Source organism: Bellilinea caldifistulae (assembly GCF_001306055.1).
GTDB lineage: Bacteria > Chloroflexota > Anaerolineae > Anaerolineales > Anaerolineaceae > Bellilinea > Bellilinea caldifistulae.
Map to the genome: position 1 here is coordinate 173,015 of NZ_LGHJ01000014.1, position 56,709 is coordinate 229,723.

A 56,709-nucleotide genomic window follows, 5' to 3' on the forward strand; every position below is an offset into this window, starting at 1 on the left:
AATCAGCAGGGCTGCCATTCCAATCGGTACATTGACCAGAAAAATCCAGTGCCAGGAAGCAACGCTCAAGATCAAACCGCCCAGCGGCGGACCGATGGCAATCCCAATCGAAACGATGCTTCCCATGATTCCGAGTGCCCGGCCGCGCTGGCTGGCAGGAAAAATCTGGGTGATGATGGCAATCCCAAGCGCTTGCGTAAAGACAGCCCCCAAACCCTGAATGGCGCGGCAAACGATCAGCCAGTAGATCTGGTTGGAAAGCGCACAGAGAACCGATCCCACCGTGAAGAGTGCCAGGCCGGTCAGGTAGAGATATTTTTTGTTGAGCATGTCCCCCAGGCGAGCAGCCCCCATTAAGAGTGAGGTAATCACCAGAATGTAAGCCAGGATGACCCATTGAACGGTCGCAAAACTGGCTTCAAAAATCTCTACAAAGGCGGGTAGAGAAATGTTCACAATGCTCGAATCGAGGGTTGCCATCAGCACGCCCATGCCAACCCCAGCCAATGCCAGCCAGCGGGCGGATGAATTTGTCGGTGAGGCGGGATTAATTTGCATGATGATACCGATAATGCGATCAGTTGAAGGTTTTAAGAGGTGGTCTCAGATCATCCTTCCGGGATGAAGCAAAACCCATTTTCGGTGCGGGTGATGATTTGCGGTTTTTGGGGATCTTCTTCCAGTTTGTTTTGAAGACTGCGAATGGTGTTTTCAACCAGTGCCTGCACGGTACGCTGGGGCAGCACTTCTCCGCCCCAGCCGGCTTCGTAAAGAGTGGCAATGGGCACTTCGGAATAAACATTGTCCATCAGGCAGGAGAGCAGGCGGGCTTCGGTGGGGTTAAGGTCAATCAGGATGCCGCCGCGGACGAGCGTGTTGTTCTCCAAATTCAGCTGATAATGCGAACTCCAGCCGGACGGTTGATCAGTTTCTTGAGGCGGAAGCGTGCGTGCGACCCGGTCAATCCGTTCCAGCAATTTGGACATGGCAAATGGTTTGACAATGTAATCATCCGCACCCATGAAGTAACTTTGTTCCATGATTCCGGCGTCCGAAAGGGCGGTAAGCATGATAACTGGGGCCGTAGAAACCCGCCGGATCGCTTCCAGCACATTCAACCCGTCCACTTCGGGCATCATGATGTCCAGCAGAATAATGTCGAACGTTTCATGTTCCAGCAGGGTCAGGGCGGCCTGACCGTGACCGGCGGTTTGGATTTTATGACCGGCTTTTTCGATGATCATTGTGACCAATTGCCGGGTGTCGGCGTCATCATCCACCAAAAGGATTCTCAGTTTACGGCCTGTTTTTGTGCTGGACATGGATAGTTCCTCCCGCTGCGCGAATGACCCGCCTGAATTCTGGCAGCAAAAATTCGCAGATACAACCCTATGGGTTATTGTAGATAGGAATCACGAAAATGGCAAGTTTGAAGAGGCCTCATTCCGGCACACGAGCGGGTATGGTAAAATTTCCGTCATGAATAAGCGGGAAGAAAAAATCGAAAAACTCAATGGGGAGCCGCGGTTATTGAAACTGGTGCGGGTAGCCGGATCACACCGCGAGATGGGACGGCAAATTGGTGAAGAATGCCGCCAGCAAATTCAGCATAGTATCGAAAATGCCCGAAAACTGCTTGCCGATGCTTACGACACGCTTCAACTGGATTGGGATGGCGCTTTGATTCAGGCGCGCAAATACATGCCGTTTGCCGACGAGCGTTACCCGCAATATGTTGAGGAATTGCGCGGCATGGCCGAAGGCGCGAATGTTGGTCTGGACGATCTTGGAATGCTGAATGCCATGGAAGCGGTTACGATGGACGCCCTTCACCTCACCAAATGTACCAGCATGGCGGTCAGCCAGGAGCGTACCACCAATGACCGGGTTTTGATTGCCCATAATGAGGATTGGCTGCCCGAAGACGAGGCCGACGTTTTTCTGATTTACGCCAAACCGGATGATGAGCCTCCGTTTCTGGCAATGACCTATGGGGGACTGTTGCCGAATATCGGCTTCAATGCCTATGGAATTGCCCAGTGCTGTGATTCGGTATATCCAACTGACAGCCGGATTGGTATTCCCCGTATCATCGTCTCGCGAGCCGTACTGGCAGCCCGGACGCCGGGCGAGGCTATTCGACACATGCTGGCACCCCACCGCGCCGCCGGTTACAATCATTTGCTGGCGCACGAAAGCGGTGAAATTTATTCGGTGGAGGTCTCAGCACGCCAGTTTGCTATTTTAGAGCCTGAAAATGGTGTGATGGTGCATACCAATCATTATCTGGATACGCACATGCGAACGATTGAGAGTGAGCCGGATGAATTGATCAGCACACGGGTTCGTTATCTGCGGGCCAAACGTCTGCTGGCGCAGCAGGAAAAACACACCATTCGCTCCTTGCAGGCCATTCAGAAGGATCATGTCAATCACCCTGATTCGATTTGCAATCATGCGGTGGTGGGAGATCCGCTTGATCGCGAAAAGACCATCACAGCTCTGACGATTGACCTGACCAACCGGCAAATGCACGCCTGCTGGGGCAATCCGTGCAGCAGTGTATTTTCAACATACCAATTAGATGCTTGAGAAAGGCGAAAAGTTTTTACGATGGAAAATCAGAACTTACAATCACCGCGCCGTTCATTACTGGATTACTTAACAATCACAATCCGCGGCTTTTTGATGGGCACGGCGGATGCTGTGCCGGGGGTTTCCGGCGGCACAGTGGCTCTGTTGGTGGGTATTTATGAGGAATTGATCCAGTCCATCCGTGCGGTGGCGGATTTGCGTCATTTGCAGCGGGTTTTCCGCCTGCAATTCAAGGCTTTGCTGGACGAGCTGCCGTGGAAATTTCTACTGGCGTTGGTGTTGGGCATCTTTGCCGGGGCAGTTACGCTGGCGCATTTGCTGGAAAACCTGCTGGAAACTCAGCCGCTGTTTGTCTGGGCGTTCTTTTTTGGCTTGGTTGCGGCCTCGGCGGTGGTTGTTGCTCGCCGAGTGCGGGTTTGGGGGGGAGCTAACGTTTTGCTGCTGATTGGTGGAGCGGTGATTACCTACCTGGTCGTTGGGCTGGTGCCGATGGACACTCCCGACACCTTTCTGGCTTTTTTCCTGAGCGGGATGATTGCCATTTGCGCCATGATTTTACCGGGTATTTCGGGTGCGTTTGTTCTGGTACTGCTGGGAAAGTATCAGGATGTGCTGGCAGCCGTGACCGGCCTGGATATTCCTCGCTTGATTGTCTTTCTACTGGGAGCAGTGGTGGGAATATCGCTCTTCTCGCGAGTTTTGGGGTGGTTATTCCGCCGGTTTCATGATGCCACCATTACCCTGATGATCGGTCTGATGCTCGGTTCGCTGCGGAAATTATGGCCATGGAAAGGTGAATCGGCCGGGGTGGGCGAAATCCTCACTCCGGGAGGTGGTGAATCATTGATCAATGTGCTGCCGGCGTGGAGCGGCGAAACATTGCTGGTCGCGGTTGTTGCTCTTTTCGGGTTTGGGCTGGTGGTCGGGCTGGAAGGACTGGCGGCTCGCCGCAAAATGATGACGAGAACCATCAGCGTTCCAGCGGCAGGGGAGTAAGTACCAATGAAGAGCCATGCCGGTTTGAGCCGTTCAACGCCTTTTGCGCACACCTATTCGATTGTTGCCCGCGATCCACACAGCGGTGAAATGGGTGTGGCGGTACAATCGCACTGGTTCTCGGTCGGTTCGATTGTGGCGTGGGGCGAAGCCGGAGTCGGTGTGGTTGCAACCCAGGCGTTGGTACGGGTTTCCTACGGGCCGCAGGGGTTGACCTTGATGCGGGCGGGCGTGCCGGCGCCGGCTGCCTTACAGGCTTTGCTGTCCGCAGACGATGAACGCGAAGTGCGACAGGTGGCCATGCTCGATGCGAAGGGGCGGGTGGCGGTGCATACCGGTTCGCGCTGCGTGGCCGAAGCGGGTCATAAATTGGGAGAAGGTTTTTCGGCTCAGGCGAACATGATGGCCTCTTCCACCGTGTGGGGGGCCATGGCCGAGGCGTACCAGCGCACCGAAGGGGATCTGGCAGAACGACTGATGGCTGCGTTGGAGGCAGCCCAGGCAGAGGGCGGGGACTTGCGCGGCCAGCAAAGCGCTTGCTTACTGGTGGTAGCCGCTGAGCGCACCGATCAACCATGGGAAGGGGTACGCGTCAATTTGCGGGTAGATGATCATCCCCAGCCGCTGGGGGAATTACGCCGTCTATTGACCGTTCATCGTGCTTATGACTGGATGAACCGCGGCGATGCGCTGTTGGGAATGGGCGATACCCAGGCGGCTATGCAGGCTTACCGCCGCGCGGCGGCTTTGCTACCCGAAAATGAAGAAATTCTCTTCTGGCAGGCGGTTACGCTGGCTGATTTGGGCCGTCTTGAGGAGGCTTTGCCCGTCTTTCAGGATGTCTTTCGCCGAAATCCGCTGTGGAAGGTGATGGTGAAGCGTCTGCCCCCAGCCGGTTTAATGCGGAGTGGGCCGGAGGTTATCGAAAAAATCACCGGCAGTACGAACGAGTAAATGCTTTATTAACGGTCTGGCACAAAAGTTGCAAATTGAACGGGAGGGTATAATAATCTCATTGTGCTTGACTCTGTGCTAAAGGCTTGCCTGTGTTCGATTTGACCGTTTTCAAGTACAACCGCTTGCAGGGAAAAGAAGAAAGTGACCTGCCGGGGCTGTTCACCAGCCTGCCGCTCAAACGCACCGCGCGCGGACGCGAAAAAGACCGGTTGGTGATCTTTTTGCAACTGGCTGAACGGGGGAGTCCGCTTCAAGGCGCACCTGAGGATCTGCTGGAAAAACTTGGTCGGGTATATTTTGCAACCCGCGGCCCGGTCACCAGCGCGATGAAAGCGGTAGCCGATCAAATAAACGAACGGTTGCTGGCGCGCAATCTTCGGCAGGCAAAAGAAGGCAATCCGCTGCTGGGGTTGTTGATTGTGGCGGTTTTGCATGAGGAAATGCTTTATCTGGCGCATTGTGGGCCGGTGCACTCGTTTGTGGTCAATGCCCAAACGGTTGAACATTACCATGACCCGCAAGGGGCTGGCCGCGGCCTGGGAATCAGCCGGACGACCGCTGTTCGGTTTTACCGTTGTGCTTTTCAAGCCGGTGACCTGGCTTTGTTGTGTGTAAAACCTCCGCAAAACTGGTCTCGTCAAACCCTTCTGGGCAGCGCCCAATTGTCGTTGGATAATTTGCGCCGCCGTCTGTTGGTTCAGCCGGACGAGAATCTCGGTTTCGTGATGCTGCGAACCCGCAAAGGGACGGGTGAACTTCAAGTTCGTAACCTTCGGGCAGTAGAGCCGGAACCCTCCCCGCTGCTGAGAACGGTGGAATCGGCACCGGAGCACCCGGAACAATCCAGCGAAATACCCGCCGTTCAACCTCCTGCCACAGAAAGGCAGCCCCAGGAAAATAAACGTGCGGTGTACCTTGCCGGTGAAAAGGAAAGCGAATCTGTTCCTTCAGCCAGCGTGATGCAGCGCCTACGGGACCGGCTGGGGAAAGTGCATGTGGAGATTGCCCGGAAAAAGGTGTCTTCTGGTGCACAGTCTGCGGAGGGTGTGAGCCGCCAATCGGTTGAAGAGACGCCGCAGCCCATCCCGGTTGAAACCTCTCAGCCAGCGGTTTCTCCTCCCATCAAACAAGTTTCACCGGCGGTCCGTAAAGCCGGTGGATGGTTGAACCGCGCCCTGCACGGCTGGCAGGCTTTTCATCAGCGCAACGCTGCCGTACTTTCGCGCTGGACGGCTCGATTGCTGCCGGGCAAAGCTGAGCGGTTGCCGGCACTTTCAAACGGTGCCATGTTGTTTATTGCGGTGGTCGTGCCGCTGATTGTTGTGGCCATTGCGATGACTGCTTACTGGCAGCAAGGACGTGGCGAGCAGCACCGGCTTTTCCTTTCTCAGGCTGAACAGATGCTGGCTCAGGCAGATGCCCAAACCGATGTGCTCATGAAGCGGGTCAATTATGAGGCTGCGCTTGGTTATCTGGATCAGGCAGCCGAATTTGGCAATTCCGAACGATTGCGCAGTCTGCGCCGGCAGATCTTGTCGGCAATGGATCAACTGGATGGGATACGCCGGCTGGAGTTTTCGGCGTTACTCCCAGGCCCCTTCGATAACAAGGTCAACATTACCCGGATCGTTTCGACACCCTCGGAGGATTTATACTTACTGGATCAGGCCAGCGGACGGGTGATTCGGCTGGTGTACACCCGTCCAGGTTATGAAGTGGACAGCCGCTTTTTCTGCGGGCCAAATCTTGTGGGGGGGTTGATCATCGGCCCTCTGGTGGATATTGCCGCTGCGCCCATCCCCAACTCGTTAGATGCGGTGGTGATGGGGATTGATGCGTTTGGTAATTTGTTGTACTGCTCACTGGATGCCAATAAAACCAGCGCCGTCCCTCTGCGCCCGCCGGACGCCGGCTGGGGTGAACTGCGGGCGATGATCTACTCGCCCGGTCTGTTGCACCTGCTCGATCCGCGTTCTAATGCCGTATGGCGGTTTGATGGGCAGGGAGTGGATTTCAGTGACCCGGCAGCAGGACCGCGCCTTTTCTTCGGTGACTCTCCTCCCGATCTCTCTGCTGCGGTGGATATTGCTATTTACCAGAACGATCTGTACATCCTTCGCGAAGATGGCAGGATGATCCTGTGTACATATAGCAGTGTCAGTTCCGTCCCAACCCGCTGTAATGATCCTTATCCTTACCGTGTCAGCCGTGCGGGGGAACCCACCGAGGAAGTGGACAGTCTTGGCGTCAACCTGAGTCAGATTCAAGCTACCCAACCACCTGAACCTTCCTTGTTCGTGTTGAATCCGTCAGCCCCAGCAGTTTTCCAGTTCAGTCTTGGAATGACTTTTGTACAGGAAATTCGTCCGCTGCAAGAGGCTGCCACACCCCTGCCGGCCCGCCCGGCGACGGCTTTTCGTGTGACGATGGCGCGTAATCTGGTGTTGGCTTTTGGAAATCAGTTGTTTATTGCGTCGTTATCCCAGTAATCTTTTTTTTGGGCGGTTATAAATTCAGCCAGCGGGTCGTAATGGCAGGCAATTCATTCAGCGTTCCGATATGCACTTTGCATTGTGGCAGGGATTCGATAAAAGCCTTGCCATACTGTTTGGAAAGAATGCGCCGATCAAGGATGACCACCACACCACGGTCGGACTGGGTGCGAATCAGCCTGCCAAATCCCTGACGAAATCGTAAGATGGCTTCCGGCAACTGGTATTCATTGAACGGGTCATCAAAAGTTTCCGAGCGAGCCGCAATGATCGGGTCGGAAGGCACATCAAAGGGCAGTTTGACGATGACCAGCACAGAAAGCGCCTCACCGGGGATATCCACACCCTCCCAGAAGGCGCGGGTTCCCAGCAGAACGGCTTTATCGCTTTCACGAAATGTTTCCAGCAGGATATTGGCCGATGCGCCTTCGCCCTGTTCATAGACCTGAATGCCGGCTTCGAGCAAAGGCGGTGTGATCGCTTGAGAAGTGCGCCGCAGTTGGGCATACGACGTGAACAGTACCAGCATTCGTCCACCGGTTGCGCGCGCCAGCCGAATCAGGCTCTGTTCGACAGCGCGCTGGTAGCCGTTGGCATCGGTTGGCTCCGGAATATCTTTAGCGATGTAGAGCAGGGCTGCGTTTTCGTAATCAAACGGCGATCCGAGGATCAATTCGTCAGCCTCATCGGCATTCAGGCGCGAGCGCAGGTATTGGAATTCGCCTTCCGCCGTTAATGTTGCGGAGGTCAGGATTATGCTGTTCTTTTCATGCCACAAATATTTTTCCATCAGCGGTCCGATGTGCAGCGGGGCAATCTGCAGGGAAAGCCGGTTGTTGTTGGGACTGATTTCCACCCAGTAAATGGCTGACGGATCGGGCTGGCTGACCAGCCCGTTGAGGTAAGCCTGTGCTTCGCTCAGTCGGCGGTGGATGCTGGCTAAATTCGCCAGAGTATCTTCAATTTCTTCCCCCAGCCGATCCAGTCCCTCGCTGATCCCTTTATGCAAGTCGGCAATCAGATTGAGCAGGAGGGAGAGGGTTTCGTTGGTGCTGTCCCATTCAATTTCAATTTCTGTCCAATCGGGTAATTTGCGGGTTGACGGCAAGATGCGTACTTGCTGTCCGTAAGGGCTGACCGGTTTACCTTCGCGTGCGTTTTCCATGAACACTTCGATGCTCTTCAGGAATTGTTTGAGGTCAAAATCAAGGCGGGTGGCAAGGTCGGTTGCCCGCTGGACTGTTTGGTGGAGCAATGCCCACTCGGAGGGGCGCAGGTTTTCTTTCATCAAGGTCGTCAGTCGTCCCAGAACGCCACTGCTCAACCCGCCCAGTTCCTGTAACAGGCGACTCAGGTCGCTCTGGTTGACGCGGTAACTGAGCGCACTGGTAGAAGCCGATTCGATGTGATGACCTTCATCTACAATCAGGTACTGGTACTCAGGCAGTACCCGGCTGCCACTGACAACATCGGAGAGCAGCAAAGCATGGTTGACTATGATCAGATGGGCGCTCAGGGCTTGCTGGCGGGACTGGTAGAACGGGCAGGCTCCGCCCATACGGCTGACGCACACTTCGGCTTTGCAGCCTTCGTCCTCCGCAGAAAGACGCATCCAGACTTCCCGCTCGGCGGGGCCATTCAGATTGATTTCCGAACGATCACCCCGGCCGCCTTCCTGCAGCCAGACCAGCACTTTGGCAAGCACACGCAGCTCTTCGGGCGTTTCGGGGCCTTTGTGGCGCAGGGCTTCTAAACGGCGCGGGCAGAGATAATTACTGCGTCCTTTCAGGACAGTAGCGCGCAGGTCGAGTTTGAGAGCGTCGCGCAGGTCGGGAATGTCTTTGTTGATTAATTGCTCTTGCAGGGTAATTGTATTGGTGGAGATGACTACGCGGGTGTTGTTCTGGATGGCCCACATAGCCGCCGGAACCAGATAGGCGAATGACTTGCCGATACCGGTGCCGGCTTCAACCATGAGATGTTCACCATTCGATAAAGCCCGTGTGACCGCTCGCAGCATTTCTACCTGCTGGCTGCGGTACTCAAACTGGTCAAAATAACGCGCAAACAACCCGCCCGGTTCCAGAATAGAGGCAACCTCATCCTCATCCAACGGTTGGGGTGTTTCAACCAGAGTCAACGGCGGAGCCGGGCGGTAATCGGCTGTGAACAGCCCTTCATAATCGCGCTGACGGGTCTGGCGGGCTTCGATGGGCTGGCGGGAGCGCGCCCTCAAAATTTGCCGGAAAATCCAGCCGCCGTCCCATTCGACGGGCTCGCTATGACGAACGATTTCAGCCAGCAATTCAATCGGTAATTCCAGCGCGCGCTGGTATAACTGCCAGAAAACGGCATGAGCAAGGCGGGCATCGTCTAAGGCGCGGTGGGAATTGGGGATGAGGATGCCAAGGATTTGTCCGAGCGAGCCTAAATTATAGCGGCTGGCGGTTGGCAGAAGAACGGCCGCCATTTCATAGGTGTCAATCGCCTCCACAAGATGTAAAATCCCCTGCCGTTGCAGGAAGCCCAAATCGAAGCGGATATTGTGACCGACGACGGGGGAATCGCCGATGAAATCGGCCAGGTCTTGCAGCACGGCGCGGATGGGCGGCGCGTTCCGCACCATGTCATTGTTGATGCCGGTCAGGGCTGTAATGGCGGGAGGTATTGGGCGTTGAGGGTTGATGAGCGTATCCCACTCGGCCTCGATGCGGCTGCCGTTAAACCGAATCGCAGCAATTTCAATGACCGCATCTTTTTGGGGATCAAGGCCGGTGGTTTCAATATCCAGTGCAATTAATGAAGGCATGTCAGGGATTATACCATCCTGCTCCGCCTGCACCGCCGATTTGAAAATGGCTTTCAACTGTGGTAAAAATGGTTTCATACTTTCGGGCGTAAAGAGTTGATTCCAAATGAACCTGTCTGACGGTGTAAAAGTAATTGCCTTTGATTGGGGCGGTACCTTGATGACGGGCAGCGGCCCGCAAGACCGCCCGATGGTTGAATGGCCTGAGGTTGAGGCCGTTTCTGGAGCGGTGGAAGTCCTGCAAATCCTGCGCAGCCGTTTTCGGCTGGTCGTTTGCACCAATGCGGAAATTTCGACTGCCGAACAGGTGCGCGCTGCGCTGGATCGGGTGGGCCTGGCAGGCTATGTGGAAGCCGTCTTCACTCCCAAAGAGCTGGGAAATGCCCGCAAGCCGCAAGTTGACTTTTTCCGGCGGGTGGAGGACGCCTTGGGGGTAAGCAGACATGAAGCTCTGATGGTTGGTGATGATCCGCTGGGGGATATTGGCGGGGCAGTTGTGGCTGGCTGGCGGGCGGTGTGGTTCAACCCGTCGGGTAAACCCGCACCGGCTTTGCTGCCGCTGGGTGATGCCGAAATCATGCGATTAGAAGAACTGCCGGCAGTTCTGCAATGCCATCGCCTTCCAGCAGTGGATCAGGCGCGCTTATGGCTGCTGGAACAGCGGGCAACCGCTAATTTGCTGGTGCATGTCGAAATGGTGGCTGCGCTGGCCTATCAGATGGCCGTATGGTTGAGGAACAGCGGACAGCCCGTCAACCCGCTGCTGGCTCAACGCGGCGGTTTGTTGCATGATTTGTGTAAAATCTCGGCGCGTGGCACTAAAATTCTGCATGGTGATCTGGCAGCCGAATGGCTGCATGCCCACGGAGAGACCGAACTGGCCGGGATTGCCGCAACGCACATGCTTTTTAATCTGATTGAGGATGGAAAACGCCCCGCTACGTGGGAAGAAAAAATTGTCTATTACGCCGATAAACTGGTGGAAAACGGCCAGGTCGTTCCTTTCAGCAGACGAATGGATGCCTTGCGCCAGCGTTATGCCATGGATCAGGCATTGATTGACCGGCTGGCTGAAGCCATTCCTCCCCTCGAAAGCGAGTTAACCGCCCCGCTGGGTTGGACGATTGAGGACCTGGTGGAGCGTTTACAGCAATCCTTCTGGAAAGGGTATTAAGGACTGCCCAGCGTGTAGTAGTTATAGACCCCCTGAGCGAGGAAAGCCATCAATTCGTTGGCGGGGTTGAATAACAACTGTGTGGGGTGGTACAGGTGAACGACCAGCACGAAATTACCGCCGCTGGTGTAAATGATGCCGGCATCGCTCATCGTATGAATCAACCCATCGCGCGGGTCGGTGATCCAGCCGTGTTTGTGGGCAATTTGTACCCCTTCCGGCAGGCCGGCCTGAAAGAGGACGCCAATCCGGTTCTTGGAAAGCAGGCTGATCATCAGGCGGCATTCGCTTTGGGTGATTTCGCCGGGGAAGACAGCCGCAAAAGTGCCGCCGCCGTTGAGAGCGCACTGGTAAATATCGCTGAGTAAAACGCCGATTTCCATCGGGGTAGTTTGATTGTAACGGTCGGGGTCGGTGTTGACATCGGTACGTTGATTGGCGGGGGTGGTAAACGTGCGCAACAAGGGCGCACCGGGGTAAAAATAACCCGCGAGGAAGGTGTTTCTCAAACCGAGCGATTGTAAATCCGCCGTTACCTCCAGCGGGCCGAGGCGTGCATCCAGCACGACCTGCATCAGGCGGTCGGCCGGGTCGTTTTCGGAAAGTTCGATCATCGCCTCGAGCAGATTGGTCACTTCGGGTGAAAGCGGTTCTTCGAGCCGGCGGAACACCGATACCATAATCGGGATTTTCATGGTGGAAGCCGCCGTAAAGGCAATTCCGGGTGCAATGACCTGCCCGTCGTTGTAGGCAAAGTTGATTTCCTGCCCGGTCTGCAGATCGAGCAGGTAGATTTCCGCCAGACCGTCGTAGCCGCGAGTAGTCAGTACCTGCTGCAACAGCACCTGCACATTTTGAAAGGCCGGGCGGGTGGGGCTGACGCGGTTGAACGAAAGATTGACGACCCGATTTGCCGGATTGCGCAGTGCATCTGAGATGAGAATCACAGCCCGGTCAATATCCAGTACAATGCCCGGCTGACCCGGCTCGAAAGTGGTTGTGCCCGGAACGGGGGAGGCCGGCGAAGGCGGACGGTCATAGCGGGCGGCAATTTCATCGCGCAGATAGGCTCGCAGCCGTTCTTCCGAAATGGTTGCGCGCAGGGGAACTTCCGCGGGGGTGGGGAATTGATTCCACAGGTAGTTCCAAAAGGCGGCCCAAAACGGCTGGGCGATCCGCTGCTGATCGGCTGCAGCCAGCATGGCTTCCAGGTCCAGCCGAAAACCAGCTGCCGAAGGGCGCATCTGAATGACGGCATCGGCATAGCGGATTTCCACCGGCACGCTGTAGGCCTGAGTCAGCCGTTCAGCGGCCTGCTGGCGGTTCAAACCGGCTACCGGTACGCCGGCAATGACCGTGCCGGGGGGAAAGGCAGCCCTCAGACGGCTGTACTGCACCAGTTGTAATACCAGTAATAAAACCCCTAAAAAGATAAATAGAATGGAAACCCAGCGAAAAATGATTACGCTGCTTCGTCTCAAGCGTTCCTCCGTTCCAAACGGTACAAATTGTACCAGATTTACGCTGAAGCGCAGTTGCCACTTAAAAAACGGATGGAGATGGTCTCCATCCGTTTCTGGATGCCATGAAATTCTAGAATTTACAGGTTTTGTAACTGGTCGCGCAGGCGGGCAGCGGTTTCTTCAAAGGTAGCCAGTTTCTGGCGCTCTTTTTCGACAACCGGCGGGGGGGCTTTTTCGGCAAAGGGCGAAGCCAGTAACCCTCGCAGGCGTTCGATTTGTTTTTCAACCTCGGCCAGTTCGTTTTGCAAGCGGGCGCGCTCGGCTTCCACATTCACCAGATCGGCCAGCGGCAGGTAAATTTCGATACCGGCCACCACAATTGCAATCTGATTTTCAGGTTTTTCCGGTAAATTTGCCAGCATTGTCAAATGATCGGGTTGAAGATAAGCCAGCGCCGCAATGGCGGCAGCCTGTTGCTGAAATACGGTTAATTTTTCACCGGCAACGATGGTTGCCGGAATGCGTTTGCCGGGTGTGACCTTTTTCTCGGTACGCAGGTTGCGAATGGCGCGGATGACCTCCTGGATCAGGTTGAAATCAGCGATCTTCTGCTCTTCCCACCCTTCAACAGGCTGGGCTTCTGGCCAACGGGCGATGATCAGGGCTTCTTCCCAGCCGCCTTTTGGACTGAAGGCCTCACCTTTCTCCTGCGCGGCGCGTTTGAGATGCCCCCACAATTCCTCGGTCACAAAAGGCGTAAAGGGATGCAGCAAGCGCAGGGAGGCATCCAGGACGCGCAGCAAGGTTTGAGCCGTGTAAAAAGCGCGGTCGCCCCCTTCGGCTAATTGTAATTTCGCAATTTCCACATACCAGTCGGCAAATTCCGACCAGAAGAAGTCGTAAATCTGGCGGCCGGCTTCGCCATACTGGTAATTGGTGAATAAACGCTCCACATCCCGCAGCAGCTGCTGCAGGCGCGCCCAAATCCACGAGTCGGCCAGCGTCCACTGCGGGGCGGCCTGCGCCTGAGCCGGGGCTTGTGCCAGCGCGCCGAGGACAAACCGCCCGGCGTTCCAGACTTTATTGGCAAAGTTGCGGTTGGCTTCCACTTTCTTCAGGCTCAGGTTCATATCATTGCCGGGGGTGGAGCCCACCAGCAGGGTGAAGCGCAGAGCATCCGTGCCCATTTCGTCCATCACTTCCAGCGGGTCAATCACATTGCCTTTGGTTTTGCTCATCTTCTGGCCTTGTTCGTCGCGGATCAAGCCATGCAGATAAACCGTGTGGAAAGGTGGCTTGCCGGTGAATTCCAGCCCGAACATAATCATGCGCGCCACCCAGAAGAAGAGGATGTCGTATCCGGTTTCCAGCACACTGGTCGGGTAAAAGTAGCGCAGGTCGGGGGTGTCTTCCGGCCAGCCCAGCGTGGAAAACGGCCACAGTCCGGAGGAGAACCATGTGTCCAGCACGTCTTCATCCTGATGGATGTGGCTGCTCTGGCAGTGGGCGCAATGAGTCGGGTCATCGCGGCTGACGGTGATCTCGCCGCACTCATCGCAGTACCAGACCGGGATGCGGTGGCCCCACCATAACTGGCGGCTGATGCACCAGTCCTCGATGTTTTCCAGCCAGTTGTAATAGACTTTGGTGAAGCGTTCCGGGACAATTTTGATGCGTCCCTCACGGACGGCTTCCAAAGCAGCCCGGGCGAGGGGCTGAATTCGCACGAACCACTGAGTTGAGATCATCGGCTCGACAATCTCACCACCGCGTTGGGAGCGGGGCACATTGAGGGTGTAAGGTTGTTCCTTGATCACCAGTCCGGCGGCGCGCATGTCTTCCCACATTCGTTTGCGGCACTCGAAGCGGTCCAATCCCTGATACGGTCCGCCGTTTTCGTTGATGGCGGCATCGGGTGTGAGGATGTTGATCATCTCCAGATTGTGGCGCAGGGCAATTTGATAGTCGTTGGGGTCATGCGCCGGGGTGATTTTGAGCGCGCCGGTACCGAATTCGCGGTCAACGTACTCATCAGCAATGACCGGGATGGGGCGGTTGAGGATGGGGACGAGCACCTTGCGCCCCACATAAGCGCGGTAACGGTCGTCTTCAGGGTGGACGGCTACCGCCGTATCGCCCAGAATCGTCTCCGGACGGGTGGTGGCAACCGGAATGTACTCCTGCGGGTTATCAGCCAGCACGTACTTGAAAAAGTAAAGCGTGCCGGGCTCTTCGCTGTATTCAACTTCCAGATCCGAGACGGCGGTTTTGAGGCCGGGTGACCAGTTAATCATGCGCGGGCCGCGGTAAATCAGGCCTTTTTCGTACAGGCGGACAAAGGCTTCGCGCACGGCGCGCGAGAGACCCTCATCCAGCGTAAAGCGCTCGCGCGACCAGTCGCAAGAAGCGCCGAGGCGGCGAATCTGGCGGGTGATGATGCCGCCGTACTTTTCCTTCCACGCCCAGGTGCGGCGCAGGAATTCCTCCCGCCCCAGTTGCTCGCGCGAAAGTCCTTCTCTGGCGAGGGCTTTTTCCACCTGCAATTGGGTGGCGATGCCGGCGTGGTCAGTGCCCGGCACCCACAGGGTGGGGACGCCTTTCATGCGGTGGTAGCGGATCATCAGGTCTTCCATCGCCACGAACATGGCATGGCCGAGGTGCAGTTCGCCGGTTACGTTGGGGGGCGGAATGGAGATGACGAACGGGCGGCGAGAAGGGTCGTGATCCGGTGAACGGGGGTCGTTGGATGGTTTGAAATAGCCGCTGGCTTCCCAGTGGGCGTAAATTTTTTCTTCCACAGAGGCAAAGTCATAAGTCTTCGGTAAGGAAAATGGTTGATTCATGCTCGCTCCTCGATTACGAAAAAAATCCATCAAAAAAGCAGCCCTTCGTTTTGAGGACGAAAGGGCTGCTTCCGCGGTACCACCTCAGTTCATTGCCCAATCGGGCAATGCTCTCTAACCTGAATGGACTTTCAGGTTTTGCGCTAACGGGCAATCCCGCGCCGTTCTACTTTCCCATTGTGGGGATTTCTTCGGCGAGTACGCCGGGCGACCTTCGGTCAGGGTTCACTGGGGAGGCTTTCAGCCATTGGCGCTCCGTCTCTGTCAGTGACCGGTCAACCTACTCCTCCCGGCACTCCGGTATGAGTTTTGATTATTATAGCGGTTTCAGGCGCGGCTGTCAAACCGAGCGCCGGGCGCAGTTGGCAGTCTTAGGGGGAAACCGGATCTTGTTCCGATAAGTAATTTTATCCCAGCCTTATGGATTTCGTGAAATTTTTGGAGAAGACCGATCAGGATGAAAGCGGTTGAGTTTCACCTTCCTGGATGTATAATTGATACAATGTTTATCACCTTTAGAAGTTTTCAGATCATCCAGCGGGATGGCAGTAAAAAACCTTGGAAGTTGAATCTTGAAAAAATTAGGGATATCTGAAAGCCTTTGCAAATAAGTAGAACGCTGGAATATATGTCTCGCGCTCAGTTAAAGGAGAAGAGGATGGCAAGGCTCGTGTTCAGCATGAATCAGTCCCTGGACGGGTACGTTGATCATACGGCTTTTGCGCCAAGCCCGGTGCTGTTTCGCCACTTTATTGAGGAAGCTAGAGGGCAAGCCGGCAGTGTGTACGGCCGCCGCATGTATGAAATCATGCGTTACTGGGACGAGGATCATCCAGAATGGGATGCGGACGAGAATGCCTTTGCAGTCGCTTGGCGCAACCAGCCCAAATGGGTTGTCTCCCGCTCGTTGAAGGTGGCAGGCCCTAACGCCACGCTAATTGAAGAAAATCTTGAGGGTGCAATCCGTGAGATAAAGTTGACACGCGACGGAGAGATTGAAGTGGCTGGACCAGACCTGGCGCACAGCCTGACCAAACTTGGCCTGATTGATGAATATCGAATATACCTGCATCCTTTTGTCCTTGGTCACGGTAAACCATATTTTGCCGGACCCCGTCCACCCCTCCGCCTCATCGCGAATGATCGGATTGACGAGTCTGTGATCCGATTGGTATATGTCCCTGCTTAATCTTGTAGCTCTCAAAAAGGTCATCGCCGCTGCGGTGGGGCATCCATCAAAACCCTACCAAGGTTTACGAAGCGGTTGGAGCAGGCATTCCTGTTTGCGGCGCGCTACTGAACCGGTGCGCTGGTTGTCGAGCAGGATTGAAGGCTGTGATCATAGAACAAAACCAAATAACCGATTCAGGGGTCTGTTCTTTTAAACAACATCTTCAACCGCCCAAAACTTGACCGCGGGAGAAGGGTATGCGGGGAGGCTTTTCATCGGTTCCTCCCCGCATCGGCAAGCCGGATTGCTCGTGATTTTCAGGGCAAAAAATTCTGAAAGTTAAAGTTTTGTCCGTCGAACACGCCCTGGGTAAAGAGGAAAACGCCAACAAGTGCGTTGAAGGCTGAAAGGATCAGCCCAATTGCCGAGAGCACCAGCCCGGCAATTGCCATGCCGCGGCTGCTGGATTTGAGCCCGATGATGCCGGTGATGATTCCGGCAACTGACATGGGAAAGCCGCAAATCGGCAGACACCACGCTGCCAGATTGAGAATACCCAGCACCAGGGCGGCAATGGCAACGCCCTGTTTATTGCCGGCAGGTGGCGGTGGGTAAACTACTTCTGGCTGAGGAGTATAATCGCTGGTCATTGAGCTGCTCCCTTGGAAAGATCATTCAAAATGGTTATCGCCGAACAAGGCGTCAATCCGTTCGAGGATGTCGTTGGTCAATTTTTCAACCGCTTCAGCGGCGGCGAGGTTTTCATCCAACTGTTCCAGCCGGCTGGCTCCGGTGATCACGCTGGATACTTCTTTGCGGCGCAGCACCCAGGCAATCGCCAATTGCGAGGTGGTCAGGCCGAGCTCCTGAGCCAGGGCGGTTAACTGGCGGACGATGGCAATCCGCTCCGGAGTAATTCGTTCGCGCAGCCAGGCCATGTCTTCGTGCGAGGCGCGGCTGCCAGCGGGGATGCCGTCGTTGTACTTGCCGGTCAGGATGCCAAAGTATAGCGGGGAGAAGGTGGTCAGTCCCATCCCCAAATCGCGCGCCAGCGGCATGATGTGGTCTTCAACCCGCTTGCGGTGAAAGAGATTGTACTGAGGCTGTTCCATGCTGGGCGGTACCAGCCCAAATTCCCGGCAGGCGCTATAAACTTCGGCAATCTGGTAGGCTTCCCACTCGGAGGTACCCCAGTAGAGGACTTTGCCCTGATGGACGAGATCATCCATGGCACGGGCGACTTCCTCAAAGGGGGTATCCGGATCGTAGCGGTGGCAAAAGTACAGGTCCACATAATCGGTGCCCAGCCGGCGCAGTGAGGCGTGGATGGACTCGAAGATGTGCTTACGGGAAAGCCCGCGCCCGTTGGGGCCCGGGAAAGTCGGCCAGAAGACTTTGCTGGAAATCACCAGCGTTTCGCGCTGTAAACTCTTAATGGCTTTGCCCATGACGATTTCGGCCTGACCGTTGGCATATACATCGGCGTTATCAAAGAAGTTAACCCCGTGTTCATAGGCGGCATGGACCAAATCTACCGCGGTCTGTTCGTCAATCTGGTTGCCAAAGGTGAGCCAGGCTCCCAATGAGATTTCACTGACTTTCAGGCCAGTTCTTCCCAGTCTTCGGTAATGCATGTGATTATCCTCCTGAGGTTGTGAGATGAACTGCCGCCGTCAGGCAGCAGGTGATTAACGGCTCATTCCATATCGTGAATCTTACCACTGCCGAGTGGTTTTGCCTCACCGCCAATGCCGAGTGGTTTCCATTTTTCTTCATTGGCGCGCAAGCGGTGCAATCCTCCGCCGCGGTTGTGGAGTTCGTCAAAGCCTTCTGGCTTGATGAACATCTCCTCCCCATCCAGTAAACCGGTAATGCCGGTCTGACCGGGCTCCATGCGTTTATGCTGGCAGTAATAACAGGTTTTCGGGTCGTGCGGCTTGTACTCGATCGGTTCTTCGTAGGTGGTGATGTAGCCCTCGTAATTACGCAGGATGATTTTGTGATCCGACATGCTGATCAGGTAATTGGGCATGACCGGGATTTTTCCGCCGCCGCCCGGTGCATCCACCACATAGGTGGGAACGGCATAGCCGGAGGTGTGACCGCGCAAGCCCTCGATGATTTCAATGCCCTTGCCAACCGGCGTACGGAAGTGCCCGGCTCCATCCACCAGATCACATTGATACAGATAATAAGGCCGCACGCGGATGCGCACCAGATCCTGCACCAGTTTGCGCTGGATGTGGACACAGTCGTTGACGCCTGCCAGCAGGACGGACTGGTTTCCCAATGGAATGCCAGCCCGACTGAGGCGGTCACAGGCATTTGCCAGTTCCTGTGTGATTTCATTAGGATGATTGACATGGATGTTCATCCAGACCGGATGGTACTTTGCGAGTGTCTCGCAGAACTCATCGGTGATGCGCTGGGGCAGGAAAACCGGCACGCGGCTGCCGATGCGGATGATTTCGATGTGGGGGATCTCGCGCAGACGGCGGAGGAGCTCATCCAGTAGTTTGGGGGCCAGGGTTAGCGGATCTCCACCAGAGAGCAGCACATCGCGCACCTGCGGAGTGTTTTTGAGGTACTCAATCTGCATTTCGAACTCAGCCCGCGAGAAGGTGGCGCTGGGGTCGCCCACGATGCGCGAGCGGGTGCAATAACGGCAGTAGGAGGCGCATTGGGTGGTAACCAGCATCAGCACCCGGTCGGGGTAGCGGTGAACCAGTCCCGGTACGGGGGAGTGGCGGTCTTCAGCCAGCGAGTCTTCCATCATGCCGGTGAATGGCACAATTTCTTCGGCTTTGGGGATGACCTGTAAGCGGATGGGGTCATTCGGGTCATCCGGGTTGATTAGAGAAGCAAAGTAGGGGGTTATATCCACACGAAACAAGCCCTGCGTGTTGAGGGCTTTGATTTCACTGTCGGTCAGTTTGAAGAGTTTTTCAAAATCTTCAACGGTGTTGAGACGGTTGCTCAACTGCCAGCGCCAGTCGTTCCATTTTTCGTCGGGAACATCCGCATACACCGGTGCACGCTTGGAAGGGAAGGGGTTTTGGCTCATGTTTGATCTCCTCTAAATTAAGGTCAAAAGGTGGATGGCCGATTCAAGATCAGAAAAAGAAAATAAGGAGAGACGGCGGATCGTGATCGGTGCGGTAGAACCCGGCGGAGCAGGAAGAAATCAGAGGCTGACTCATCACTTCTATTTTACGAATAAAAGAGGGGCAGGTCAATCAAGCCGGCAGGCATATAAGAATTCTATATGAAGTTGGTATGAATTCTTGACGTTGAAGATTGGGCATGGTAAGATGATGTAATGGTTGGGTTTAGCACTCGAAGGGCGAGAGTGCTAAAATAGAGAGTTGAAAATGGTAGAGCTGAGCGAGAGACAAAAGTTCATTCTGACGCTGGTGATTCACGAGTACATTCGGACGGCACAGCCGGTTGGATCGCAAGCGCTGGTTGCTCGTTATAACCTCACCATCAGTTCGGCAACCGTGCGCAATGAGATGGCGGTGTTGACCGAGTACGGTCTACTGCGCCAGCCGCACACCTCAGCCGGACGGGTACCCACGGAGGAGGGCTATCGCTATTTTGTCTCCCGTTTGATCCGCGCAACCGACCTGCCCGATACGACTCGCCGGACGATCAGCCACCAGTTTTATCAGATGCGCCATGATGTTGAGCAATGGGTGCGTCTGGCGGCCTCCGTGCTGGCTCATCAATCCCGGGCGGCCTCGCTGGTAACACCGCCCCACCCTGAAAAAGCGCGCCTTAAGCATCTGGAATTGATTGCCACCCGCGGCCGGCAGGTGCTGATGGTGCTGGTGATGGTAGGCGGGGAGGTGCGCCAGCGCATTCTCACCCTGAATGAACCGGTTGCGCAGGAATTGCTTTCTCAATCGGCTGACCGCCTGACCCAACTATTTCAGGGGCAGGATGTGGAGGGCATTCGCGCCCGCACCTCGCAACTGAGCGGGCTGGATGCCGACGTGATCGCCTGGGTCATCGAAGATATGATTGAAGCCAACTCGGAAGTGGCCGGGGAGGTCTATCTGGACGGCTTGACGAATGTGCTGGCCGAGCCGGAATTTACCGGTTCGGAAGAAGCCCGGCGCGCTTTGCGGATTTTGGAAGAACGCTCGCTGCTACAAGACCTGGCTGCCCGCACGGTGATGAGCAATACCGTCGGTGGCATTCAGGTATTAATCGGCGGCGAGGGGACATGGGATGAACTACGCCCGTGGTCAATTGTGCTGGGAAGTTACGGCGCTCCCGGACTGGCAACCGGCACACTGGGCGTGCTTGGCCCATTGCGCATGTCTTATGGACGGGCGATTTCGACGGTACGCTTTCTTTCCGGTTTGTTAAGTGACCTGGTTGCCGAGACGCTCTTTGATGAACCCTTGAATTACAAAGGAGAGAACCTCTCATGACCGAAGAAAAGAAAAAACGGACACGCCATGATCATTCATCGGCTGAGGAATCTGCTCAAACCGCACCTCCGGCTGCGGAAACTGCGGAGCAGGAACCAACGCCCCCAAATGATGCGGTGTCCCTCATGGAGGATACCATTACGGGATTACAACAGGAATTACAGAATGCACAAAATCAGTGCAAAGAATACTTCGAAGGCTGGCAGCGTGAACGCGCAGACTTTATGAATTACAAAAAGCGCGTCGAACGCGATCAGGCGCAGCTTCATCAGGTCATCACGGCTAACATCATCAAGAAGTTTTTGGTGGTGCTGGATGACATGGAGCGTGCCATCAAAAACCGACCGGCCGATGCCGAACAGCAAGAGTGGTGGAACGGTGTGGATTTGATTTACCGCAAACTCCAATCCATTCTGGAGGCTGAGGGGATTCAGCCGATTGCCGCTGCCGGTGATTTGTTCGATCCCAATCTGCATGAAGCGATTTCTCATGAGGAAAGCAGTGAAGTGCAGAGCGGACATATCATTGAAGTTGTACAACAGGGCTACCGTCTTGGCGACCGCGTTGTGCGCCCGGCTCTGGTGCGGGTGGCGCAGTAGCAGCCGTCAGTTGGCAGGCAGGTTGCAACGCATCATCTTTAACACGTCTTTTTTTGGAGGAATCTATGGGCAAAATAGTCGGCATTGACCTTGGAACCACAAACTCGGTGGTGGCGGTCATGGTGGGCGGTGAGCCAACCGTAATCCCCTCGGCAGAAGGTGAACGGCTTGTGCCATCGGTGGTTGCAATCAACAAAAATGGCGAGCGCCTTGTCGGGCGGGCTGCCCGGAATCAGGCGATTGTCAATCCTGAAAATACAATCTTTTCGATCAAGCGCCTGATGGGACGCAAGTACGATGACCCCGAGGTCCAGCGTACCATCAGTCGGGTGCCGTATAAAGTGACCAAAGCCCCCAACGGTGATGCGCGGGTGGTGATGGGCGGACGCGAATATTCACCGCCGGAAATTTCAGCGATGATTCTGGCCAAACTCAAAGCGGATGCCGAAGCCTTCTTGGGCGAGCCGGTGACGCAGGCCGTCATTACCGTGCCGGCTTACTTCAATGATGCGCAACGCAACGCCACCAAAGATGCCGGTAAAATTGCCGGTTTGGAAGTTTTGCGCATCATCAACGAACCGACCGCTTCCTCGCTGGCTTACGGGTTGGACAAGCGCAAGAATGAAGTGATTGCGGTGTATGATTTGGGCGGTGGCACCTTTGATATTTCCATTCTGGATGTTGGAGAGGGTGTCTTTCAAGTTAAATCCACCAGTGGCGATACCTTCCTCGGCGGAGATGACTTTGATCTGCGCCTGATGGATTACCTGATTGAAGAATTCAAGAAGGAAACCGGCATTGACCTGCGCCAGGATCGTCAGGCTTTGCAGCGGTTGAAGGAAGCCTCTGAAAAAGCCAAAATCGAACTTTCAACGGTCATGCAGACCGAAATAAACCTGCCCTACATTACTGCCGATGCTACCGGCCCGAAACATCTGGTCAAATCCATCACCCGCGCCAAGCTGGAGCAGCTGACTGCCGATTTGATTGAGCGCTCGCTGGGGCCGGTGCGCCGGGCTCTTTCGGATGCTGGCCTGAAACCATCCGATGTCAACGAGGTGGTGCTGGTAGGCGGTATGACCCGTATGCCTGCCGTTCAGGATGCCGTGCGCCGTGAATTTGGCAAGGAACCTCACAAGGGGGTCAACCCGGATGAGGTGGTAGCGATTGGGGCTGCTATCCAGGCGGCTGTATTGGGCGGCGAGGTTAAAGATGTGATTCTGGTGGATGTGACGCCATTGACGCTCTCGGTGGAAACATTGGGTGGGGTAGCCACCCCGCTGGTCGAGCGCAACTCGGCCATTCCCACCAGCAAGACGCAAATTTTCTCCACCGCGGTGGACGGGCAGACCCAGGTTGAAATTCATGTGGTACAGGGTGAACGCCCGATGGCAGCCGACAATAAATCGCTCGGCCGTTTCATTCTTGATGGCATTCCACCTGCGCCGCGCGGCGTGCCTCAAATTGAGGTGACTTTTGACATTGATGCCAACGGCATTTTGACGGTTACCGCCAAAGATAAAGCCACCGGGCGCAGCCAGCACATTACCATTACGGCTTCTTCCGGCCTGACCGAAGCGGAGATCGAGCGTATGCAACGTGAAGCCGAAATGCACGCTGAAGAAGACCGCCGCCGCAAGGAACTGGTAGAAGCCCGCAATTACGCTGATAACACTCTCTACGCGGCCGAAAAGACTTTAAAGGAATACGGCGATAAAATTCCCGCGGAAGTCAAACAACAGGTCGAGCAGTCCATGCAGCGGCTCAAGGATGTGATGCAGGAACAGGAACCGGAGCGCATCCGGGCAGCCACGGACGAGCTGGGACAGGCTTTGCAGAAGGTTGGCGCTGGAATGTACCAAACCGAACCGGGTGCATCTGCGCCGGGCGGCAGTACACCTCCGCCTCCACCCCCCGGTGGTGATGAGGATGTGGTTGACGGAGAATTCAAAGAGCAGTAAGATTTAACTTTGCGAAAAGGGGCAGATGGCTTGCATCTGCCCCTCACCCCGCAAAGAAATTAACGGCTTACTCGGTTGAATGATTGGAAGTCGAATGGCGCAGCGTGATTATTACGAGGTTTTAGGGGTCAGCCGAAATGCGAGCAGTGAGGAAATCAAATCAGCATTTCGGACGCTGGCTCGCAAGTATCATCCGGATGTCAATAAAGAACCGGATGCCGAACAACGCTTTAAGGAAATCAATGAAGCGTATAGCGTGCTTTCGGACCCGGAAAAACGAGCAGCGTATGACCGGTACGGTCATGCCGGGGTTAACGGCATGGGCGGCATGCCGGATTTCACAACCATTGACTTTTCGGACATTTTTGAGGAGTTCTTTGGCTTTGGCATGGGCGGCAGTTCCCGGCGGCGTAATGCGCCCCGCCGCGGAGCTGATTTAAGTACCACCGTCACGCTGACTTTTGAAGAGGCCGTTTTTGGGGTTGAGAAAGAAATTGAAATTACCCGCGATGAGGTGTGTTCTACCTGCCGCGGCAGCGGGGCCGAGCCCGGTACAGCGCCCGTGCGCTGCCAGACCTGCGGCGGACGCGGTGAGGTTCGACAAACTCGTCAGACTTTCCTTGGGGCGATGGTACAGGTCACGACCTGCCCGGCCTGCGGTGGGAGCGGAGAAGTCATCAGTACCCCCTGCCACACTTGCAAAGGTCGCGGGTTGGAACGTAAAACCATTCGAAAGACCGTCCCGATTCCGGCGGGAGTGGACAACGGCACCCAGATTCGGCTGGCGGGAGAAGGTCAACCCGGCAGCAACGGCGGGCCGCATGGCAACCTGTATATCGAAATTCACGTCAAAGATCATCCCTTCTTCCGCCGCAAGAATGATGATATTTTGCTGGATTTGAACATCAATGTAGCCCAGGCGGCACTGGGGGCGGAAATTGAAGTGCCGACCATTGACGGCAAAACCAGGTTGAACATCCCGGCAGGCACACAGCCCGGTAAAATCTTTCGGCTTAAGGGTAAAGGCGTGCCGAACGTGCGCGGTAACGGACGGGGCGATCAACTGGTGATCGTCAATGTCGAAGTGCCTACCCGTCTGACCAACGAACAACGCGAATTATTCGAAAAACTGGCAAAAACCCTGGGCAGCGAGGTTCGCCCGCAGGAAAAAAGCTTCCTGGACTTGCTCAAAGAGGTTTTAGGTGGCTGAAGCACGCTGGTTGGAAGTATCTCTGATTGTAGATGGGGAATTGGCCGAAGCCGTAGCAGATGTGATTGGCCGTTACACCTCGCAGGGAGTGGTGATGGAACAGGCCGTCCGTTATAACGACGAAGAGAGCGAAGGCGTTCCCTACGGACCGGTCAAAGTGTTCGGTTACATGGTGGTGGATAGCACCCTGGAACAGCGCCGCATGAAACTGGAAGAAGCTTTGTGGCACCTCAGTCAGATTCAGCCGCTACCACCCGCCGAATACCGCGAGATTGAAGATCAGGATTGGATGGCGGCCTGGCGGGAGCATTATCGGCCGATACCGGTTGGAGAAAAATTAATGATTTTACCGGCATGGATAGAACTGACCGATGAGCAGCGTATCCCCATCAAAATTGACCCGAGTATGGCGTTCGGCACCGGTACGCATCCTACCACCCAGTTGTGTCTGGCGCTGCTGGAAAAGCACTTAAGAGCGGGGGATGCGGTCATTGATATCGGCTGTGGGTCGGGGATTTTATCCATTGCGGCGGTCAAACTGGGCGCCAGTCGCGTTTTGGCAGTAGATATTGATCAGGCCGCCATCCGTTCGACCCGTGAAAACGCTGCCCTGAACGGCGTTGTCGATCAAATTGACAGTGGGGTTGGTTCCCTAAATGAGATCCTGGTGGGGTATTACACACTGCGCCGTGCTCCGCTGGTACTGGCTAATATTTTGGCGCCGGTGATCATTCGCATGTTTGGGGAAGGATTGGCGGATACCCTTACAAAGGGCGGAAAGATCATCCTTTCCGGCATTCTGGATGAACAATCGCCGGCGGTAGAGGCCGAGGCTGAAATGCATGGCCTTCAGTTTGTCGAGCGAATGATTCAAAACGACTGGGTTGGGCTGGTCTATCAAAAACCCTGAATTACCAGACTCGTTCTAAATCAGGGTTATCCAGTGCTTTGCGGCCGACTTTGGCCATATCCACCCATTGACCATCCACTTTGATGCGCACCACATCAGCGGTATAGTCGGTGACGGTATCGTTGTGGTTATCGAACAGGGCTGAGCCGACCGCGTAGATATCCACCGGCACTTGCAGTTTTTCAAAACGGGTGATTTTTTCGGGGGTGAAGCCGCCGGAGACGACGATTTTGACCTCCTGACAGTAGCGCCGGGCTGGCTCGCGCCAATCGGCGGGTAGATCCCAGGTTTCCCAGGCCGTATCCAGCGCCTGACGTACCAGAAAGACCAGCCGAGGATTGACGCCCAAATCGAGGGCAGGGTCACCGAGCGGCGGAACGCTGACATCTCGTAAACTTCCACTGGTATCCAGTCGGACGCCATAGAGTTTATACCGCTGGGCTTCTTCCGTCTGACCGGCTTCAATCAATGCGCGGTAGCGTTCAAACATGGCCTTGCAAACCGCCAGCGAATCACGCACACAATCATTGTTGAAATCCACCAGAGCAATGCGTGGAATGCTGGGAGAAAGCACCTTGGCAAACGCCAGCATGGCCTCGGCGGTGTCCCCCAAAAAGGAAGCAATTGCAGCATGAGCCACCGTGCCACCGCCAGCACCACCCCACCAGTCGCCCTGTGCATCGGTGGAAACGAAGGGGCCTAATGTGCTGGCATGATCGTGGTTATACCGCTGGACGGCAATCTGGTAGGCGTAACCATCAGCTGCCTGCACTTCGTGCAGGTCAAAACGAGCCGGGAAAAAAAGCATTGGCTTGCCACGTGCAGCCACCAGAGCATTATACACATTGGTGGCCACCCGGCTGGCGCGGGTGAGGATACCAAGGGTGGGGGTCTCCAGAATAGCAAAGTCTCGGTACCGCCCGCGCACGCGCATCACCGGTTGAACATTCAGAGGGTTGCCGTCCGAAGTGACCGTGCAGCCATCATGAACCGCCCAAACTTCCAACTGATCGGCAGTATTAATAAAGGTATCTCCCTCAAAGTAACCCGTGCAGTGGCGCAGCATGGTCAGGGCTTTATCCACGCCAACCACAATGGTTTTACCCGGTCGGCGGGTGAACCACTGCATCTCGACTTCAATATCGCCGCAGGCGATCTGGTATGGGTCAATGCCGGGCGGCAGGCGGTGATCCTGGCCCTGATAACGATAACCCTGTTTGGAAAGCACGCTGAGCATGGTGGTAATGTTGACGAAGTACTTGTCGGTATACCAGCCGCGCCGCATGCGCTCAATATCCAGTTTGAAGGTTTCATTGGTCAGACGCTTGCCGTCGAAAATGCTCATGGGAAAACTCCGGGGAAAGATAGTTGGTGTAATTTATACACTAAATATAAACCCAAATGAATGGGGTGTCAAGGAGTTTAGGAAGTTCTCTTTCCTAAACATCAATTCTTATTTGGTATTATTGCCACTATGCTTCCAAAAATTCAGTGCGAGGTTACCCTACCCATCCCGCCCTCTATGGATTATATTTTTGAAAAATCCAGTCGAGAGGTGAAGTCACCATGCAGAGTTTTGAAGTGATTGGACGCTGGTTGATGTTTCTGGGTATTGGGCTGGTGGTGGTCGGTGGCATCTTCTGGATAATGGGACGGCTGCCGGCTTTGCAGAACCTGCCCGGCACCATTAAAATCGAACGAGAGGGTTTTACCTGCATCTTCCCGCTGGCAGCCTCCATTTTGCTCAGCATCATTCTGACGGTGGTCTTGAACATTATCGCCCGTCTGGGCGGCCGTTAGGCTTTCATATAAATGGGATTGATTTGTCTTAAAACGAATTGTTCTATGGTAAACTTGAAGTCTGTCATCATCGGGGACATGCCGGCAGAAAAATTGTTGAGGAGTTGGAAAAATGGTCGAACGCGAAACTTACGCGATTGAACTGGCGGGGCTGCGCCGCGAGTTGCCGCTATTTGAGGTCAAACCCGGTTTGAAAATTGCGATTTTGAATATTCTGGGGGATACGCCGCTGGTTGAGGCTTGCGCTGAGGCTCTGGCACATCAGTCGCGTGATCGTGATTTTGATGTGATCGTCACAGCCGAGTCAAAAAGTATTCCACTGGCGTATGCCATGTCGGTGCGTTTGAACAAGCCTTATGTGGTGCTGCGCAAGGTTTATAAATTTTACATGGGCGAGGCCTTGAAGGCCCAAACCCTTTCAATTACCACCGGTGAGCCGCAAACGCTCTATCTTGATGAAAAGGATCACCGCTTACTGCGCGGGAAAAAAGTCATGATCCTGGATGATGTGATCAGCACCGGTTCAACCCTGGAAGGTATGCGTTCCCTCATGGAACAGGCTGGGGCAACCGTCACTGTGGAAGCGGCCATCTGCACTGAGGGGGACTTGGCGCGCTGGAATGGGATTGTCGCTCTGGCACACCTGCCTTTGTTTGAAGAATAAACCATTCATCGAATCCGAATCAAAAATCACCCCGCGGTGATCGCTTAACGGGGTGATTTTTTGTAATTATCGGAAACGGAAAATCAGGCGCGCCGGCGGACGCGCACCAACACGTCAACTTTCAAAGACAAACGGGGTTCCTCCGCCTATCATCCAATCGGATTTGCCGCAGATAACCTCACTCCTTTACGGCAAATTTTCCTGTTTCGTCAAAAACTCAGCGGCTCGTCAATCTTCGAATGAAATGGCTTCTTCGGGGCATTCATCCACGGCTTGCTGGACGAGGTCACGGTAAGATTCGGGGACGGGATCCATGATGACAATTGCATGAATGGCGTCACCCAACTGAAAAATTTCGGGGGCAATCGTTTCGCATACACCGCAGCCCATACAGATATCCGGGTCAACAAACACCTTCATTAGTAAATTTCCTCCTGAAGTGTGGGGGTAGAAAACGAGAGAAACAGCGGCGAGACTTCGATACTGCCAGTAAACATGGGGGATATTCTCATTATATTGATTTTAGGGTTAAATGCTTCGGTTTACAGGGTGATATTCTTCCTGATTTTTGTCCGAAAATGTCCATTGACTTCATGCCTTTTGAAGGCTGACTCCCTCACTGGCGTGGCAGAGGTAGATTTCAGCCGATTTGCCGGTGCGGGTGTGATATTCCTGCGCCAGCGATTGGGCAAAAGTCCGGGCTGCTTCTTCCAGCACCAGATTAACCGTGCATCCCCCAAAACCGGCTCCCGTCAGGCGTGCCCCAAGGCAACCCGGCAGGTGGGCGGCAATCTCCACCAGTGCATCCAGTTCGGGAATGCTGACCTGATACAAATCTCGCAAAGAGGCATGACCTTCGTACATTAATTCCCCGAACGAACGACTATCACCACCTTTGAGGTATTTTACGGCTTGCTGCACGCGGGCAATTTCTTCCACCACATGACGGGCATGTTGGCGAACCTGCTCCGGCAGGTATAAGGCTAGTCGGTTGAAGTCCTCCGGGCTGACATCCCGCAAGCTATGAATGGCAGGCAGGTGCATCTGCAAGAGGCGCACGGCTTCTTCACAATCGGCGCGGCGTTGATTGTAAGCCGAACCTGCCAGGGTGCGGCGCACCCCTGAATCGGCGATCACCAACGCGGTTCCAGACGGGAGAGGGACGGGTTCGTATTCCAGGGAGCGGGTATCGAACATCAGGGCGTGATCCTTGACCCCGCAGGCGGAGGCAAATTGATCCATCAGTCCGCAGTTGACGCCGACAAACTGATTTTCGGCTTGCTGACACAGACGTGCCAGTTCCAAACGGCTCAGTCCCCAGCCGTTTAATTCATTCCATAAAGCCCCAAAAGCCACTTCAACCGCAGCCGAGGAACTGAGACCCGCTCCAATCGGGACAGTGGAAGTGAACACCGCATGAATGCCGCTGACGGTTAAGCCGCGCTGCCTGGCCGCCCAGGCCACTCCGGCGGGGTAGCGTGCCCAATCCGGTAATTGCCGGGCCTGCAGGTCTTCTACATCGAAAGAAATTCTCTGCCCCAGATCCAGCGCGGTTAAATCTACCGTGGTGTCAGAACGTGCCGCGGCCTGTAAGTGAACATAACGGTCAATGGCAGCCGGCAAGACGATGCCCTCATTGTAATCAACATGCTCCCCCAGTAGATTGACTCGACCGGGGGCGCGGACATCAAAGTCGGGGTTGGGGAGATGAGCGGAGAGTGGTTCGATCATTGCGAATTGTTGTTTTGAATCAATTCTTTTTTACGCTGATGATTGAGCTTTTTCAACTGAGCTTCACGGCGCAAGGCGGCCTGCCGGCTAGGCTGCTCTTCAACATACACAAGGCGGACGGGCAGATGCAAGCGGGTATAACGCGCTCCCCGACCGGAATTGTGCTGGCGCTCGCGGCGGTGCGGGTCGGTGCTCCAGCCGGTATAAAAACTGCCATCATTGCATTCCAGAATATAGCAGTAATACCCCATAGACTATCTGGATGGTTTGTTCCCTTTGCCCTGTTCTCGGGGGCGCTTGCCCAGACCGAACAATCTGCCGATCAGCTGACCACTGGTGGGCAGAATCGAAGGTGAGGAAGGCACATCCCACATCCCTTCCAGGCGGTCTTGCCACCATTGAATGCGCTGTTGCTGAGCGCTGGTCAATGCCTGATGAAGCGCCTGATCATCCTGATTAAGCAGCATTTCGCGGAAATCTTCCAGTTCACCAATCAGGGCATCCAGCAGGCGAATGGCATTGTCGCTGTTGAAGATTGCGGTTTGACCGAGCAATTTTTGTTCATTGAGGTGCAAAAGGGGTTCGGTCACCTCTACAAACGAGCGCCCGGCCAGTTTTCTACCTTCCCGCCAGCCCGGCTGATTCATGGCAGCCCGCATCATGCCGGCCGCCGTCAGTTTGGGCAGCAAATCAACCATTGCCATAAGACCGTCGGCTTCAAAAGGATCAGCATAAAAAGGTTTACCGCCGATCATTTCTGCCAGATCTCCGGCCAGTTTGAGGGCATCGGCGTGAGTGTCAGGCGGGGCGGTGATGACGATCAGGCCGCGCTGGAAGTAGTCTGGACTGGCTTTGTCCAGGGATTCATCCGTATCGGTGAGGAAGGACGGATTCAGGGCGGGGGTGAAGGAGATGAGATAGCGTTCTTCGGGTAAGAGATTTTTTGCCCAGTTAAACACGGTGTTGGAAAGCGGGGAAGTATCCAGAACCACTGCGCCGGCTTTCAATGATGGCGCAATGGCTTCCAGGGTACTGCGAATTTCATCCACCGGCAGGCACAAAATGACTACATCGGCTTTTTCTACCGCAGCGTGCAGGTTGTGAATGATACGGTCAATCGCCTTGAGATGAAGGGCTTTTTGCTCGGCAATCAGGTCGGCATCTGAGCCGACCCGCTCCAGTTGGGCTGTGTTTTTTTGGAGCGCCAGCCCGATAGAAACTGCGGTCTGGTTCAGACCAAGAAGACTGATGCGTAATGCCATTAATTTCCTCCCAGTAATAAATAAAGGAGATTGGGTAAGGCGGGATTCATAATTAAGGAAAACACGTCAAAACCCAGGCGAGAGGGGATGATCAGTAAACCGATTAAAATCAGTGATCCGTACGGGCGGATCACACTCATAGCACGTGCCAATGACGGTGGTGCAAAATACTCGACGATTTTATCGCCGTCCAGGGGTGCCAGCGGAATCAGGTTGAACAACATCAATATCAGGTTGATAAAGATAAATTCAAGCAGGAACTGGTAGGGCGTTGGGAAAAAGCCCGGCAGGGGACTGCCGGATGAGAAAGTCACCAGACCCAATCGCAATGGAATGGCGGCCAGAGCTGCCAGTAGAAAATTGGAAAACGGCCCGGCGAGTGAGACCCACATCAGGGCGGCTGGTGAGCGCCGGTTGAGCGCATACGGGTTGACCGGCACCGGTTTGGCCCAGCCAAAACCGGCAATTAACAGCATCAGGGAGCCAAAGGGATCGAGATGACTGAGCGGATTGAGGGTCAGCCGTCCGTATTGACGCGGCGTTTCATCGCCGAAACGGGTAGCCGTCCAGGCATGGGCAAATTCATGCACGCTGAAGGCAATGATCAGGATGAAAATGCGGCTGATGAGGGTTTGCGGATCGAGATTCAACATAAAACGATTATAACATGGGTGGTATAATGCGGGCATGTTGCCAGATTTGCAGCTGAATGATGTGGTGCGCCTTCGAAAACCCCATCCTTGTGGAGGGTATGAATGGAAGGTGGTACGCCTGGGTGCCGATATTGGGCTGGAATGCTGCACCTGTCAACGGCGGGTGTTATTGACCCGTCGGGAGTTATCCCGCCGCTTGAAGACAATTGTGACGCGAGGCAGCCATGAGCAAAACCCCGCCGGATAAACCGCACATCCTTTTTCTGTTTTCAGATACCGGCGGCGGTCATCGCAGCGCGGCGGAAGCCATCATCGAGGCAATGGGTCTGGAATTTGGTGACCAGATCAGCACGGAGATGGTGGACATCTTTTTGGAATATGCTCCCCCGCCGATTAACCTTGCACCGCGCATTTACCCCACCCTTTCGCGCATGCCGGATTTATGGGAATTGGGTTACCGGATCAGCGACGGTAAGCGCCGAACTCGTTTTGCATATACCATGCTCTGGCCGTATGTACGCCGTTCGCTCGACCGTCTTTTGATGGAACATCCGGCTTCGCTGGTTGTTTCGGTTCATCAGTTGATCAACACTCCTGTTTCAAAAGCAGCCAAAAAGTTGGGTGTGCCGTTCATTACCGTCGTAACCGACCTGGTTTCTACCCACGCGGCGTGGTACTGCAATCAGGCGGATCTGGTGGTGGTGCCGACCGACGAGGCTTTCCAGCGCGGGCTGGAGATGGGGCTGAATCCGTCACAGATGCGGGTAGTCGGCCTGCCGGTTGCGGAGCGGTTTTGCCAGCCAAGGGCTGACGAACGCGTGTTACGCGAGCGGCTTGGTTGGCGACAAGACTTGCCGGTGGCCATTCTGGTGGGCGGCGGTGAGGGGATGGGGCCGCTGGCCGCCACCGCTCGAGCAATTGACGAAGCCCATCTCCCTCTGCAGTTGATCATTGTGGCCGGGCGTAACCGCGTCTTGAAAGAACAACTCCAACGCGTGCGCTGGCAAATACCGGTCAAAGTCTATGGCTTTGTCACCGAAATGCCCGATTTTATGCGGGCTGCCGATATTTTGATTACCAAAGCCGGGCCGGGTACGATTTGTGAAGCCTTTATTGCCGGTTTACCATTGATTCTTTACAGCAAAATGCCCGGACAAGAGGACGGCAATGTGGATTTTGTTGTCCGGCATGGGGCGGGCGTATGGGCACCTCAACCCGGGCTGGTGGTCAAGGCGTTACAGCACTGGCTGCGGCGGCCTGAGGAACGCCTGAAAACCGCTCAAACTGCTTTGAAACTGGGCAGGCCGAAGGCTGCTCGCGAGATTGCCCATTTACTCGTGGAGCAAGCCCGCCGACAGTCAACCACCAAAATACGGGTATAATTTGAATATGCCTATTCTGGATGCACGAACGCTGGAATTTTTCAGTCGCAGCGCCGATCAAACCCGCCGGCTGGGAATGCGTTTGGGAGGTCTGTTACAGAAAGGGGATGTGGTCCTCCTGCAGGGAGAACTTGGCAGCGGTAAAACAACGCTGGTACAAGGCATGGCGCATGGGTGGGGATCGTTAGATCCCGTTTCCAGCCCCACCTTTGTGCTGGTGAATGTTTACCGTCGGCCGGATGGCCAGGCTCTTTATCATCTGGATGCTTACCGTTTGAAGTCAGCCGCGGAAGCCCTGGATTTGGACCTGGACTGGTTGATGGAAAGTGGCGCATTGGTGGTGGAATGGCCGGAGAACATCCAATCGGCTCTACCGCGCGAACACTTGCTGGTGCGCTTGAGCTGGATTGCGGAAGAACAACGCGGTATGGTGTTTCTGGCTCAGGGCAGTCGTTACGAAACGCTGGTCCAGGAATTCCGTCAGCGGGTGGTGGGAGGCTGAATGCTGCTGGCATTGGATACGTCAACTCAATACGCCGGCGTTGCCCTGTATGAAGGGGCGCAGGTCATTGCGGAATCGATCTGGCGCACCCAAAATCATCACACCGTCGAGGTGGCTCCGGCTTTGCAAGACCTGATGAATCGCTGCGGAGTGCGCACTGCTGACTTAAAAGCCATCGGGGTCGCTCTTGGACCGGGATCCTTCACCAGCTTACGGATTGGACTGGCGATTGCCAAAGGTATGGCATTGGCTTTGAAAATTCCCTTGATTGGCATCCCGACCTTTGAAATCCTGACGGCTGCCCAACCGGTGCAAGACCTCCCGCTGGTGGTTGCCTTGCAGGCCGGAAGAGGGCGGCTGGCAGTGGGCTGGTATCAGTCAAAAGCACACCGCTGGGAAAGTCAGTCCGAACCGAAGGTGATGAGTGTCGAAGAATTGGCACAAACCATCGAAACGCCCACTCTGGTTTGCGGTGAATTGAGCGCAGCAGAGCGGGTAGTCCTGGCACGTAAAAGACGATTGGTTGTGCTGGCTTCACCAGCCGCTTCCTTGCGCAGGCCATCCTATCTGGCGGAACTGGCGTGGAAACGCTGGCGCACTAACAAAGTGGATGATCCAATCCGTCTGGCGCCGATTTACCTCAGCACCGCGGAGGGAGTAACGGTTTGAAAGAAAACCTTTCCTCAGCCCGGGTGATCATCCGTCCAATGGAATTGCGGGATGTTCCGCGAGTGCGGGAAATTGATCTGGCTTCATTTTCGCTGCCATGGCCGGAACGATCCTTCCGATTCGAAATCACCGAAAATCCGGCTTCCCGCTTGTGGGTTGCGGAAGTTCAAACTGCCGAGGGGCAGGTTGAGGTGGTGGGTATGATTGTGATGTGGCAGGTACTGGACGAGGCGCATATCGGTACCTTTGCCATCCACCCGGTCTATCGGCGGCATGGAATCGGCCGCCGCCTGCTGGCAGAATCCCTGCTTGAAGTGTACGAAATGGGTGTCCGGCAATGTTATCTGGAAGTCCGCCGTTCGAATCTGGCTGCCCAGAATCTCTATAAAAAATTTGGGTTCAGGGTCACAGCCGTGCGTAGCGGGTACTACCGGGATAATGGAGAAGATGCCCTGATTATGACACTGGATAACATCAACCCGCAAAAATTACGCGAATTTTTGCAAGATGGTGATGAGGATGTTGGGACAATTCCTTCGGGAGAGATAGACCATGGATCAACCTGATGAAGTCTTGAAAAAAGTCGCAGCGGAGGTATCCGTGTGTCAACGCTGCCAGCTGAGTTTTTCGCGCAAAAAAGCCGTGCCGGGAGAAGGCCCGGCAAATGCCGAAGTGATGTTTATTGGCGAAGGACCGGGCTTTTATGAAAATGAACAGGGTCGCCCGTTTGTCGGGGCGGCCGGAAAATTTTTGGATGAACTGTTGCAGCGTGCCGGGCTAAAGAGGGAAACGGTGTTTATCACCAATGTGGTTAAATGCCGCCCGCCGGGCAACCGGGACCCTCTGCCGGAGGAGTTGATGGCCTGCAATGACTATCTGGAACGGCAGATTCAGGCGATCAATCCGCTGGTCATTGTCACGCTGGGGCGCTACTCGATGGCACGTTTTCTTCCCAATGTTCGCATCAGTGATGTGCATGGTAAAGCACGCTGGCTGGATGGGCGTATGATTGTGCCGATGTTTCATCCGGCTGCAGCCCTGCATCAACCTTCTTTGAAGGGCGCAGTAGTAGAGGACTTTTCCAGGCTGGGTGGCTACATCCAACAGGCACGCCAGAATCGTCAAAACGTCAAAGATGCTCAGCCGCTTTCCAAACCGGCTGAGGAGGAAGAAGAGCAATCCAAACCCACCCAACTGAGCCTCTTTTAGGCGTTACGGCTAAGGGTGTTCGTTTCCATTTCTCTGGTGAAAGAGCAAAAAAGATGACGGAAAACTACCAACAGCAGTTGATTGAAAAATTCAAGAACCGCTCTGCGAAAGTGGCCATCCTTGGCATGGGGTATGTGGGGCTGCCGCTCGCCGTTGTGTTTGCAGAAGCCGGCTTTGAAGTGACCGGTATTGACCCGGTTGAAAGCAAAGTGGAGGCACTCAACCGCGGCGAAAGTTATATTCTGGATGTGCCACAGGAACAGGTACAACGTCTGGTGGAGCAGGGCAGGTTAAAGGCCACGACCGATTATGCTGCTTTGCAGGAGGCGGATGCCGTTTCGATTTGTGTGCCGACCCCGCTGCGCAAAACCGGAGACCCCGATTTGTCCTATATTGTCAGTGCAGCCGAAGGACTAGCGCCGTTTGCCCACCCCGGTATGGTGATCGTCCTTGAATCCAGCACCTACCCCGGTACCACCCGTGAGCTGGTGCTGCCGGCCTTGTGTGCTCAACCCGGGCTGGAAATTGGGGATAACATTTTCCTTGCCTTTTCGCCCGAACGAGTAGATCCGGGACGCAAGGATTGGACAACTTACAACACTCCCAAAGTGCTGGGCGGAATCACACCCCGCTGCACGGAGGTGGCGGCGGCATGGTACGGTGCGGCTCTCCAAACCGTGGTGCCGGTTTCATCCACCGAGGTTGCTGAAATGGCCAAACTCCTTGAAAACACCTTCCGCATGATTAACATCGGTCTGGTCAATGAACTTGCGATCATGTGCAACCGTCTGAAAGTGGATGTTTGGGAGGTCATCGAAGCAGCTGCTACCAAACCCTTTGGTTTCATGAAATTTACCCCCGGTCCGGGGTTGGGCGGACATTGTATTCCTATTGATCCGCTCTATCTCTCATGGAAACTCAAATCACTGAACTACACTGCGCGCTTCATTGAACTGGCTTCAGAGATCAACACGAACATGCCGCGCTTTGTGGTGGGAAAGGTTCAGGATGCCCTGAACGATCATCGCAAACCCCTGCGGGATAGCAAAATACTGGTCATCGGCGCGGCCTACAAGCCGGATGTGGATGACTTGCGCGAGTCACCTGCCCTGGATGTCATTCACCTGCTGCGCGAAAAAGGCGCGCTGGTCAGTTATCATGATCCTTATATTCCTACGATTGAACATAATGATTATCATCTCGAATCGGTGACGGATTTGATGGCAGCAGTGCGCGAGGCGGATTGTGTGGTGATCATTACCAACCACTCGGTCTATGATTACCCGGCATTGCTTGAACAGGCGCGCTTGATTGTGGACACCCGCAATGCACTCGGTAAACTGGGACGCAATCATCCCAAAGTGGTGAGGTTGTAATGCCGATGCGCTTTCTGGTGACCGGCGCGGCTGGATTTATCGGTGCGCGGGTAGCCAATCTGTTGATTGCCCAGGGACATCAGGTTGTGGGGGTGGACAACCTCAATACCGCCTATGATGTGCGCTTGAAGGAATACCGGCTTGCCCGGCTTAAGGAATTTTCTCAATTTGAATTTCACCGGCAAGACATTGCCGACCGGCAGGCAATGCGGGAATTGTTCGCCCACTACCGCCCCTTTGACGGTGTAATTCATCTGGCTGCCAGGGCGGGCGTGCGTGCCAGTACCCAGGACCCCTGGGAATTTGAACGATCCAATTCGGCCGGCACGCTGACCTTGCTGGAAATGTGCCGTCAATTTGATTGTGCAAAGTTTGTATTCGCCTCGACTTCATCTATTTACGGTGCAAATCCCCCCTATCCAACCCCTGAAGAAGCCGATAGCAGTCATCCTCTCCAGCCTTACGCAGCCACAAAAAAAGCCGGCGAGGTCATGTGTCATGCCTACCATCATTTGTACGGGCTGGATGTTACAATCTTCCGTTTCTTTACTGTCTATGGGCCGGCAGGCAGGCCGGATCTGGCCATGTTTCGTTTTGTCCAGTGGATTGCCGAAGGACGGCCGGTAAAAATCAATGGGGATGGCAGCCAGTCCCGTGGTTTTACCTACATTGATGATGTTGCCCGCGGGGTATTGCTGGGTTTGAAACCACTGGGTTTTGAAATTATCAATCTGGGCGGGCATGAATCGATCAGTGTGCTGGATTTGGTGACATTGATCGAAGAACTACTCGGTCGGAAAGCCCGGCTGGAATTTTTGCCGTTTCATCCGGCTGATATGATGAAAAATCTGGCTGATGTGCGCAAAGCAGAACAGGTGTTGGGCTGGCAGCCGCAGGTCAACCTGCGGGAGGGTGTTCAAAATCTGGTCAACTGGTACCTGCAAGAGCGCGAGTGGGCCAGCCAGATTATAACGGATGGATAGTGACAAAGCGCTGGTTGCAGCAATGGCGGGAAGATCGTTTATTGCGCACGGTTGTGCGTAATTCATCTTACCTGTTTTCTTCCAATACGATCAGTATGGGATTGGCCTCCCTGCAAGGTTTGCTGGCAGCAGCCCTGTTGAATGTGGGGGATTACGGGTTGTTGGGGATGATCATTGCATATGCTTCGAATGTCAATCGTCTGCTCTCATTCCGGATGAACGAACTGGTGGTCAAGTTTGCCGGGCAGTATCTGGCTGAGGAGCAAAAGGAACGGGCAGCAGCCGTGATCAAAGCAGCCGGGATGAGTGAGGCTTTTACCTCTTTGGTGGCCTATGGACTGCTGATCCTCACCGCCCAACTGGCGGCTGTCTACATCATCAAAGATGAAAGAGCGGCTCCCTGGATTATCCTGTATGGATTGGCGCTGCTGGCCAATCTTGTGACAGAAACATCGAGCGCCATTTTACAGCTGGGGGGGCATTTTCGCACGCTGGCAGCCTTGAACCTGAGTCAGAACTTGCTCACTGCCGGCTGGATTGGGACGGTATTCTTGTTGCGGGGCGGCTTATTTGACGTGTTGATGGCGTATTTGGCCGGAAAATTCATCTATGGTCTGGGATTGATGATTGCGGCGTTGTACTGGATGCGGCCGTTAGTCGGTAAGGGCTGGTGGCGGATACCACTTTCCAGCCTGAGCGGTAAGAAAGAACTGGCAAAATTTGCCATCAGTACCAATCTCAGCCAGACGGTCAACATGCTGATACGCGATAACGAGGTGTTGTGGGTGGGTTTCTTCCTCTCGCCGGTAGAAGCGGGTTATTACAAATTCGGCCTGGCAATTATGAATGTGATTGTTTTACCGATTTCGCCGTTTATCCAGACGACCTTCCCGGAAATCAACCGGGCGGTTACATTGCGCATCTGGGATCGGCTGCGGTCCTTGCTGCGACGCACCAGTTTGATTGCGGCGGCCTGGAGTGGACTGGCGGGATTGGGAATGCTGATCGCAGGTCCTTATCTTTTATCCTTTTTCAAGGATGGCGCTTATTTACCCGCCTTTCCGGTGATTCTGGTATTGTTTGCCGGTTTCAGTTTTGCAAATTTGTTTTACTGGAATCGCCCCTTGTTGCTGGCGCTCGGCAATCCCAATTTTCCACTGGTGGTTACTTTTTCGGTGGGAATATTGAAAACCGTTTTAATGTTCTTGCTGGTGCGGCAGTTTGGGGTTATCATGCAGGCGCTGCTGATGAGCGGTTATTTCATCGTTTCCATTGGGATCATTGTAATTAAAGGGTTAAGGCAGGTTTATCATCTGCAAAAAACCTCCGAGCAGGTTCAACCGGCGTGAAAATTTGCTGCATTACTTCGTTTCGAATTCCGTCAAAGGCGGCCAACAGCATTCAGGTGATGAAGGTTGGGCAGGCGTTGTCCCAATTGGGGCACGAGGTGGTTTTATTTACGCCCGGCCATGTGCATACCCCGTGGAAAGACTTGGCGGCTTTATATGGTCTGACTCTGCCTTTTGAGGTAATCTGGCTGCCGGCTTATGCAAGCCTGAAGCGGTATGACTTTGCGGTCAAAGCAGTTCAGCAGGCAGGCCTTCGAAAAGCTGACTTGATCTATACCTGGTTGCCTCAGGCCGGGCTTCTCGGTGTTCTGCTGGGATTTCCGGTGGTGTTGGAAATTCATGACCGCCCGACCGGACGGCTTGGTAGCTGGCTGCTGCGCCGGATGGCGGAAATGCGGGGGGAAAAACGTTTTGCGGTGATTACCCGCGCGCTGGAACAGGCTTTGCGCCATGAGTTCGGAATCCCCTTTAAAAAGGACGAGGTTGTAATTGCGCCCAATGGAGTGGATTTGCAACGGTTTGAGCAATTGCCAGCGCCCCCCGAGGCTCGCCGCCAGTTGAATCTACCTCAGCAACTGACGGCGGTTTACAGCGGTCATTTTTATGCCGGGCGGGGCATGGATTTGTTGCTGGGGCTGGCGCAGCGATTTCCGAATATCCACTTTCTTTGGGTGGGCGGCCAACCGGATGCAGTAGAATCATATCGGGAGGTCGTTCGCATGAAGGGTCTGACCAATGTGACCCTGACCGGTTTTGTGGAGAATCAACGCCTGCCGCTCTTTCAGGCGGCTGGAGAAATATTACTGATGCCCTATGAACGCCAGATTGCTGGTAGTGGTGGAGGAAACTCGGCTGATATTTGCAGTCCGATGAAAATGTTTGAATATCTGGCCTGTGGAAGGGCGATTTTAGCCAGCGATTTACCCGTTCTCCATGAAGTTTTACAGGAAAACAACGCCGTTTTTTGCCCGCCGCAGGATCTGGAAGGATGGAGCAATGCGCTCTCGGCCCTTGTCTCTGACCTGAACCGCATTGAGATGCTTGGTAAAAATGCAAGAGAAACCGCACGCCGATTCACCTGGGTGGTGCGGGAGGAAAAAATTCTTGCCGGATTTCCGCACCGGGAGGGTGTAAAAGCATGAGCCGGGCCGGTTGGAAACGTTTGATCGGCATCCTTATGGCTGCCTTGCTGGGCGGTTTATTGCTGAATGGCTTGGCCGAACAGCGTTTTTCTTTGCAGGGCTGGCTGTCCAGTTCGGTGCTGCTCTCGGTTAGCGGTGGTCTGCTGTGGTTTTTCTGGCAGATGACGGCTTCACCCCGCCGGGTTGGATGGGCTGTTGCGGTGGCTTTCTTACTGAGATTGTTCGTCGGCATTGGTCTGTCCCTGGCTTTACCGGTTTGGGGGCATGATAGTGAAGTTTCAAAGGCGGGGTACCTGTTCTTTGATGCATTTACCCGTGACCGCCAGGCTTGGGAACTGGCCACATCGGGTCAATCCCTGCTGGCGGCGTTTGGCAACGAATTTTCCGGTGATCAGTACGGAGGTATGCTGGCTGCCAGCGCACTTATTTATCGTCTGCTCAGCCCAGATCTTCATCGTCCCTATTTGATCTTGATTTTGACCGCATTTGCGGCTGCTGCGGCAGTGCCTTTCTTTTATGCGGCAGTCAAGCGTTATTTTGGGGCGGTAGTAGCGGCCTTGGCGGTCTGGATCTATGTTTTGTACCCCGAAAGTGTTTTGCTGGGGGCATCTCAAATGCGTGATCCAGTCCTGATTGGGTTGGCTGGCGTGGCTTTGTGGCTGGTCAGCCGCTGGCAGGATGCCCCTCGACGGGTGACCTTCGGGCTGGTGGGGATTGTCCTGCTCACAGCCGTATTTTCCTATCTTGTGGCGCTGCCCCTGACCGGGTTGCTCTTCCTGTGGTGGTGGCTGGAATACTCGAGCCGCATCCGGCAGGTGAAAATCCGCCGATTGGTGTGGTTATTTGTGGCGGTGAGCGGTGTGCTGATGCTGGCCGGTATGGCCGCCTGGCTGCGTGAATCGGCGCTGTGGGATGCGCGTCTGACCGAATCGGGTTCTGGCAAAATTCAAGCGTTATTTGAGGCTCTACCCGATCCGCTGGAATTACCGTTTCTGGTCGTGTACGGCTTACTCCAACCAGTGTTGCCAGCGGCGTTGTTTGATCCTTCCAAACCCCTCTGGACAGTCATTTCTACGCTTCGTTCTCTGGGCTGGTATGGGGTATTGCCACTATTGGCGTATGCGCCGCTGGGAATGCGTTTTGAAGCCAAAGGTTTACCGCGCCGCTTGATTTTCTGGACTTTTCTGATAGTGGTCGGTTGGAGCCTGCTTTCCAGCTTCCGGGCGGGGGGTGATTTGTGGGACAATCCCCGATATCGCACCTTATTGCTGCCGTGGCTGGCGATGCTGGCTGCCTGGTCCTTTGTGATCGCCCGTCAGCAGCGGGATATCTGGTTGCCTCGTCTGTTGGCTTGCGAGGGCATCTTCGTCTGTATCTTTGGGATATGGTATGCCAATCGCAGTTTTCAATTGGGGTTGAATTTTTCTTTCTTTGTCGCTGCGGCGGTTACGGCTGTCCTGTGTGGTCTGGTGGTGATCATTGGCTATGGGTATGATCGCCGTCGGCGGTTGAAACCAGGATAGGGTATGGACGATACGAGGACACGTATGCAGGTCTGGATAACCTCCTGGTTCTGGCTTCTGGCAGCCTTTGGGACCGGCGTAATGATTTGGACGGCTGCCATACCCGCCGATGAAAAAGGAAGCATACTATTGGGGTTTTCTGCTGCGAGGCTGATCTTACTGTCAGGTCTTCTGGGGCTGGTAATCTTGTGTCTTTTGGGGGGATGGCTCTCATTTCGTAACCGTCATGTTGTCGAGAAAATTAACGATTGGCTGACCGGCTCAAAGTCCCGTCAGTTCATCCAAGCCGTTGCGGGTGTCTTTACCCTGATTGGCTGGTTGGCTGCGTTTATGCCTGCTTACTGGTTTAGAATTTACCAGTTTTACTTTGTACGCCTTCAACCCTTGCTGGTCTGGCTGGGGTTGGCCGGTTTGACTACGCTGATGATGATCGGTTCACACGGGTTGAAAAACCGCTGGAGGGATTGGAAAGACGATCTTAAAAATCAAAAGGAACTTCTTCGAGCCGCCGGAATCACTTTTTTGATTTTTGCGCTGATCTGGTTGATTGCAGCAACCACGGGTTTGGGCATCAATGCCGAACCCTATTTTTGGGATGAAGCCAGTGTGCCGCTGCTGGCAATTCAAATCGTCTTGTGCACAGCCGCAACGCTGTTTTTAGAACGCCGGGTGTTTTCCTCAGAGAGGCTGAAAGATCGGCGGCTTGTCAAAGGAAGTATTTTCCTTGTATTGTGGTTATTTACCTTTCTCCTCTGGTACGTCACACCCCTGAAGCACAGCTACTTTGCGCCCGGTCCGCGCCCCCCCAATTATCTATTTTATCCTTACTCCGATTCCGAGTTTTACGACCTTGCTGCCCAATACATCTTGATTGGCCAGGGGGTCTTGAACGGCATTCCCATGGATAAGCCGCTGTATGCCTTATTTTTGAGTATTCTTCACGCGATTGCGGGGCAGGGCTACGAAGAAACCATCAACCTGCAAATTGCGGTGCTGGCGTTAATGCCCCCAATGCTTTACCTGCTTGGCTCACAAATGGTCAACCGCCCGACGGGATTGCTGATGGGACTGCTGGCTGCGTTTCATCAGCGCAATGCGATTGCCGCAACCCCTTTCATCAAGGTATCTCATTCAAAATTATATTTGACCGAATACCCAACCGCCTTGCTTTTGGTAATTTTTGCTCTGTTTGCCTTTCGCTGTTTAAAAAAAGGGGAAAAGAAAATTTCCTGGGCGGATGCTGTTGTGGCGGGCGGTTTTCTGGGACTGGCCATGCTGATACGTCCCAATGCGTTGATGGTCTTGCCATTTGTCTTGTTGCTGGTGTGGGTTGCCAACCGGCGGCAGATTAAGCCCTGGCTGCTCAGTTCGGCCATTGTTGTTTTGATGGTCACATTGACGGTTTTACCATTCATGCTGGAAATACCCAAGGGCTTCAATGAACCGTACCTGATGATTAAAATCCGCGCCATTCTGGAAACCCGCATTCTGACCGATGAGCCACGCGGTTTTATTCCACTGGAAAAGCAGGTGGCAGGGGATCTTCCTTTTCAGATGGGAGAGAATGAGCAATCTTCATTTGCCTTGCTGGATGGCCTGGAACGCTTTGCTTACGTTCCACGTCACTTTTTTCATAATATGATTATGACCATAATGTTGCTGCCGAATACCTTTGCCCTGCATGACTTGCGTCATACGCTCGAAGCGCCCTACTGGAAGGATGTACAACAATGGACGGGGGAGCTGCCGCCCGGCGGTCTGTTGTTCTTGCCGTTCAACTTGTTGGTTCTGGCAGTGGGTGTGGGAGCAGCCTGGCAGCGTAACAAGGCGGCCGGTTTGGTGCCTTTAATGATGCTGCCGGGATATTTCCTTGCCAATTCTCTGGCTCGCAATTCCGGCTGGCGTTATCTTGTGCCAATGGATTGGGTGGTGCTGGTTTACTTTGCGATTGGCTTGCTGGTTTTGCTGGGCTGGGTACTGGAATGGCTGGGAATAGATCTGTTGCGGAAGTGGCAACCGGCATTCAGCGAGGAGTCAATCTCCAATTTTCACTCTACAAAGCGGTGGAACAGATTTATGACTCCGCTGGTGGGTGTTATTTTTGTGCTGGTAGGGCTTTCTCTACCCTTGAACAAGGTATTCATTCCTGACCGATATCCTCCAATCAGCCCGTTGACCTTGTTCGACAATCTCAACGCGGCCGGATTGCGTATAGATAGAGAGGCTTTTCGAGAGTTTATCAACAGCCCTAATGCTTACCTGAATTATGGTCTGGGGTTGTACCCTCGTTTCTATCCGGCTAACAGCGGTGAGCCGCAGCCCAATTTACCGCTCAAAGGGCGACCGTATCCCCGGTTTACCCTCACAATCGTGGCATGGGATACATTTTACACCGTCCTGTTGCCAATGGAGGATGCGATGCCCAACTTCCCGCATGGTGAGGATGTGATTGTGATGGGATGCAAGGATACCCGTGAGCCGTTTATTGATGCTTACGCAATTGTTGTGTTGAGCGACCCTCCTCAGGTCTATCAACGCGATGCAAAAACGCGATTAGTCTGTCCCTTCCCGCCGCTTGCCCATCAGCCGTGAGCTGACAATTCATCGCTGTTGGACTTTGTTCTGAGCACAAAAGCCGTCAGCAGCCAGCCGAAAATCAACCAGAAATAGGGAAAGGCGAAGGTGTCCACGCTCATTCCCTCCACCAACAGGGCAACAAGGGTTAGCTGGGCTGTCAGGGCGAGTGTGGCGGTCAGCGGATGTGCATCCCGGCTCAAAAACCGTGCAGTGTTCCAGAGAAGGTATAAAAAACTCACAAACAACGAAAAGCCGATAATACCGGTTTCGCTCAAGAGGCGAATCCACAGGCTCAGTGTGTTGGGAAGGGCACTGCTATAATACATTTTGTGAGATTCAACCACCGTCCAGCCAAATAGAGGGAGCTTCTCCGGAAAGAAATAGCCGGCATTTTCCAAGCCTACTCCCAAAAGCGGATACTGACCGAAAATTTGCAAGCCGGTTATCCAAAAGGCTACTCGTTCACCGAAAAATAGATAATTGGCGGCTTCCAGGGGGGTATAGGGGTTGCGGATCACGCGGAATAAATCGGCCATGCGCGGGTCAAGACGGGTTAAGACGAATACACCTCCCAATAAAATGGCAGCGTACCCCCCAAAAATGACCAGCCAGATGCAGGTTTTGAGAAGGGAGGCAGGCAGTCCGGAGAAAAAGCGGCTACCCCGTCCAGTGAGTTTCTGGTGAATCCAGCCGGCCAGACGGGCGGTGGTCAGTAAAATCAACCAACCAACTGAAAGGCTGAAAGAGAGCAAAGCATTGCGTGCCAGCGAGAGAACCAGAATCACAACTCCGCCGGCAAGTAAAATGTTTTCGGCGGAAATCCCCCAAAGACGCCAGCGGAATACGCTAAACCGCCTGAATGAAGCCGCCAGCCAGCAAGGCAGGTAGAATAACACCAGTTGATGCCCCAGCCAGGAAGGTTCAAAAGCCAGGCCGGTCGTCCGGCGGATATACAAATTGCCGCTGGATGAGATCAAACTTTGAATCCTTCCCATCCAATCCGGATAATCCCCCGTCATGTACCAGAAGACGGACTGCATTCCTGCCCACAGCAGGGCGATGCTCCCGCCGATATTGACCCATTTGAAGAAAAACGCCAGTCGGTCTTCAGAGTCGGTTAAGAGCAGGGCTGCAAAGAAAAAGGAAAGGCCGACCCCCAGTGTCAGGAAGCCAGAAAGCATATTTCGTAGACGGTTGGCTTCCCGGAACAGGGGAAATTCAATAAAAAATGAAAGCGCGCTACTCAACACCGCCAGCAACACAAAGGCAAGCAGTGGAGTGACTACCCGGGGCAAGCGGCGTAGACGAGCTAGATTAAGCGGAAGGAAAACGATTAAAAGGATAGCGAGTGGCAAGACAGAGGCGGGGGCAACCATACTCCCACCGGCTGCTTTTGAAAGCAGCGGTAGACTGGTAATCGGCAAGAGCAGGATCAATCCAGCCCAAAGGACTTGATAGAGAAAATGGTTTAGCCGCTGAAGCAAATCATCCCCTTTTTGATAGACGCTCTGGCAGACGAAAATGAATGACAAACAATGCGGCTACCAGCCCAATCAGCGCGCCAGCCAGGAGGCCGGTACTGCGCTGAAATTGAACCGGTTCGGGCAGCAATTCTGCCGGTTGAGTGAGGGCAAAACGGATCCCTGGAATTAGACCGCGGGCGTTGGCCCGGGATTTGAGGATTTCTTTGCCGGTTTTGTTAATTTCGGTCTGGAGTTGTTGCAGGTCTTGAAAGGGGCAGGCATGTATTTCCACCCCGCCGCTGGTTTGTTGCTGCAAGCAGGTCGTCAATCCGTCCAGATAACGTTCCAGATGATCGGCTTGCAGGGCGTTTTGAGAGGCGCTTTCGAGCGCCCGCAAGGCCAGCTCGCTCCATCGGTCGGTCAATTCAAGGGCGGCCTGGGGGTTGGGATGCTGAACGCGCAGGATAAAACTTTCGGCTTTGCGTTCGATAAAAAACATGCGTTGGGGATTGCTGTTGGGGGCGAGCCAGCCTGCTTTCGTGGCTTGCTGTTTTAAGTCGTCCATAATTGCGGCGGTCGCCATAACCCGCCCGGTGGTGTTGATGAGAATGTCCTGATTGGTATCGCTCAATGTACCAGTACGGCTGAGGTCTACATTCAGGGCAATTTCAGCGCGGGCTTCGTAAAGAGGCGGTTGAATTTGAAAGAGGATCCAGCCGAGAATTACCCCTGCCGTCATCAGTACCACGATCAGCCACCAGTAGCGCAAGGCGGCGTTCAAGTCATCCAGCAGATTGTAAGGTGATGTCATTGGATTGAACAACAGTTTCACAAAGGATGGCTCAATTCTACCCGATTTTTGGCGATGTGTTTCACCTTCTGATTTATAATCTCAACGGTTCAATTTAATCACAAAGGAGGAAAAGAGGGAGATGGAATATCGAAAATTGGGTCGGACGGGTTTGAAAGTATCGGCATTGTGTATGGGCAGCATGCAATTCGGCTGGACAGCCACAGAGGAAGAATCCTATCAAATTCTCACTCGTTCGTTCGAAGCCGGGATCAATTTCATTGATACGGCTGATGTTTATTCGCGCTGGGTTACGGGCAATCCCGGCGGGGTAGCTGAGACCATCATCGGCAACTGGATGAAGCGCAATGGCATTCCCCGCCATGAAGTGATTATTGCCACCAAGGTGCGGGCAAAGGTGGGAGAGGCTCCCAATGATGAGGGGTTGTCGCGTGCGCATATTTTCCACGCGGTTGAACAATCTCTGCGCCGGCTGCAGACCGATTACATTGATTTGTACCAGACGCACTGGTACGATGACCAGACGCCGATTGAAGAAACTTTGACGGCCTTAGATGATCTGGTACGGCAGGGCAAGGTGCGTTATATCGGCTGTTCTAATTACCCGGCCTGGCGTTTGATGCAGGCTTTGTGGACATCGGATAAATTGGGGTTGGCCCGTTTCGATTCGCTCCAGCCGCATTACAATCTGGTACATCGGGCTGAATATGAACGTGAACTGGCGGATGTTTGCCGTACCTACGGTCTGGGGGTGATTCCCTACAGTCCGCTGGCAGGCGGCTTTCTGAGTGGTAAGTACCGGCGTGGACAAACCGAAACCGGCAGCCAGCGGAATGTCAGCCGATACTTCACCGAATACGGCTGGAAAGTGCTGGATGCTGTGGATGAGATCGCTCGCCAGCGCGGTGTTTCAATCTCGCAAATTGCGCTGGCATGGATGTTGACTCTGCCGGACATAACCAGTCCAATCATTGGGCCACGGTCGCTCGAACAATTCGAGGATAATCTTGGTGCAGCGGATTTACGTCTGAGCCAAGATGAAATGGAGAAATTGAACGAAGCCAGCCGCTGGCAGTAGTGCCTAAAAAACAACCGGTTTTCCTAAACGGGCGCGTTCCTCTTCGATGATGGACGCGTCCAGCTTTTTAAACAGGGGTTCCGGTTTTTGAATGGGCGCTCCGGCTTTGATCTGACTGGGTTGCCATTGACCGCTGGCTGAATCCGGATCATAGCGAACCACGGTATGGCTACCGAGCGCATCCTCGACTTCCTGAAGGTAACCCTGCCCAAAGAGGGGCTGTTGATACCCCAGAAAACGGTGCAACCGTTCGGCGGTATGTGGCAGCACGGGGGCCAGCAAGATTTTCAGGTTATCTATGGCGCGAATGGCGGTATAAATTGCGCGGGCGGCGGCTTGTCGGTCGGTTTTGATACTCGTCCATGGCGCTGTTTGATCCAGATAGCGGTTGACTTCACTGGCAAGGCGCATGGCTTCTCCCAGTGCGGCGCGCAAGTGAACAGCCTCATATTCCTTGCCAACCGTTTCAAAGCCTTTTTCAATGATAGCCAGCAATTCCTGGTCGGCTGCGGTCAATTCACCCGGGTCGGGGATGACCCCTTCCCAGTGTTTATAGGCAAAAGAAAGCACTCGATTGGCTAAATTGCCCCAGGTGGCAACCAGTTCGTCATTGTTGCGTTTGTAAAAATCTTCCCAATCCCAATCGGTATCTCGCGTTTCGGGCATATTTACGGTCAGGTAATAGCGCAAAGGGTCGGGGTCGTAGCGGGTCAAAAAATCACGCGCATAAACCGCCCAGTTGCGGCTGCCAGAGATTTTCTGCCCTTCCAGATTCATAAATTGATTGGCAGGCACATCGTAGGGCAGAGTAAGCCGTTGACCGGTTTCACCGGCGAAGATTTCCAAAAATTGTTCGCCGGTGCCCATTAACTGAGCCGGCCACCAGGCAGCATGGAAGAAGATATTATCTTTTCCGATGAAGTAAAACGATTTAGCCTCAGGATTCGTCCACCAGTTTTTCCAGGCCTGCGGGTCACCGCTGAGTTTTGCCCATTCAATGGCTGCTGAAAGGTAACCGATGACGGCTTCGAACCAGACGTACAGGCATTTGCCTTCCCAGCCGGGGATGGGAACAGGAATGCCCCAATCCAGATCGCGGGTAATGGCGCGCGGTTTGAGACCTTCACTTTCGATTTGCCCAAGGGATTGTCCGATGACCGTTTCCCGCCAATAGTGTTTACGTTCGCGCAAGAAACGGGCAACTTCCGGTTCAAGTTTGGAGAGATCGAGGAAAAAGTGTTCGGTTTCGCGCAATTCGGGGGTTGAACCATCCACTTTGGAGCGCGGATTGATTAACTTTTCGGGTTCAAGGACACTGCCGCAGCGGTCGCATTGATCCGAGCGGGCGCCTTCGTAACCGCAAACGTAGCAAGTACCTTCGACATAACGATCGGGCAGAAAACGTTTGCTGACAGGCGAATACCACTGCGGGCGCGATTCGGTGTACAGGTAACCGTTCTTTTGCAGGGCCAGGAAGATGCTCTGAGCCACCTTGAAGTGATTTTCGGTGTGGGTGGTGGTGAACAAATCGTAATGAATGCCCAATTGGAGAAACAGATCGAGGAAGCCGTTGTGAAAACGCTTATAAACTTCCTCAATGGGTTTGCCCTCCGCGTCGGCGCGCAGGGTAACCGGAGTGCCATGCGAATCGGTGCCGGAGACCATCAAAACCCGATTGCCTTTCAAGCGATGGTAGCGGGCGACAATATCCCCCGGCAAGTGGGAGCCGGTTACGTTACCCACGTGAATTTCGGCATTGGCATATGGCCAGGCAATGGCAATCAGGATGTGTTCGGTCATGCTACACCTCATCAGGATGAAAATCAGATTAAGATTTTATCACGAAACGGGGCTATCCGCAGATAGCCCCGTTTGAGTTTTTGACAAATAAATAGAGAACTAGCCAACCCCGGGCAGGCTTTTCAAAAACTCAGCAGCCAGTTGGCGGGTTTGTTGAGCGTTGGCACAGGCGACGGCCTGCCGGGCGATCTGTTGGGCTTTTTCGGTGGTTAATGCCCGCACAATGGCTTTAACGCGGGGGATGCCGGCTGCATTCACGCTTAATTCGCGCACCCCCAAACCGATCAGAATGGCAACTGCCTCCGGATCACCAGCCAGTTCGCCGCAAACCCCCACCCATTTCCCGTGTTTTTCGGCAGCCTGAGTGACTTCACCAATCAAGCGTAAGACGGCCGGATGGAGTGCGTCGTTCAGATAGTTCAACTGCGGGTTACCGCGTTCGGCTGCCATGGTGTATTGTGTCAGGTCGTTGGTGCCGATGCTGAAGAAGGCAACATGCTCCGCAAGTGCGTCAGCCACAATCGCCGCGGACGGAATTTCTACCATGATGCCCGTTTCAATCGGCCACCGGTGAGACAATCCTTCCTCTTCCAATTCTGCGTGAATTTTTTCAAGGAATTGATTGGCTTGCAGTACTTCTTCGATGGTTGCCACCATCGGGAACATGATACGCAGGTGGGTATCCGCGCCAGCGCGCAGAATGGCGCGCAATTGGGTGCGGAATAGATCGGGTTGCTGCAGGGAAAGGCGTAGAGCGCGCACACCGAGGAAGGGATTGGCTTCCGGCTGCTGGTTTATATAAGGGAGGGGTTTATCGCCGCCGACATCCAGCGTGCGCACAATGACCGGCTTGCCCTGCAAGGTCATGCCAATCTGGTGAATCGCTTGATACTGCTCCTCTTCGGTTGGGGCCGTTTGGCGGGTGAGGAAGAGGAATTCGGTGCGCAACAGGCCCACACCGTCCGCACCGTTTTGTACGGCGGTTTGCGCATCGGCCAGATTGCCCACATTAGCGGCCACTTCAATAGCCAGACCATCCAGTGTGACGGCGGCCTGATGGGTGGAAGCCAGCAGGCGCTGTTTTTCTTCCAGCCAGCGGGTTCGTCGGCTTTCAAATTCCTGGCGGGTGGATTCATCCGGTTGGATCAGTACTTCCCCCTTGAATCCATCCAGCGCAGCCAGCGTTTGCTGGGGAATTTGTTTGATGCGGATGGGTAAACCGGTAACCGCGGGAATGCCCAGCGAACGGGCCAGAATGGCACTGTGGGAAGTAGCCCCGCCGCTGAGCAGAGCAATGCCCTGCACGCGCTCCAGATCCAACGAAGCAGTTTCGGTCGGAGTCAGATCGTCTGCCACTAAAATGACCGGCTCGCTGAAGACAATTTTTTGGTGAGCCTCGCCGCTCAATTCACGCAGGACTTGATTACCGACATCCTGTACATCCACAGCCCGCTGTTTGAGGTAGTCATCGGATAGTGCCTTAAAACGGGCAACAATCGTATCCACGCTTTCCTTCCAGGCGCGGGCAGCGTTGTATTGCTTTTCCGTGATTAACGAGCGGGCATTTTCCAGCAATTCCTCATCACTCAGCAGGAGTGCATGGGCTTCGAAGATGGCGGCTTCTTCTTCACCAACCCGATTGACCATTTCACGCTGGCGATCAAGGATGGCACGCCGTACTTTTTCCAGCGCAGTCTGTAATTTTTGCCACTCTGCCTCGGTGTCTTGTGCCTCGTAATCCGGAATCAGGGGGGGCAAGCTTTCGTAATGAAAAATGGGAGCAACGGCCACTCCTTCGGAAACCGGTAACCCACGCAGGATGCGTTCATCAGAAGGTTGTGGTTCGGGCATCTGCGGGGTGGGTTTTAGCGGTGGTGGTGCAGCGGCTTCTCCAAACCGCTCCTCCACCAGATTGGAAAGAGCCTGAAGGGCCTCGGCGGCTTGTTCACCCTGTGCCTGAATCTGGATTTGGTGCCCGTGCAGCGCGCCGAGGGTTGCCAGGGCGTTCAGACTTTTGGCGGAAACCGCTGCACTGCCGGTGGTCAGATTGGTTACCCGAATGTCCGCTTTGAAGCGGGAGGCGGTTTGCACAAAACGGGCAGCCGGCCGGGCGTGCAAACCATGGGCATTGGTCAGTTCCAGCACGACGGTGTGAAGTTCGCCGGCTGGGGGGAGCGGGGCGGGTGCTTCAACGGCAACAGGCAGCGGGGCGGGTTCGCTGAAATGCAACTGCTCGGCTTTGGGTTGGAGAGCCTGACAGGCTTCGCGGCAAATGGTTTGCGGATCATTACCCAAACTTGCCTGTACACCGGCGGCAATGGCGCCTTCTACCAGCGGAGCGGGGCAAAAGTGAACCCGGCTGCGCACCTCTTCAGGCAGCAGTTCCATTGCCATTTCTGCGCTGAGGATGGCACTGCCCAAATCCATCAGGACGAGGATGCCATCGGGGCTGTCGACTTCCTGGATGACCTGGGCAATTTGGGTGGCGTCGGTGCCAAAATCATCATGATTTTCACCTGCACCAGCTGCCACACCAATTTTGACCTCCTCGCCGGCCATCTGGCGCACCAGATGTACCAGTGATTCAGCCAGCAGTTTGCTGTGCGAAACCAGAACCAGACTCACCATGGGTAGTTACCGGTTAATTTCCTACACTCCGAAATTAATGACCGCAAACAGCAACCAGATGCCGTATGCGGTTGCAAACAGACCGACGGCGATAAAGAGATAATCGAGGACTTTCAATACAGCCGGACTGGGACGAAGGTCAAGGATGATGCTGCGCGAACCGATCAAGGAATGTGCCACCACAAAAACGAGGAAAAAACCTTCCATGATTGGGACAATCGGGTAATTGCGGTAGTAAGCAACCACTTCGGCGTGACTGAGCAGGCCGTTAGGGGCAAACAGGTGATTAACCAGAAAATGGATGATCAGCACCGCAAGGATCAAAACCCCGCTGACAATTTTGATCAGCCACAACAGGTAACTTTCACCGGGTTTGGGTTGAGAGAGGGTGTTTTGCATGAGATCACCTCCGTCCTAGTGGGCTGTGAGCATTCGCACGCCAAAAACGACCGTGCCAATCAGGGTGATTCCAACCACGCCATACAGTAGCTGGCGTTGGGCGGGTACGGCAATTCCAAAGCTGTTGAGGGCGATGCGAAGGCCGTTGAGACCGTGGTACAAACCGGCGATGATCACCAACATTTCGCCGAACATGATGGCAGGCTGTTTGGCAGTTTCGATGAAAGCGTCAAATGCTTCGGGCCCTTGTGCCAGTTTGCCCAGCATGTAGAGATGCAGGTACAAGTAAACGGTCAACCCGATGGCAGACAGGCGGTTAATGATAAAACCCCATCCGCCAACATTTCTGCCGCGGGGGTCGAACCAGTCTAAAATTCCGCGGGTATTGGGTTTTTTGGGAGTATCCATTCGCTCATTCTCCTGTAAACTTCTAGGCTTTTACAAACCAGCGTTTGATGCGTTCACCCACCACCTGACGGCGCAAGTCCATAATCCGCCAGCCGGGGTCAACGTTAGAAGGACAAACCGCAGTGCATTCATATGCGCTGTGGCAGCGCCACAGCCCGTCTGCACAGTCCACTAAATCCAGCAGGTCGGGGTTATGTTTTAGCCCTTGTAGTTGAGCGGCTGCCAGCACTGCCGGCCCAAGGTAGTTTTCGGCTGTACCGGCTACCGGGCAGGCACTGATGCACAAACCGCATTCAATGCAATCTGCCAGACGCAGATATTCATCCCCGTTGTTGCGTGGGACATCTTTGGGCGGGCGGATACCCTCACCTTCCAGTGGAGCTGCCGAAAGCGGATGAACCGCTTTGGCGTGGACGCGGTCCATGGCGGCGTACATGCGGGTCATATCCACTACCAGATCGCCAATGATGGGGAAGTTGCGTAGTGGTTCAATTTTAAGGCTTCCGCCATTGGTGGTCACATCGCGGATTTTGGTGATGCAAGTCAACTTCTCCACATCATTCACTCGCATACCGCAGGCGCCACAAGTGGAATGGTGGCAGGCATGGGCAAAAATGAGTGAACGATCATGGAATGCCCAGATCCGTTCCACGCCGTCAATCACATATTCGTCCGGATCCACTTCCAGCACATAACTATCGTAGCGGGGAGGCTGGTCTCCCTTTTTACGAAAGATGACAAATTTTACCGTCCATTTTTCTTCAGTCATTGCTCACTCCGTACAGATAGAGTTCGTTCAACGAGTCACCCAACTCAGTTGACGTAGAACTTGCGGTAAGAGAGAAGGGGAGTTTCGGCGGTGGTGCAGGGGATGTTCAGGTTAAATTTCTTACAAATTAAATCCACGGTCTTTTCCGCCATCAAGCGCAGGGTGGTGGCTTTTCCGCCGGTAATGGTCACCAAACCCTCGACATTATCGGTTTCTTTGTGGTCATAGGCTTTGAAGGTCCGGGAAATGCTGCGGCCGGGAGCGGAAGCGCCGATTAAGGGGCGAGTAGCCATATAAGCCCCGCGTTCTTTGGTCTGGCGCAGAGCCGGGATCAGATTCGAGCCGCGTTCGATCATCAGTTGAACGTGATCTTCGTAGACCGGCACATAATCAGGATCTTCGATGGTGAAGGAAGTTGTGCCGACGACCATCATGCGCCGTTGAGGGAGGACAATGTCGCCATCACCGGGTTTGTTCAATAGATTGATGGCACGCTGGGTTAAGCGTTGGTCATAGGCAACCATTACGCCGGGGGTGGGGGTAATTGGAACTGAAATACCCGCCATGGAAGTGATATGACCCACCCAGGCTCCCGTGGCATTGACGACAATATCGCCGCGAATCTCAAATCGCTTGTCGGTGGCGCGGTCCCAGGCTTTAACTCCGACGATGTTACCCTGTCCATCGGTGAGCAGGTCAACCACATCGGTATAGAGATGGAACACAGCCCCGTTCGATTTGGCGGAAGCGGCAAATGCCAGTGCCAAACGCAGTGGATCGAATGTTCCGTCCGGCACGGTGAAAGCCGTCTGCAGTTTAGGGTTGAGGTTGGGCTCCAGGCGCAAGGCTTCCTGGGGGGTTAATTCCTTGATCGGAATTCTGCAGGCAGCGCAGCCCTCGATGAATTTTTCCCGATAGGCCATATCTTCGTCGGTGATGCCGATGAACAACCCTCCGTTTGGTTCAATGGCATCCGGCACAATCAGGCGCAGGATTTGATTTTCCTGAATGCACTCGATGGCTGATTCCTGATCGTTGACGGCATAACGTGCGCCGGAGTGAAGCAGCCCATGCGTGCGGCCTGATGTGCCATTGACGATTGGACCCCGTTCCACAACCGTAACTGCAAAACCGCGCAGCGCCAGGTCATGGGCGATTGCGACTCCGGTGAAACCGGCACCAATCACAATGGCATGGAGTTTACTCATAATTCTTTCTCCTGTTTCAATATCTGCCACAATCGTGGTGTTTTTCACAAAGTTAAGCGTGCAATTTATCGCGGTTGAGCGCGTAAATTTTCGGGGGAATTATTTCCTTCTGCGAAGCAGGCGGTTGATGAGCAGGAAGAATAAGAAGACCAGCCAGATGCTTCCACCAAATACGACGCCCCACAGGATGCGTTCGAGAAGCGGCAGTTCCGGGTTGCTGGTGATGACCGTCCAGATTGCCAGTAAGATGCTGACGATACCCACTACGATTAAACCGGTTTTAAAGGGAATCCAGGGTTGGGCAGTCAATTCCTGGGGCTGATTTTTGGAGGAGGGTTTATTTTTGGACATGTTTTTTCCGTGATGGGCCTTCAAGGTATGGATTTTATCATAGGTAAACAAGAACCGGACAAAAATCACCCTGGCGCGTGGAAAATTACAAAGGGCGGTACAGGTCTTGTGGACTGTACCAGACCGCTGACCCACCGCCCCTGCGCAAAGGAAGAGAGGAGGGGGCAGGTTTGCGACCTGCCCCCGGTTATGGAATTATTAAACTTCGACCCAGCCGAAAGTGCGCTCGACGGCTTTCTTCCAGCCTGCGTACAGTTTTTCCCGTTCTTCGGGAGCCATCTTGGGATGCCATTCGGCGTCTTTGCCCCAGTTGGCGCGCAGTTCGTCAAAGTTGCTCCAGAAGCCAACCGCCAGACCAGCTGCGTAAGCAGCACCCAGGGAGGTGGTTTCGGCAACTTTCGGGCGGATAACCGGCACGCCGAGGATATCGGCCTGGAATTGCATGAGCAATTCGTTGTACACCATACCACCATCCACCTTGAGGGCGGTCAGCGGTACGCCGGAGTCTTTGTTCATCGCGTCCAGCACCTCGCGGGTCTGGTAAGCGGTGGCTTCCAGTGCGGCGCGGGCGATGTGACCGCGGTTGATGTAGCGGGTCAGGCCGACAATGACACCGCGGGCGTCGCTGCGCCAGTACGGTGCAAACAGACCGGAGAAGGCCGGCACAAAGTAAATGCCGCCATTGTCTTCCACCGTGCGAGCCAGCGGTTCAATGTCCTTGGAGTTTTCAATCATCTTCAAGTTGTCGCGCAGCCACTGCACCAATGCACCGGTGATGGCGATGGAGCCTTCCAGGCAGTAGACAGCTGGTTGATTGCCGATCTTGTAGCCCAGGGTGGTCAGCAAACCACTCTTGCTGGGGACCGGTTTGGTGCCGGTGTTGAGCAGCATGAAGCAGCCCGTACCGTAGGTGTTCTTGGCTTCGCCGGGGTCGTAGCAGGCCTGACCGAAGAGGGCGGCTTGTTGATCGCCAAGGTCACCGGCGACCGGAATGCCCTCAAGGGCGCCGCGGGCATGACCATACACTTCGGAGGACGGGCGAACGGCGGGCAGCATGGCACGCGGAATGCCCATCAGTTTGAGGATTTCATCGTCCCAGTCCAGCGTTTCGAGGTTCATCAGCATGGTGCGGGAGGCATTGGACACGTCGGTGACATGCACGCCGCCCTGCGGGCCGCCGGTCAGGTTCCAGATGACCCAGGTGTCAATGTTACCAAAGAGGACTTGAGAGAGTTGAAAAATCAAGCGTAATACGCCGAGCAGGCTGTTTGAGGGGTGGAAAAGCCGCACCCGATGGGGTATCCACCCTAAAATAAAGGGGCTGTGTATCTTGATTTGACCTCTTCACCTCCA

49 protein-coding genes and 1 pseudogene (1 of these 50 running past the window's edge) are annotated in these 56,709 nt (G+C 54.5%); 26 read left to right on the forward strand and 24 right to left on the reverse strand.

The genetic code is table 11. From position 1 onward, the window contains the following. Both AC812_RS09190 and AC812_RS09195 read right to left on the reverse strand, forming a co-directional pair. On the reverse strand, positions 1 to 558 hold the 5' end (the start) of the coding sequence (locus AC812_RS09190) for an MFS transporter (RefSeq protein ID WP_201797694.1). The gene continues 915 nt to the left of window position 1, outside the view; the window shows 558 of its 1,473 coding nt (coding positions 1–558); its start codon is at positions 556 to 558; its stop codon lies beyond the left edge, outside the window. 50 nt (positions 559 to 608) lie between these two features. Continuing rightward, complete coding sequence (locus tag AC812_RS09195) at positions 609 to 1,322, reverse strand: response regulator transcription factor (protein ID WP_061914126.1); 714 nt, start codon at positions 1,320 to 1,322, stop codon at positions 609 to 611. Between the two features lie 157 nt (positions 1,323 to 1,479). Here AC812_RS09195 and AC812_RS09200 point away from each other — a divergent pair, with 157 nt between their 5' ends. The 4 genes from AC812_RS09200 (at position 1,480) to AC812_RS09210 (ending at position 7,037) form a co-directional block, all read left to right on the forward strand. Next, entirely contained in the window at positions 1,480 to 2,592 is a 1,113-nt protein-coding gene (locus AC812_RS09200) for a C45 family autoproteolytic acyltransferase/hydrolase (RefSeq protein ID WP_169787281.1), read from the forward strand. A 21-nt stretch (positions 2,593 to 2,613) separates the two neighbouring features. Further along, a complete protein-coding gene (locus AC812_RS17175) occupies positions 2,614 to 3,591 on the forward strand; it encodes a DUF368 domain-containing protein (RefSeq protein ID WP_082148958.1) in 978 nt (325 codons plus the stop codon). Between the two features lie 6 nt (positions 3,592 to 3,597). Next, entirely contained in the window at positions 3,598 to 4,545 is a 948-nt protein-coding gene (locus tag AC812_RS09205) for a DUF1028 domain-containing protein (RefSeq protein WP_082148959.1), read from the forward strand. 92 nt (positions 4,546 to 4,637) lie between these two features. Next, a complete protein-coding gene (locus AC812_RS09210; protein ID WP_061914130.1) occupies positions 4,638 to 7,037 on the forward strand; it encodes a hypothetical protein in 2,400 nt (799 codons plus the stop codon). A 16-nt stretch (positions 7,038 to 7,053) separates the two neighbouring features. Here the strand turns inward: AC812_RS09210 and AC812_RS09215 are convergent, their stop codons facing one another. Then, complete coding sequence (locus AC812_RS09215) at positions 7,054 to 9,849, reverse strand: helicase C-terminal domain-containing protein (RefSeq protein WP_169787282.1); 2,796 nt, start codon at positions 9,847 to 9,849, stop codon at positions 7,054 to 7,056. A 106-nt stretch (positions 9,850 to 9,955) separates the two neighbouring features. Between AC812_RS09215 and AC812_RS09220 the strand changes: the two genes are divergently transcribed. Then, positions 9,956 to 11,023: an HAD family hydrolase gene (locus AC812_RS09220; RefSeq protein WP_061914133.1), complete on the forward strand. Its 1,068-nt coding sequence runs from the start codon at positions 9,956 to 9,958 to the stop codon at positions 11,021 to 11,023. Here AC812_RS09220 and AC812_RS09225 read toward each other — a convergent pair. Both AC812_RS09225 and AC812_RS09230 read right to left on the reverse strand, forming a co-directional pair. After that, on the reverse strand, positions 11,020 to 12,504 hold the full coding sequence (locus AC812_RS09225) for a serine hydrolase (protein WP_061914135.1): 1,485 nt from the start codon (positions 12,502 to 12,504) through the stop codon (positions 11,020 to 11,022). The genes AC812_RS09220 and AC812_RS09225 overlap by 4 nt on opposite strands. 119 nt (positions 12,505 to 12,623) lie before the next feature. Next, positions 12,624 to 15,329: a valine--tRNA ligase gene (locus AC812_RS09230; protein WP_061914137.1), complete on the reverse strand. Its 2,706-nt coding sequence runs from the start codon at positions 15,327 to 15,329 to the stop codon at positions 12,624 to 12,626. A gap of 658 nt (positions 15,330 to 15,987) precedes the next feature. Here AC812_RS09230 and AC812_RS09235 point away from each other — a divergent pair. After that, a complete protein-coding gene (locus AC812_RS09235; protein WP_061914139.1) occupies positions 15,988 to 16,518 on the forward strand; it encodes a dihydrofolate reductase family protein in 531 nt (176 codons plus the stop codon). A 299-nt stretch (positions 16,519 to 16,817) separates the two neighbouring features. On the opposite strand, the gene AC812_RS09240 is transcribed toward AC812_RS09235, so the two are convergent. The 3 genes from AC812_RS09240 to kamA form a co-directional block, all read right to left on the reverse strand. Further along, positions 16,818 to 17,150, reverse strand: coding sequence for a DUF4190 domain-containing protein (locus tag AC812_RS09240; RefSeq protein ID WP_061914141.1), 333 nt, complete (start codon positions 17,148 to 17,150; stop codon positions 16,818 to 16,820). A gap of 21 nt (positions 17,151 to 17,171) precedes the next feature. Then, positions 17,172 to 18,134, reverse strand: a complete 963-nt coding sequence (locus tag AC812_RS09245; RefSeq protein ID WP_061914143.1) for an aldo/keto reductase — start codon at positions 18,132 to 18,134, stop codon at positions 17,172 to 17,174. Between the two features lie 62 nt (positions 18,135 to 18,196). Then, positions 18,197 to 19,564 (reverse strand): lysine 2,3-aminomutase, encoded by a 1,368-nt coding sequence (gene kamA / locus AC812_RS09250; RefSeq protein WP_061914145.1) that lies wholly within the window; start codon positions 19,562 to 19,564, stop codon positions 18,197 to 18,199. A 307-nt stretch (positions 19,565 to 19,871) separates the two neighbouring features. Between kamA and hrcA the strand changes: the two genes are divergently transcribed. The 5 genes from hrcA to prmA all read left to right on the forward strand — a co-directional run bounded on the left by hrcA (position 19,872) and on the right by prmA (position 25,619). Then, a complete protein-coding gene (gene hrcA / locus AC812_RS09255) occupies positions 19,872 to 20,939 on the forward strand; it encodes a heat-inducible transcriptional repressor HrcA (RefSeq protein ID WP_061914147.1) in 1,068 nt (355 codons plus the stop codon). After that, complete coding sequence (gene grpE / locus AC812_RS09260) at positions 20,936 to 21,538, forward strand: nucleotide exchange factor GrpE (RefSeq protein WP_061914149.1); 603 nt, start codon at positions 20,936 to 20,938, stop codon at positions 21,536 to 21,538. The genes hrcA and grpE overlap by 4 nt, the downstream gene beginning before the upstream one ends. A 65-nt stretch (positions 21,539 to 21,603) precedes the next feature. Beyond that, positions 21,604 to 23,499 carry a molecular chaperone DnaK gene (gene dnaK, locus AC812_RS09265; RefSeq protein ID WP_061914151.1) on the forward strand — a complete coding sequence of 632 codons (1,896 nt, stop codon included), beginning with the start codon at positions 21,604 to 21,606 and terminating at the stop codon, positions 23,497 to 23,499. Positions 23,500 to 23,593: 94 nt separating this feature from the next. After that, complete coding sequence (gene dnaJ, locus AC812_RS09270) at positions 23,594 to 24,709, forward strand: molecular chaperone DnaJ (protein WP_061914153.1); 1,116 nt, start codon at positions 23,594 to 23,596, stop codon at positions 24,707 to 24,709. Then, a complete protein-coding gene (prmA, locus tag AC812_RS09275) occupies positions 24,702 to 25,619 on the forward strand; it encodes a 50S ribosomal protein L11 methyltransferase (RefSeq protein WP_061914155.1) in 918 nt (305 codons plus the stop codon). Before dnaJ ends, prmA begins: the two co-directional genes overlap by 8 nt. Before the next feature lies 1 nt (position 25,620). Here prmA and AC812_RS09280 read toward each other — a convergent pair whose 3' ends face one another. After that, positions 25,621 to 26,964, reverse strand: coding sequence for a nicotinate phosphoribosyltransferase (locus AC812_RS09280; RefSeq protein WP_061914156.1), 1,344 nt, complete (start codon positions 26,962 to 26,964; stop codon positions 25,621 to 25,623). Between the two features lie 221 nt (positions 26,965 to 27,185). On the opposite strand from AC812_RS09280, the gene AC812_RS09285 reads away from it, so the two are divergent. Together AC812_RS09285 and AC812_RS09290 are read left to right on the forward strand one after the other, a co-directional pair. Beyond that, positions 27,186 to 27,419: a DUF2905 domain-containing protein gene (locus AC812_RS09285; RefSeq protein WP_061914158.1), complete on the forward strand. Its 234-nt coding sequence runs from the start codon at positions 27,186 to 27,188 to the stop codon at positions 27,417 to 27,419. Positions 27,420 to 27,531: 112 nt separating this feature from the next. Continuing rightward, positions 27,532 to 28,083 carry a phosphoribosyltransferase family protein gene (locus AC812_RS09290; protein WP_061914160.1) on the forward strand — a complete coding sequence of 184 codons (552 nt, stop codon included), beginning with the start codon at positions 27,532 to 27,534 and terminating at the stop codon, positions 28,081 to 28,083. A 228-nt stretch (positions 28,084 to 28,311) separates the two neighbouring features. On the opposite strand, the gene AC812_RS09295 is transcribed toward AC812_RS09290, so the two are convergent. The 5 genes from AC812_RS09295 to AC812_RS09315 all read right to left on the reverse strand — a co-directional run bounded on the left by AC812_RS09295 (position 28,312) and on the right by AC812_RS09315 (position 31,729). Further along, positions 28,312 to 28,503, reverse strand: coding sequence for a ferredoxin (locus tag AC812_RS09295; protein WP_061914162.1), 192 nt, complete (start codon positions 28,501 to 28,503; stop codon positions 28,312 to 28,314). A 171-nt stretch (positions 28,504 to 28,674) separates the two neighbouring features. Next, entirely contained in the window at positions 28,675 to 29,814 is a 1,140-nt protein-coding gene (gene galK / locus AC812_RS09300; RefSeq protein ID WP_061914164.1) for a galactokinase, read from the reverse strand. Continuing rightward, positions 29,811 to 30,065, reverse strand: coding sequence for a GIY-YIG nuclease family protein (locus AC812_RS09305; RefSeq protein ID WP_061914166.1), 255 nt, complete (start codon positions 30,063 to 30,065; stop codon positions 29,811 to 29,813). Before AC812_RS09305 ends, galK begins: the two co-directional genes overlap by 4 nt. Before the next feature lie 3 nt (positions 30,066 to 30,068). Beyond that, positions 30,069 to 31,076, reverse strand: coding sequence for a prephenate dehydrogenase (locus AC812_RS09310; protein WP_061914168.1), 1,008 nt, complete (start codon positions 31,074 to 31,076; stop codon positions 30,069 to 30,071). Further along, positions 31,076 to 31,729 carry a site-2 protease family protein gene (locus tag AC812_RS09315; RefSeq protein WP_061914170.1) on the reverse strand — a complete coding sequence of 218 codons (654 nt, stop codon included), beginning with the start codon at positions 31,727 to 31,729 and terminating at the stop codon, positions 31,076 to 31,078. Before AC812_RS09315 ends, AC812_RS09310 begins: the two co-directional genes overlap by 1 nt. A 34-nt stretch (positions 31,730 to 31,763) precedes the next feature. Here AC812_RS09315 and AC812_RS09320 point away from each other — a divergent pair, with 34 nt between their 5' ends. The 12 genes from AC812_RS09320 to AC812_RS09375 are packed head-to-tail and all read left to right on the forward strand — an operon-like array spanning position 31,764 to position 44,456. Further along, positions 31,764 to 31,976, forward strand: coding sequence for a DUF951 domain-containing protein (locus AC812_RS09320; protein ID WP_061914172.1), 213 nt, complete (start codon positions 31,764 to 31,766; stop codon positions 31,974 to 31,976). After that, on the forward strand, positions 31,954 to 33,111 hold the full coding sequence (locus tag AC812_RS09325) for an MGDG synthase family glycosyltransferase (RefSeq protein WP_061914174.1): 1,158 nt from the start codon (positions 31,954 to 31,956) through the stop codon (positions 33,109 to 33,111). The genes AC812_RS09320 and AC812_RS09325 overlap by 23 nt, the downstream gene beginning before the upstream one ends. 7 nt (positions 33,112 to 33,118) lie before the next feature. After that, entirely contained in the window at positions 33,119 to 33,613 is a 495-nt protein-coding gene (gene tsaE, locus AC812_RS09330; protein WP_061914176.1) for a tRNA (adenosine(37)-N6)-threonylcarbamoyltransferase complex ATPase subunit type 1 TsaE, read from the forward strand. After that, a complete protein-coding gene (gene tsaB, locus AC812_RS09335; protein WP_061914178.1) occupies positions 33,614 to 34,282 on the forward strand; it encodes a tRNA (adenosine(37)-N6)-threonylcarbamoyltransferase complex dimerization subunit type 1 TsaB in 669 nt (222 codons plus the stop codon). It abuts the gene before it with no gap. Then, positions 34,279 to 34,848 carry a ribosomal protein S18-alanine N-acetyltransferase gene (gene rimI, locus AC812_RS09340; RefSeq protein WP_201797695.1) on the forward strand — a complete coding sequence of 190 codons (570 nt, stop codon included), beginning with the start codon at positions 34,279 to 34,281 and terminating at the stop codon, positions 34,846 to 34,848. Before tsaB ends, rimI begins: the two co-directional genes overlap by 4 nt. After that, on the forward strand, positions 34,835 to 35,491 hold the full coding sequence (locus tag AC812_RS09345; RefSeq protein ID WP_061914180.1) for a uracil-DNA glycosylase: 657 nt from the start codon (positions 34,835 to 34,837) through the stop codon (positions 35,489 to 35,491). Before rimI ends, AC812_RS09345 begins: the two co-directional genes overlap by 14 nt. Before the next feature lie 53 nt (positions 35,492 to 35,544). After that, positions 35,545 to 36,867, forward strand: coding sequence for a nucleotide sugar dehydrogenase (locus AC812_RS09350; RefSeq protein WP_061914182.1), 1,323 nt, complete (start codon positions 35,545 to 35,547; stop codon positions 36,865 to 36,867). Then, positions 36,867 to 37,850: an NAD-dependent epimerase/dehydratase family protein gene (locus tag AC812_RS09355; RefSeq protein ID WP_236839237.1), complete on the forward strand. Its 984-nt coding sequence runs from the start codon at positions 36,867 to 36,869 to the stop codon at positions 37,848 to 37,850. Before AC812_RS09350 ends, AC812_RS09355 begins: the two co-directional genes overlap by 1 nt. After that, positions 37,850 to 39,199 (forward strand): lipopolysaccharide biosynthesis protein, encoded by a 1,350-nt coding sequence (locus AC812_RS09360; RefSeq protein WP_061914184.1) that lies wholly within the window; start codon positions 37,850 to 37,852, stop codon positions 39,197 to 39,199. Before AC812_RS09355 ends, AC812_RS09360 begins: the two co-directional genes overlap by 1 nt. A 59-nt stretch (positions 39,200 to 39,258) precedes the next feature. Next, positions 39,259 to 40,341 carry a glycosyltransferase family 4 protein gene (locus AC812_RS09365; RefSeq protein WP_145962511.1) on the forward strand — a complete coding sequence of 361 codons (1,083 nt, stop codon included), beginning with the start codon at positions 39,259 to 39,261 and terminating at the stop codon, positions 40,339 to 40,341. Further along, positions 40,338 to 41,864, forward strand: a complete 1,527-nt coding sequence (locus tag AC812_RS09370; RefSeq protein ID WP_061914188.1) for a hypothetical protein — start codon at positions 40,338 to 40,340, stop codon at positions 41,862 to 41,864. Before AC812_RS09365 ends, AC812_RS09370 begins: the two co-directional genes overlap by 4 nt. 3 nt (positions 41,865 to 41,867) lie before the next feature. Then, entirely contained in the window at positions 41,868 to 44,456 is a 2,589-nt protein-coding gene (locus AC812_RS09375) for a glycosyltransferase family 39 protein (RefSeq protein WP_082148960.1), read from the forward strand. On the opposite strand, the gene AC812_RS09380 is transcribed toward AC812_RS09375, so the two are convergent. Both AC812_RS09380 and AC812_RS09385 read right to left on the reverse strand, forming a co-directional pair. Then, a complete protein-coding gene (locus AC812_RS09380) occupies positions 44,447 to 45,973 on the reverse strand; it encodes an O-antigen ligase family protein (RefSeq protein WP_145962512.1) in 1,527 nt (508 codons plus the stop codon). The genes AC812_RS09375 and AC812_RS09380 overlap by 10 nt on opposite strands. Continuing rightward, on the reverse strand, positions 45,927 to 46,715 hold the full coding sequence (locus tag AC812_RS09385; protein WP_145962513.1) for a YveK family protein: 789 nt from the start codon (positions 46,713 to 46,715) through the stop codon (positions 45,927 to 45,929). Before AC812_RS09385 ends, AC812_RS09380 begins: the two co-directional genes overlap by 47 nt. A 121-nt stretch (positions 46,716 to 46,836) precedes the next feature. Here AC812_RS09385 and AC812_RS09390 point away from each other — a divergent pair, with 121 nt between their 5' ends. Then, complete coding sequence (locus AC812_RS09390; RefSeq protein WP_061914196.1) at positions 46,837 to 47,793, forward strand: aldo/keto reductase; 957 nt, start codon at positions 46,837 to 46,839, stop codon at positions 47,791 to 47,793. Positions 47,794 to 47,796: 3 nt separating this feature from the next. On the opposite strand, the gene metG is transcribed toward AC812_RS09390, so the two are convergent. From metG to AC812_RS09430, 8 genes and pseudogenes are all read right to left on the reverse strand, one after another. Beyond that, positions 47,797 to 49,593, reverse strand: coding sequence for a methionine--tRNA ligase (metG, locus tag AC812_RS09395; RefSeq protein WP_061914198.1), 1,797 nt, complete (start codon positions 49,591 to 49,593; stop codon positions 47,797 to 47,799). A 99-nt stretch (positions 49,594 to 49,692) separates the two neighbouring features. Next, positions 49,693 to 52,221, reverse strand: a complete 2,529-nt coding sequence (gene ptsP / locus AC812_RS09400; RefSeq protein ID WP_061914200.1) for a phosphoenolpyruvate--protein phosphotransferase — start codon at positions 52,219 to 52,221, stop codon at positions 49,693 to 49,695. A gap of 21 nt (positions 52,222 to 52,242) precedes the next feature. Then, a complete protein-coding gene (locus AC812_RS09405; protein WP_061914202.1) occupies positions 52,243 to 52,620 on the reverse strand; it encodes a succinate dehydrogenase/fumarate reductase transmembrane subunit in 378 nt (125 codons plus the stop codon). Positions 52,621 to 52,635: 15 nt separating this feature from the next. After that, complete coding sequence (locus tag AC812_RS09410; protein ID WP_061914204.1) at positions 52,636 to 53,028, reverse strand: succinate dehydrogenase, cytochrome b556 subunit; 393 nt, start codon at positions 53,026 to 53,028, stop codon at positions 52,636 to 52,638. 22 nt (positions 53,029 to 53,050) lie between these two features. After that, entirely contained in the window at positions 53,051 to 53,797 is a 747-nt protein-coding gene (locus tag AC812_RS09415; RefSeq protein WP_061914206.1) for a succinate dehydrogenase/fumarate reductase iron-sulfur subunit, read from the reverse strand. Between the two features lie 44 nt (positions 53,798 to 53,841). Beyond that, positions 53,842 to 55,005, reverse strand: coding sequence for an FAD-dependent oxidoreductase (locus AC812_RS09420; RefSeq protein WP_061914208.1), 1,164 nt, complete (start codon positions 55,003 to 55,005; stop codon positions 53,842 to 53,844). A 99-nt stretch (positions 55,006 to 55,104) separates the two neighbouring features. Further along, positions 55,105 to 55,356, reverse strand: a complete 252-nt coding sequence (locus tag AC812_RS09425) for a hypothetical protein (RefSeq protein WP_061914210.1) — start codon at positions 55,354 to 55,356, stop codon at positions 55,105 to 55,107. 198 nt (positions 55,357 to 55,554) lie between these two features. Further along, positions 55,555 to 56,580 (reverse strand): annotated as a pseudogene (locus AC812_RS09430) (FGGY family carbohydrate kinase); the annotation flags it as partial. Positions 56,581 to 56,709 lie beyond the last annotated feature (129 nt).

Coding starts and splice junctions, on each gene's coding strand:
- AC812_RS09195 (WP_061914126.1), bottom strand. CDS start 1,322: ATGTCCAGCACAAAAACAGGCCGTAAACTGAGAATCCTTTTGGTGGAT.
- AC812_RS09200 (WP_169787281.1), top strand. CDS start 1,480: ATGAATAAGCGGGAAGAAAAAATCGAAAAACTCAATGGGGAGCCGCGG.
- AC812_RS17175 (WP_082148958.1), top strand. CDS start 2,614: ATGGAAAATCAGAACTTACAATCACCGCGCCGTTCATTACTGGATTAC.
- AC812_RS09205 (WP_082148959.1), top strand. CDS start 3,598: ATGAAGAGCCATGCCGGTTTGAGCCGTTCAACGCCTTTTGCGCACACC.
- AC812_RS09215 (WP_169787282.1), bottom strand. CDS start 9,849: ATGCCTTCATTAATTGCACTGGATATTGAAACCACCGGCCTTGATCCC.
- AC812_RS09220 (WP_061914133.1), top strand. CDS start 9,956: ATGAACCTGTCTGACGGTGTAAAAGTAATTGCCTTTGATTGGGGCGGT.
- AC812_RS09230 (WP_061914137.1), bottom strand. CDS start 15,329: ATGAATCAACCATTTTCCTTACCGAAGACTTATGACTTTGCCTCTGTG.
- AC812_RS09235 (WP_061914139.1), top strand. CDS start 15,988: ATGGCAAGGCTCGTGTTCAGCATGAATCAGTCCCTGGACGGGTACGTT.
- AC812_RS09240 (WP_061914141.1), bottom strand. CDS start 17,150: ATGACCAGCGATTATACTCCTCAGCCAGAAGTAGTTTACCCACCGCCA.
- AC812_RS09245 (WP_061914143.1), bottom strand. CDS start 18,134: ATGCATTACCGAAGACTGGGAAGAACTGGCCTGAAAGTCAGTGAAATC.
- kamA (WP_061914145.1), bottom strand. CDS start 19,564: ATGAGCCAAAACCCCTTCCCTTCCAAGCGTGCACCGGTGTATGCGGAT.
- hrcA (WP_061914147.1), top strand. CDS start 19,872: ATGGTAGAGCTGAGCGAGAGACAAAAGTTCATTCTGACGCTGGTGATT.
- grpE (WP_061914149.1), top strand. CDS start 20,936: ATGACCGAAGAAAAGAAAAAACGGACACGCCATGATCATTCATCGGCT.
- dnaK (WP_061914151.1), top strand. CDS start 21,604: ATGGGCAAAATAGTCGGCATTGACCTTGGAACCACAAACTCGGTGGTG.
- dnaJ (WP_061914153.1), top strand. CDS start 23,594: ATGGCGCAGCGTGATTATTACGAGGTTTTAGGGGTCAGCCGAAATGCG.
- AC812_RS09280 (WP_061914156.1), bottom strand. CDS start 26,964: ATGAGCATTTTCGACGGCAAGCGTCTGACCAATGAAACCTTCAAACTG.
- AC812_RS09285 (WP_061914158.1), top strand. CDS start 27,186: ATGCAGAGTTTTGAAGTGATTGGACGCTGGTTGATGTTTCTGGGTATT.
- AC812_RS09290 (WP_061914160.1), top strand. CDS start 27,532: ATGGTCGAACGCGAAACTTACGCGATTGAACTGGCGGGGCTGCGCCGC.
- AC812_RS09295 (WP_061914162.1), bottom strand. CDS start 28,503: ATGAAGGTGTTTGTTGACCCGGATATCTGTATGGGCTGCGGTGTATGC.
- galK (WP_061914164.1), bottom strand. CDS start 29,814: ATGATCGAACCACTCTCCGCTCATCTCCCCAACCCCGACTTTGATGTC.
- AC812_RS09305 (WP_061914166.1), bottom strand. CDS start 30,065: ATGGGGTATTACTGCTATATTCTGGAATGCAATGATGGCAGTTTTTAT.
- AC812_RS09310 (WP_061914168.1), bottom strand. CDS start 31,076: ATGGCATTACGCATCAGTCTTCTTGGTCTGAACCAGACCGCAGTTTCT.
- AC812_RS09315 (WP_061914170.1), bottom strand. CDS start 31,729: ATGTTGAATCTCGATCCGCAAACCCTCATCAGCCGCATTTTCATCCTG.
- AC812_RS09320 (WP_061914172.1), top strand. CDS start 31,764: ATGTTGCCAGATTTGCAGCTGAATGATGTGGTGCGCCTTCGAAAACCC.
- AC812_RS09325 (WP_061914174.1), top strand. CDS start 31,954: ATGAGCAAAACCCCGCCGGATAAACCGCACATCCTTTTTCTGTTTTCA.
- tsaE (WP_061914176.1), top strand. CDS start 33,119: ATGCCTATTCTGGATGCACGAACGCTGGAATTTTTCAGTCGCAGCGCC.
- tsaB (WP_061914178.1), top strand. CDS start 33,614: ATGCTGCTGGCATTGGATACGTCAACTCAATACGCCGGCGTTGCCCTG.
- AC812_RS09345 (WP_061914180.1), top strand. CDS start 34,835: ATGGATCAACCTGATGAAGTCTTGAAAAAAGTCGCAGCGGAGGTATCC.
- AC812_RS09350 (WP_061914182.1), top strand. CDS start 35,545: ATGACGGAAAACTACCAACAGCAGTTGATTGAAAAATTCAAGAACCGC.
- AC812_RS09355 (WP_236839237.1), top strand. CDS start 36,867: ATGCCGATGCGCTTTCTGGTGACCGGCGCGGCTGGATTTATCGGTGCG.
- AC812_RS09365 (WP_145962511.1), top strand. CDS start 39,259: ATGAAGGTTGGGCAGGCGTTGTCCCAATTGGGGCACGAGGTGGTTTTA.
- AC812_RS09370 (WP_061914188.1), top strand. CDS start 40,338: ATGAGCCGGGCCGGTTGGAAACGTTTGATCGGCATCCTTATGGCTGCC.
- AC812_RS09375 (WP_082148960.1), top strand. CDS start 41,868: ATGGACGATACGAGGACACGTATGCAGGTCTGGATAACCTCCTGGTTC.
- AC812_RS09385 (WP_145962513.1), bottom strand. CDS start 46,715: ATGACATCACCTTACAATCTGCTGGATGACTTGAACGCCGCCTTGCGC.
- AC812_RS09390 (WP_061914196.1), top strand. CDS start 46,837: ATGGAATATCGAAAATTGGGTCGGACGGGTTTGAAAGTATCGGCATTG.
- metG (WP_061914198.1), bottom strand. CDS start 49,593: ATGACCGAACACATCCTGATTGCCATTGCCTGGCCATATGCCAATGCC.
- ptsP (WP_061914200.1), bottom strand. CDS start 52,221: ATGGTGAGTCTGGTTCTGGTTTCGCACAGCAAACTGCTGGCTGAATCA.
- AC812_RS09405 (WP_061914202.1), bottom strand. CDS start 52,620: ATGCAAAACACCCTCTCTCAACCCAAACCCGGTGAAAGTTACCTGTTG.
- AC812_RS09410 (WP_061914204.1), bottom strand. CDS start 53,028: ATGGATACTCCCAAAAAACCCAATACCCGCGGAATTTTAGACTGGTTC.
- AC812_RS09415 (WP_061914206.1), bottom strand. CDS start 53,797: ATGACTGAAGAAAAATGGACGGTAAAATTTGTCATCTTTCGTAAAAAG.
- AC812_RS09420 (WP_061914208.1), bottom strand. CDS start 55,005: ATGAGTAAACTCCATGCCATTGTGATTGGTGCCGGTTTCACCGGAGTC.
- AC812_RS09425 (WP_061914210.1), bottom strand. CDS start 55,356: ATGTCCAAAAATAAACCCTCCTCCAAAAATCAGCCCCAGGAATTGACT.